Consider the following 54,454-nt stretch of genomic DNA (forward strand, 5'->3'; position numbering starts at 1 on the left):
GTAGGAGCGACGTGAGTCGCGACCCGGTATGCCCGACGGTTTCCGGTCGCGACTTACGTCGCTCCTACAAAGCGGCTCGGTGGGTCGTCCGCGCCTCGGTTAAAATCCCCGCCTTTCCCGTCAGGAGCGCCCCATGAGCAAGCAGATCATCCACACGGAACAGGCGCCCGCCGCCATCGGCCCGTATTCGCAGGCGGTGCGCGTCGGCAACACCGTGTATTTCTCCGGGCAGATTCCGCTGGATCCGGCCACCGGCAACCTGGTCGAGGGCGACATCGAGGCGCAGGCGCGCCGCGCGTTCGATAATCTCAAGGCGGTGGCCGAGGCGGCCGGCGGTTCGCTGGGCGACGTCGTCCGCCTGGGCCTGTACCTGACCGACCTGGGCGAGTTCGCCAAGGTCAACGCGGTGATGCAGGACTACTTCCAGGCGCCGTTTCCGGCGCGCTCCACCATTGAGGTGGCCGGCCTGCCCAAGGGCGCGGCGTTCGAGGTTGACGCGGTGATGGTGGTCGGCTGACCGCCCGCCGTTGACCCCGGCGCGCGATCACACCATCCGATCGCGCGCCTCGCTGGGCGTGTGCCCGGTCCAGCGCTTGAACGCGCGGCGGAATTCGCGTACGTCGTTGAAGCCCAGCTGGGTGCCGATGTAGGCGATGGTCAGTTCGCGATCCTGCAACAATTCCAGTGCGCGATCGGTGCGTACCCGGTCGTGGATGTCGCTGAAGCGCTGGCCTTCGTCGGCCAATTGCCGGCGCAGGGTGCGCTCGCTGAGGTGCAGCGCGGTCGCGATCTCGGTCATCTGCGGGTTTTCGCGCAGGCGTGGTCGCAGCTGTCGTTCCACCGCCGCGGTCGCCTCGCCCGAGGTCGCCACCGCCGCCAGTTGCGCGTGGCACAGCGCCAGCACCTGCTGCGAACCAACCGGGTTGTAGCTGGTGAACGGCAGCGAGAACCAGCTGCGATCCACCAGCATCCGGTTCTGGCCCTGGCGGAACCGCACCTCGCATTCGAACATCCGGCTGTATTTGCTGGCATAGGCCGGAGCGGGGTAGGTCAGATCCAGCCGCACCGGATGAAATTCCGGGCCGGCCAGTTCCCGCGCCAGCATCAGCACGCTGGAAAACATCTCCTCGCATAGGAACGGCAGGATCTCCGGCAGATCCAGCGGCGTGGTCGCCACCACCGACACCACTTCGGGATCTTCCTGCAGCAACTGCAGGTCCATCAGCGGCCCCAGGTTGCGCTGGTAGGTCAGGCCGATGTTGACCGCCTCGCCGAAATTCGGCGCCATCCGCATCGCCAGGCCCAGCAGGCCGAAGTTGGCGCCGTTCTGGTTGCCGCCCAGGGTCAGGCCCACGTCCTCGATGGGCAGGGTCGGCAGCGCGCGGCGGATGACCTCGGTCGCCTGCCGGTAGGAGACCCGTGCCAGTGGATCCTGGATCTCGCGCGGGGTCAGGCGGAGCCCGCTGAACCAGGACTCGCAGTTCACGCCCAACTCGCCCGCCAGCAGCACCAGGCTGCACAGCATGTTGGTCGGCAGGTTGGCGATGGACAGGCGATTGCCCCCGTCCAGGCCCAGTTTACGGCGCATCGAAGCCCCTCCAGCTTGTCCGCTTTGCCCCCCCAAGTATGCCGCTCCTGCCCTACTTCAGGGAAACCAGTGGGACAAGACTCTCAATTACTGAATTCGCACGCGTATGGTGGCCGCCGGCCGCCGCGCGAGGACCGGGGAGGGAACGCGATGCAGCGGACGATGTTGATGGCGGGTCTGGCACTGGCGCTGGCCGCCTGCCAGCCGAAGGGCGACGAACAGGCACCGAAGGCGGATGCGGCCAGCACGGACTTCGCCCGGAAACTCCACGAGCGGCTGCTCGACGCCAAGCCCGGCGAGGTCATCGAGATTCCCGCCGGCACCTATCATTTCGATCGCAGCCTGACCCTGCGCGCGGACGGCGTGACGATCCGCGGCGCCGGCATGGACAAGACCGTGCTCAGCTTCAAGGGCCAGAAGGCCGGCGCCGAGGGCCTGTTGGTCAACGGCGACGACTTCGCCATCGAGAACCTGACCATCCAGGACTCCAAGGGCGATGGCCTGAAGATCAGCGAATCGGAGAACATCACCATTCGCGGGGTGAAGGTCGAATGGACCGGCGGTCCCAGCACCAAGAACGGTGCCTACGGGCTGTATCCGGTGCTGACGAAGAACGTGCTGATCGAGGATTCGGTATCCATCGGTGCCTCGGATGCCGGCATCTACGTGGGCCAGTCCGACGGCGTCATCGTGCGTCGCAGCCGCGCCGAGAAGAACGTGGCGGGCATCGAGATCGAGAACACCATCAACGCCGACGTCCACGACAACGTCGCCACCGGCAACACCGGCGGCATCCTGGTGTTCAACATGCCCGGGCTGAAGCAGCAGGGTGGCAACATCCGCGTGTTCAACAACAAGGTCATCGCCAACAACCACGAGAACTTCGGCGCCAAGGGCACGCCGGTGGCGAGCGTGCCGGCCGGTTCCGGCATCGTGGTCAATTCCAACGACGACATCGAGATCTTCGGCAACGAGATCCGCGACAACGCGACCACCAACATCATCATCTCCAGTGTCTACTCCACCGGCTACAAGGATTCGAGCAAGTCGGAAACCTTCGATCCGTATCCGGAGCGCATCTATGTGCATGGCAACACCCTGTCCGGCGGCGGTGATTCGCCCGACGGTTTCGATCTGAAGGCGCTGAAGGTGGCGATGTACGGGTTGCGCGGCAACTTCCCGGACGTGCTGTGGGATGGCTATTTCAACAAGGACCGCAAGGTCGATGGCCAGGCGCGTGGACCGGAAATCTGCCTGCGCGACGTCAGCGGCGTGATCAACGCCGACGGCCCCGGCGGCTACAAGAGCCCGAGCAAGGACACCCGGTCCCATCAGTGCGAACTGCCGCGCCTGCCGGCGGTGGACCTGAAGCGGGGTTGATCACGATGCGGAAGTACCGGGCCGCGTGGATGGCCATCGGCGCGCTGTTGGCCGCCGCGTTGATCACGAGCTGCAAGCGTCAGCAGGAAGTGACTTTCTTCGCCGAGGGCCAGCCGGCCAGCCTGGACGACTGGCACGTGCTGCGCATCGAGGACGGCCGGCTGCGCCTGAATGGCGGCGTCGTGCCCTACGATCTCAACACCCCGTTGTTCAGCGACTACGCGCACAAGCTGCGCACCATCTGGATGCCGAAGGGCAAGGCGGCGGCCTATCGGGCCGACGCCGCGTTCGACTTCCCGGTCGGCACCATCATCAGCAAGACCTTCTACTACCCGCTGCCGGAAGGACAGGCATGGGATGGCCGCTCGGTGGCGCGCACCCCGCCCTCGGCCAGCGTGTTGAAGCAGGAGTCGCTGGACCTGTCGAAGGTGCGCCTGATCGAAACCCGCCTGCTGGTGCGGCGCGAATCGGGCTGGGTGGCAATGCCGTACGTCTGGAACGAAGCCCAGACCGAAGCCACGCTCAAGCGCACCGGTGATCTGATCTCGCTGGAACTGGTCGACGCTTCCGGCAAGCGCGAGGAAGCGTCCTACCAGGTGCCCGACCAGAACCAGTGCGGCGGCTGCCACATGACCGACAACCGGTCGCGGCAACTGTCGCCGATCGGGCCGAAGGCGCGTCATCTGAACCGGGATTTCGACTATGGCGATGGTCGCGAGAACCAGCTCGCGCACCTGGCCCGGATCGGCTACCTGACCGGCGCGCCCGCACCTGCACAGGCACCGCGCGATGCCGACTGGATGGACACGAACGCCGGCCTCGACGCGCGCGCGCGCGCCTACCTGGACGTCAACTGCGGGCATTGCCACAGCCCGACCGGACCGGCGATCACTTCCGGCCTGTGGCTGGACGCGGGCACCCGGGAACGCCTGAAGCTGGGTTTCTGCAAGCAGCCGATCGCCGCCGGCAAGGGCACTGGCGACCGGCGGCATGACATCGAGCCGGGCAAGCCGGACGAATCGATTCTCAGCTTCCGCATGGACAGCGCCGATCCGGCGGTGATGATGCCGGAACTGGGGCGCTCGGTGGTGCATCGCGAAGGCGTGGAACTGATTGATGCCTGGATTCGCGCGCAGCATGGCAGTTGCGATGGGGAGGCGCCGGGGGGAGAAGCGGTACCGGCGTCCATTTGAGGGAAACATCCGTAGGAACACAACGCTTCTGGGAGGGAGTGATGAAGTTGAATCAACGGTGTCTGGTGGTGGGGCTGCGGCGCGCCCTGTTCGGAAGCTGTGTGTTGCTGGGCGTGTCGGGTAGCGCATGGGGGCAGGCCGCCGCCGCGCCCGACGATGCGACCACGCTGGACACCATCAAGGTGACCGCGCAGAGCCGCGAGCAGGAACTGAAGGACGTGCCGATCGCGATCAACGTGCTCAACGGCGAGATGATCGACCAGGTCGCGGCCGCCGACATCGGCGACCTGGACATGTTCGTGCCCGGCCTGGAGGTCAGCGACGGCAGTCCGACCCAGCCGCGCTACGCCATCCGCGGCATTTCCACCGGCGACTTCGGCATCGGCACCGATCCGGCCGTGGGCGTCTATATCGACGGCGTTTATTCGGCCCGCACCGGCGGAGCGATGCTGGCGTTCAACGACATCGAGCGCATTGAAGTGCTGAAGGGGCCGCAGGGCACCCTGTTCGGCCGCAACAGCGCCGCCGGCGCGGTGTCCATCATCACCAACAAGCCCAGCAACGTGGCGGAAGGCAATGCCCGCATCCGGGTGGGCGAGGATGGTCGCCGCTATCTGTCCGGATTGTTCAACGTCCCCTTCGGGGAGCGTCACGCGCTGCGCTTCAGCGCACTGTCCAACCACAGCGACGGCTGGATGACCGATGCCGCGACCGGTGATCGGCTCAACCCCGAGGACACGATGGCGCTGCGCGCGGCCTGGCGTTCGGATCTGGGCGAGTCGACCACCCTCAACCTGTCCTGGGACTACGAGAACATCGACCAGCTGGCGCGTCCGGCGGTCGGCCTGGTGGCGCTGGACCCGTATCCGGCCCCGGCTCCGTATCCCGCCAATCCGCTGACCTATCGGAACCCGCTGAAGGCTCCGGTTTTCAACGACGTGGTCCACAACGAGGAATCACGCACCTTCAACGGCCTGACCCTGCAGATCGACCACGCCTTCCCTTGGGGCAGCCTGCAGTCGACCACCGCCGTGCGTGATTTCGACACCGTGAACCGCGAAGACGAGGACGGCACCAACCGCATCAACCTCTATTTCGACACCGCCAACATCGAGAGCAACCGCAGCTACTACCAGGAGTTCAAGTTCTCCGGCGTGTCCGGCAAGTTCGACTGGGTGGCCGGCGCCAGCTGGTTCAAGGAAGAGGCCGACCAGACCAGCGAGACCAACCTGTTCACCGACAGCGTGGGCACCGCGATGGGCAACCTGCCCAACTTTGGCGGCGTCAACATCATCGCGCTGCTGGACCAGGTGCTGGAAGGCGCGGGCCTGCCGCTGCGCCTGCAGGGCCATTCGTGGCGCGAGAGCATGGTCAACCACGGAAAGGCGGAAGCCTACGCGGCGTTCGGCGATGTGATCTGGCACGTCAATGACCGCTGGAACCTGACCTTCGGCCTGCGCCTGACCCACGACCGCAAGGATTTCAGCTGGTTCAACGGCGCGCGCGAGGCGGCGACGCTGGATGCCACCGTGGCGATGCTGGATCAGCAGGGCTTCTTCGAGTTGCTGCAGCAGATGGGCTATCCGGTCAGCGCCGACATGTTCAACACGGACTTCGTATTCGCCTTCGGCGAGTTGGAAGGCGTGAAGAACAGCCGCAAGAAGTCGTGGACCGACCTCAGCCCGCGCTTCGTCGTCGACTACGCGGTCAACGACAACACCATGGTGTTCGGCTCGCTGGCCAAGGGCTACAAGGCTGGCGGTTTCAACAGCGTGCAGCCGCAGTCGCAGTTCGACAACGAGGACGTCTGGAACGCGGAGTTCGGCATCAAGACCGTGTTCCCGGAACAGAAGCTGTCGCTCAATGCGTCCAGCTATTACTACATCTACAAGGATCGCCAGGCCATCAGCCTGGACCTGAACACCGCCGGCTCCGGCGTGCCGCGCTATATCGTCGACACCAGCGACATGCAGGCCTGGGGCGTGGACGTGGACCTGCAGTGGCGGCCGGTCACCGGCCTGGACCTGACCTTCAACACCTCGTTCATCGACGCCACCTACAAGGATGGCCTGTCCACCAATGGCCGTGACATTTCCGGCGATCCGACCGGCGAGCCTTACCTGTCGGCGTCGTTCGGCGCCGGCTATACCTGGAACCTGGGCGACGGCGGCGACGTGCGTTTCTCGCTGCTGCACGCCTACCGCGGCAAGAGCCGCTGCAACGCCGAGTCCGAAACCCAGGGCACCTGCCAGGCCAGCCCGGCTTTCCGCACCGGCGAGGCGCAGAACCGCACCGACATGCGCGTGCAGTGGTCCTCGGCCGATGGCATGTGGGGCGTCGGCGTGTACGGCAACAACGTGTTCGACAAGCGCTACGTGACCGGGGTGAACAACATTTCCGCCTCGGTGCTGGGCACGCCGTTCGCCTCGATCTCGGCCCCGCGCCAGGTCGGCGTGGAGTTCAGCGCCCGGTTCTGATGCCGGCGGGCGGTTCCGGCCGTGCGCCGGAACCGCCGCGGACTGGCAATCGCACCGCGATACCCGGCATGCTTGCACCATGCCGCATGCCATTCCCGGGGCCGACGAGGTGGCCCGTCTTCCGATCGCGTCGCTGAAAGGCGTGGGCGCGCGCATCGCCGAAAAGCTGGCGGCGCGCGGCCTGCTGACCTTGCAGGATCTTTGGCTGCACCTGCCTCTGCGCTACGAGGATCGCACCGCGCTGACGCCGATCCGCGCGCTGCGCCCAGGCGTGCCCGCGCAGTTGGAGGGGCGGGTGGAGGCGGTCGAGCGCGGTTTCCGCTACCGGCCGGTGTTGCGGGTGGCGATCGGCGACGATTCGCATGCCACGGTGGTGCTGCGGTTCTTCCATTTCCGTGCGGCGCAGGTGGCGCAGTTCGCGCCGGGCACCCGGGTGCGCTGCTACGGCACGCCCAAGCCGGGCCAGCATGGCCTGGAGATCGTCCATCCCAGCTATCGCGTGCTCGACGCCGATGCCGAGATCGCCCTCGGCGAGGCGCTGGATCCCATCTATCCGGCCGTGGAAGGCGTGGGGCCGGCCAGCCTGCGCAAACTCGTCGGCCAGGCGCTGGATCGCCTGCCGGACGATGTCGCGCTGGAACTGCTGCCCACAGCCCTGCTGCGTGAATCCGGGCTACCGTCGCTGCGCGAGGCGCTGCTGGTCATGCACCGCCCGCCGCGCGACGCCGATCTGCAGGCCCTGTCACTGGGGCGGCATCCGGCCCAGCGGCGGCTGGCGCTGGAGGAACTGCTGGCCCATCACGTCAGCCTGCGCCGCCAGCGCATCGCCCTGCAGCGCCATCACGCACCGGCGCTGACCGGGCGCGGCACCCTGGCCGCGCAACTGGCGAAATCGCTGCCGTTCCGCCTGACCGGCGCGCAGCAACGGGTGTTCAAGCAGATCCGCGAGGACCTGAAGCTGCCCTCGCCGATGCTGCGGCTGGTGCAGGGCGACGTCGGCAGCGGCAAGACCGTGGTCGCCGCGATGGCGGCGATGCTGGCGGTGGAAGCCGGCCGGCAGGCGGCGCTGGCCGCACCCACCGAACTGCTGGCCGAGCAGCATTTGGCCAACCTGCGGCAATGGCTGGAACCGTTGGGTATCCGGGTCGCGTGGCTGGCCGGCAAGGTCACCGGCAAGGCGCGCGCGCAGGTGCTGGACGAGGTCGCCACCGGCAAGGCCCAAGTGGTGGTGGGAACGCATGCACTGATGCAGGAAGCGGTGACCTTCAAGGACCTTGCCCTGGCCATCGTCGACGAGCAGCACCGCTTCGGCGTGCACCAGCGGCTGGCGCTGCGCGACAAGGGAGCCAGCGGGAAGTCGGTGCCGCATCAACTGGTCATGACCGCGACGCCCATCCCGCGCACGCTGGCGATGGCCGCCTACGCCGATCTCGATGTCTCGGCGATCGACGAACTGCCCCCCGGCCGCACGCCCGTGCATACCGTCGCCTTCAGCGCCGAGCGCCGTCCCGAACTGGTCGAGCGCATCCGCGCCGCCTGCGCCGAGGGGCGCCAGGCGTACTGGGTGTGCACATTGATCGACGACAGCGACGAGGTGATCGCGCAGGCCGCGCAGACCACCTACGAACAGCTCTCCGCCGCCCTGCCGGAACTGCGCATCGCGCTCGTCCACGGACGCATGAAGGCGGCGGAGAAACAGGCGGCGATGCGTGCGTTCAAGCAGGGCGAGAGCGATCTGCTGGTCGCGACCACCGTGATTGAGGTCGGCGTGGACGTACCCAACGCCTCGTTGATGATCATCGAGAACGCCGAGCGCCTCGGCCTGGCGCAGCTGCACCAGTTGCGCGGGCGGGTCGGGCGCGGCGCGGCCGCCTCGACCTGCGTGCTGATGTACCAGGCGCCGCTCTCGCAGATGGCCAAGCAACGCCTGGCGACCATGCGCGAGACCAACGACGGTTTCGTCATCGCCGAGAAGGATCTGGAACTGCGCGGCCCCGGCGAACTGCTGGGCACGCGGCAGACCGGCCTGGCGACGTTCCGGGTCGCGGATCTGGCGCGCGACGCGGCACTGCTGCCGCAGGTGCGCGAGATGGCCGATCGCCTGCTGGCCGAATCGCCGGCGCTGGCCGACCGCATCGTTCAGCGCTGGGTGGGCGGGGCGGTCCGCTACGCGGGTGCCTGAGCACTCGACTTTCGTTCGTCATCCATCGGTGCCAGACTCGCAGGCCAACCGACATGAATGAAAAAAGATGAGCGACAGGATTCCCCTGCTGATTGATACCGATCCCGGCGTCGATGACGCGCTGGCGCTGTTGATGGCGTTCAACGACGATCGTCACGACGTGATCGGCCTGACCATCGCCGCCGGCAACGTCGGCCTGAAACACACCGTGCGCAATGCGCTGAAGCTGTGCGAGATCAGTGGCCGCGCCGACATCCCGGTATTCGCGGGCGCACCCGAACCGCTGCTGCATCCGGCGCCGGACGCCGGCTACGTGCATGGCCAGGACGGTTTCGGCGACATCGGCTACGACGCACCGTCCAAGCAGGCCGAAGCCGAACATGCCGCGCTGGCCATCCTGCGCCTGTCGCACGAACACGCCGGCAAGCTGCTGCTGGTCGCGCTGGGACCGCTGACCAACATCGCGCTGGCGTTGAAGCTGGATCCGACCTTGCCGCAGCGTGTCGCGCGCTTCGTGGTGATGGGCGGCGCGGTAACCTGCCACGGCAACATCACCCCGGCGGCGGAGTTCAATTTCTACTTCGATCCGGAAGCGGCCCACCTGGTGTTCGAGGCGTTCGACCGCATCGAACTCGCGGACTGGGAGGCCACCATCGCCCATGGCCTCCACCACGACCGGGTCGTTGGCTGGCTGCGGGCCGATTCGGACCGGGCCAGGTTCTATGCCGGCATCTCGGAAAAGACCCGGCTGTGGTCGATCGACCGCCGGGGCGACTACTGGTACGCGGCCGACGCCCTGGCCATGGCCTTCGCGCTGGCCCCGGAAGGGACGCTGGAACGGGCCGAACGGCCGCTGGCCATCGAGCTGCAGGGCACCCACAGCCGGGGCGCCAGCGTGGTGGACTGGCGCCGGGAAGGTGGCAAGCCGGACAAGGCCGACATCCTGCTCAAATACGACCAGGAGCGCTTCGAGGCCCTGATCCAGGCCGCCCTGGCCGCCCGCTGAGGCCGGGCAAGGGGCTGGGTTGCACCGGGACGGGAGGGCAGGCTACAATGCCGCTCTTCCCTATCCCGCAACACGGTGTGCCCGCCATGAAGGCCGACATCCATCCCGATTACCGCGAAGTCGTCTTCCACGACGTGACCTCCGATTTCAAGTTCCTGACCCGCTCGACCCTGGGCAGCAAGGAAACCACGAAGTGGGAAGACGGCAACGACTATCCGCTGATCAAGGTTGAAATTTCCTCCGCTTCGCATCCGTTCTACACGGGCAAGCACAAGGTCATCGACACCAGCGGCCGCATCGACAAGTTCCAGAAGCGCTACGCGCGCTGAGCGAGCGGTCGGTTCGTCCTGCAACGGCCGCGCCAGGTGCGCGGCCGTTTGCATTTCCGTCTTTCGCGTAACGCGCGTTGCGCGGCGCCTTATGCTTTGGTCTGAGTTTGGTCTGGAACCGAGCGACGACTCCAAACCGCGTGTGCGATAATCGACGTTATCCGAGGAACCCCCTCCGGACTCCCGTCACACACCGCCCGTGCAAGCGGCCGGTGCTTCCCCACGAAGGAGCGCACACTGTGTCCGAACTCGACCAGGTCACGCTGACCGCCGGCGACAAATCCGTCAACCTGCCGGTCCTGAAACCCACGCTGGGCAACAACTGCGTGGACATCTCCAAGTTGACCAAGGAAACCGGTCTCTTCACCTACGACTCCGGTTTCACCGCCACCGCCAGCTGCAAGTCGGCCATCACCTACATCGACGGCGACAACGGCGTGCTGCTGTACCGCGGTTACCCGATCGAACAGCTGGCCAAGAATTCCAGCTTCCTGGAAGTGGCCTATCTGCTGATGAACGGCGAACTGCCGAGCAAGGCGGAGTTCGAGAAGTTCGATCACGAAGTCACGCATCACACGATGATGCACGAGTCGCTGAAGAACTTCCTGCACGGTTTCCATTACGACGCGCATCCGATGGCGATGCTGGCCGGCACGGTGGCCTCGCTGTCCGCGTTCTACCACGACACCCTGGACCTGGAAGATCCGGAACAGCGCCGCCTGGCCGCCATCCGCCTGATCGCCAAGGTGCCGACGATCGCCGCCGCCGCCTATCGTTATTCGATCGGCTGGCCGATCCGCTATCCGCGCAACAACCTGGACTACGTCAACCGCTTCCTGCACATGATGTTCGAAGTGCCGAGCGAGCCACTGGAACTGAGCCCGGTGGTGGCCAAGGCGCTGGATCTGCTGTTCATCCTGCACGCCGATCATGAGCAGAACGCCTCGACCTCGACCGTTCGCCTGGTCGGCTCCACCGGCGCCAACCCGTACGCTTCGGTCGCCGCGGGCATCACCGCGCTGTGGGGCCCCGCGCACGGCGGCGCCAACGAGGCGGTGCTGAAGATGCTGGAAGAGATCGGCACGCCGGACAAGGTGGACAGCGCCGTCGCCAAGGCCAAGGACAAGGAATCCGGCTTCCGCCTGATGGGCTTCGGCCATCGCGTCTACAAGAACTTCGATCCGCGCGCCAAGATCATCCGCGAGATGACCCACAAGGTGCTGGGCGAACTCGGCGTCAACGATCCGCTGCTGGAAGTGGCGCTGAAGCTGGAAGAGGCCGCGCTGAAGGACGATTACTTCATCCAGCGCAAGCTCTACCCGAACGTCGATTTCTACAGCGGCATCATCTACAAGGCGCTGAAGATCCCGACCGAGATGTTCACCGTCATGTTCGCCATCGGCCGCACCGCCGGCTGGGTCGCGCATTGGCTGGAACAGCAGGTCGACCCGGAAGCCAAGATCGGCCGTCCGCGCCAGATCTACACCGGCTACGATGTGCGCGACTACAAGGGCATCGACCAGCGCTGAGCAATCCGCCGCATCGATGACGCACCGAAACGCAGCGCCCCGCTTTCGCGGGGCGTTTGCTTTTTCAGCAAGGTGAATCGATCGCGTCCTGCCGGGGCGCATTGCGGCGGAAACGGGAAGCAGGGACTCGATGCCGCCCCCTGCCGCGCTCAGCCCTGCATGCCGGACTCGTAACCGGCGATTTCCTCTTCGGCCAGTATCTGCCGCAACTGCGTCGCGGAAGCGCGGCGCATCGGCTTTTCGTCGATGCCCGACAGCGGCGCCTGGCGCAGGGCGTCCAGCGGCAGCACGGTCACGTCGAAACTCAGTTCCTCCGCGCTGAACAGCCATACCGGCGCATCGAGGTTGCGCTCGCGATCCAGGCGCAGCCGGCGCGTGCGGGATTCGGTGGGCATGCGGTTCTCTTCGAGGAAGTGGGCCACGGCCTCCGGATCATCGCTGTGCACATGCAGTTGCACGGCGGCGTTGTTGTCGGACGTGCCATCCAGGACCGGCCCTACCAGCCGGGGCGAGAAGCCATTGAAGAATTCCAGCGCCCTCAGCGCGGCCTCGCGGCGGCGGCGTACGCCGAGCGTATGCGCCTCGCCGACGAACAGGCGCTGGTACTCGCGCAACGCGTCTTCGATCTCCCGGTTGCGGGGCAGCGAGGCGTCGTCGTGGATGCCGAGCCGGTTCGCGGCCTTGAGCTTGGCCTGGTGGAAGTCGCGGATGCCGCCTTCGGCCATCAGCCGGGCGGCCTCGTGGGCAAGCCGCCGGCGGCGCTCGCGGGTGCGGGTTTCGGCGTGCTGACGGGCGTGGTGCATGGCGAGCCTCCGCGTCGAAACTAGCGGCGACTGTACACCAAGGATTGTGAATGTAAATCGGTGGATCACCGGGTGATCCACCGATCCGGCCGCAAGCGGCGTCAGAAGATGTCGAAGGCTTCCTCGTCCGGCACCGCGTCTTCCGGACCGAAGTCGTCGAACTGCTCGATGCGTTCCAGGTCCTCGGCCTTCACCCATTCCGTCGCGCCGTTGGTGGTGACCTGGACCATGCCGGCCGGCGGGTCGTTCGCGGCGATCGGCTTGTCCTTCAGCGCGACCCGCATGTAGTCGATCCAGATCGGCAGCGCGGCCTTGCCGCCATATTCGCGGTAACCCAGCGAGCGGAAGTCGTCGCGACCCACCCAGACCGTGGTGACGTAGGTGCCGCCGAAGCCGGAGAACCAGGCGTCGCGGTGGTCGTTGGTGGAGCCGGTCTTGCCGCCGACATCTTCGCGTCCCAGGGTCTTGGCCGCGGTGCCGGTGCCGCGCTGGACCACGTCGCGCATCATCGAGACCAGCTGGTAGGCCGTGCGCTCGTCGATGGCGCGCGGCGCGGCCACCGTGTCGGCCGTCTGGATCGGCGGTTTGGCGGGCGCGGGCGCGGGCGTGGCCGGCTTGACCGGCGCGGGCTTGGGTGCGGACGCCTGCTGGGGCCCGAAATTGAAACCGTCGACCACGTCGTTGGCGGGCGCGGCCGCGTTGCCCAGCGAGGTGCCGCCGCAGCCGCGGCAGGCGACCGCCGGCTTTTCCTTGAACAGCACGTTGCCTTCGCGGTCCTTGACCTCGTCGATGAACCAGGGCGTGACCCGCGACCCCCCGTTGGCGAACACCGCGTAGCCGCGCGCCACCGACATCGGAGTCAGCGAGGAGGTGCCCAGCGACATCGACAGGTTGGGCGGCAGTTCGGCTTCCTCGAAGCCGAACTGGCTGATGTACTTGCGCGCGAAGTCCACGCCGATGGCGTCGAGCAGGCGCACCGACACCAGGTTGCGCGATTGCACCAGCGCCTCGCGCAGGCGCATCGGGCCGCGGAATCCGCCACCATCGTTCTGCGGGCGCCACATGTGGCCGCGGCGATCGCGGAACACCACCGGCGCGTCGAGCACGATCGAAGCCGGGTTGAAGCCCTTCTCGAAGGCCGCCGCGTACAGGAACGGCTTGAAGCTGGAACCCGGCTGGCGGCGTGCCTGGGTAGCGCGGTTGAACTTGTTGCCGGCGAAGCTGTAGCCGCCGATCAGCGCGCGCAGCGCGCCGGTGTCGGCGTCCAGTGATACCAGCGCGGCCTGCGCACGGGGCACCTGGTCGACGATATAGCTGCCTTCGGTCTTGCCGGCCTTCAGCCGGACCAGGTCGCCGCGCTTGAACAGCTTGCCGGGCGCCTTGCCGGTCCACTGGCTGGCCGACGGCGGCAACACCACTTCGCTGGCGTCGGACAGGACCACGGTGGCGCTGCCGTCGGCGGCGGTGGCGGCGACGATGGCCGGGCGCATGCCGCCCTGCGGCGGTATCCCGGACAGTTGCCCGGCCAGCGCCTTGGCATCGGCGTCGGCGGCGACATCGAAATGGCGCTCCACGCCGTTCCATCCGTGGCGACGGTCGTACAACTGCAGGCCCTCGCGCACCGCCTGGTCGGCGGCGGCCTGCAGGGTCGCGTCGATGGTGGTGGTGACGTGATAGCCCTTGGTCAGGACGTCGCCGCCGAAGCGGGCGATCATTTCCTGGCGGACCATCTCGGCGACGTAGGGCGCGTAGACCTCCACCGGGCGTTCGTGCGGCGTCGCGTGCATCGGTTCGGCCTTGGCTTCCGCCGCCTGCGCCGGGGTGATGTAGCGGTCCTCGAGCATCCGGTTGATGACGTAAACGCTGCGCTGGTGATTGCGCACCGGGTTGCTGATCGGGTTGCCGCTGGAGGGAAACTTCAGCGCGCTGACCAGCGTCGCGGTCTCTGCCAGGGTCAACTGGTCAAGCGATTTTCCGTAGTAGTACTCGGCGGCCGCGGCCACGCCGTAGGAGCGGTTTCCGAAGAAGCTCTTGTTGAGATAGAGCTCGAGGATCTCGTCCTTGCTCAGCATCTTTTCGATGCGCATCGCCAGCATCATTTCGACGAGCTTGCGCGTGTAGCTGTATTCGGAGCTGAGGAACCACTGCCGGGCGACCTGCTGGGTGATGGTGCTGCCACCGGCGACGCGTCCTTCCTTGCGGCTGAGGATCTGCCAGACCGCGCGGCTGACGCCGGTCAGGTCCACGCCGTTGTGCTTGTAGAAATCCGAGTCCTCGGCCGCGATGAAGGCGCGCTTGACCGGCTCGGGGACATCCTTGATCGACACCGGATAGCGGCGGGTCTCGCCAAACAGGCCGATCAGCCGGCCATCGCTGGCATAGACGTAGAGGGGTTCCTGCAGCTCGACGCTGCGGAGGGACTGGATGTCCGGAACCTTGGCCGAAACCACGTAATAGAGGATGCCGATGGCGGCCAGGCCGGCGAGGGTCAGGGCCAGGCCGGCGAACAGGGCCCAGCGGAAGAGGCGGCGGAAACGGGGCATCCAGAGGGATCCGATTGCAGAATTCTCAAGGGCAGAGTATAGATGACGGCTGGGGTTGCCACCGGCGATCCTAGGGGGAACAGTAACTTGGGTGACAACCTTCGTGAACCGTGACAAGCCGCACAGCCACGAAAACTCAGGTTGCCAAGCGTAAAGAGTTGGTTATTAATGTGGCCGGTAGAAGTACCGTCCAGTGCCCGTCGGAAGGGGAAAGACCGTGGGGCTAATCCCAAGAAGCCAGGCGCCGCTGGTCGGCGTCGATATCAGTTCGACCGCGGTCAAGCTCCTGCAGCTTTCCCGCGTGGGTAACCGTTACCGCGTGGAACACTACGCGGTCGAACCGTTGCCGCCCAATGCCGTGGTGGAGAAGAACATCGTCGAGGTCGAGGCCGTCGGCGAGGCCATCCGGCGCGCGGTGACGCGGGCGGGAACCAAGGTCAAGCACGCCGCCGCCGCGGTGGCCGGCTCGGCCGTCATCACCAAGATCATCCCGATGCCCGCCGACCTGGACGAGAGTGATCTCGAGGCCCAGGTCGAGCTGGAGGCGGTCAACTACATCCCGTACCCGATCGAGGAAGTGAACCTCGACTTCGAGGTGCTCGGCCCGATGCCCAACAATCCCGAGATGGTGCAGGTGCTGCTGGCGGCCTCGCGCTCGGAGAACGTCGAGCTTCGCCAGTCGGCGCTGGAACTCGGGGGGCTGACCGCCAGGGTGATGGACGTGGAGGCCTTCGCGGTCGAGAACGCCTTCGCGCTGATCGCCGACGAACTGCCGATTCCGCAGGACGGCGTGGTGGCGCTGGTCGACATCGGCGCGACCATGACCACCCTGAACGTCCTGCGTCGCGGCCGCAGCCTGTACAGCCGCGAACAGGTGTTCGGCGGCAAGCAGCTGACCGACGAGGTGATGCGCCGCTACGGACTCACCTACGAGGAAGCCGGCCTGGCCAAGCGCCAGGGTGGGCTCCCCGAAAGCTACGAAGTCGAAGTGCTGGAACCGTTCAAGGAAGCCACGGTGCAGCAGATCAGCCGTCTGTTGCAGTTCTTCTACGCCGGCAGCGAATTCAACCGGGTCGACCAGATCGTGCTGGCCGGCGGTTGCGCCGCGCTGTCCGGCCTGCCGGAAATGGTGGAAGAGCAACTCGGCGTGCCGACGGTGGTGGCCAATCCGCTCTCGCAGATGACCCTCGGGCCGCGTGTCCAGGCCCATGCGCTGGCCCAGGATGCTCCGGCGCTGATGATTGCCACCGGGTTGGCGCTGAGGAGCTTCGACTGATGGCAAGAATCAACCTACTCCCGTGGCGTGCCGAACGGCGCGCGCAGCGGCAGCGAGATTTCTACGCCATGCTGGGCCTCGCCGCGCTGGGCGGCGTGCTGCTGTCATTCCTGCTCTGGTTCCATTACGACCGCCAGATCAGCGGCCAGATGGTGCGCAATGATTTCCTGACCGGCGAGATCCAGAAGGTCGAATCCCAGATCAAGGAAATCGAGGCGCTGGACAAGCAGAAGGACCGCCTGCTGGCGCGCAAGAAGGTGATCGAGCAGCTGCAGGCCAACCGGTCGCAGATGGTCCACCTGTTCGATTCGCTGGTGCGCACCATCCCCGATGGCGTCGCGTTGTCGAACATCAAGCAGGAAGGCGAGGTCCTGACCCTGGAAGGACGCGCGCAGTCCAACGCCCGGGTCAGCGAATACATGCGCAACCTGGAAGGCTCCGGCTGGATGACCAAGCCCGACCTGGCGATCATCGAAGCCAAGGCGGAGGATGCCAAGGCGTTGACCGGCGGGATCAGCAGTTCGCTGCCCTACGTATTCAACCTGCAGGTGCGGCTGGCCAACCCGAATGCCCCGGAAGGCAAGGACGGCCAGACTGCGGAAAGCGCAGCGCTGTCCGAAGCCAGTGCGGTCGAAGCACCCTCCGCCGCCGCCGCGCCGGCCACCCCGGCGGCTCCCGGCGACGGGCAGGCACCGGCCGCCGCTCCCGCGCCCGCCTCGCAACCGGCGGCGCCAGCCACCACTCCGGCCGCTCCCTCGACTCCGGCCCAGACGCCCGCCAACAGCCCGGGGAATGCGTCATGAGCCAGAAAAAGACATCGCTCAAGAATCTCGACATCAACAACATCGGCGCCTGGCCGCAGAACGCCAAGATCGGTTTCTGCGTGATCGTCGGCCTGTTCATCGTGGTGATGGCCTATCTGCTGGTGATCAAGGGCAAGCGCCAGGATCTCGTGCAACTGGAACGCCAGGAGAGCACGCTGCGTAGTGACTTCGAGGACAAGCAGGGGCGTGCTGCCAACCTGGGCCCGCTGAAGCAGCAACTGGCGCAGATGGAGCAGGTGCTGCAGCAGATGCTGCGCCAGTTGCCCAGCAAGACCGAGATGCCGGACCTGATCATCGACATCTCGCAGACGGCGCTGTCCAGCGGCCTGTCCAACGAGCTGTTCCAGCCCGGACCGGAGACGCCTAAGGAGTTCTACGCCGAGAAGCCGATCGCCCTGCGCATGGTCGGCAGCTACCACCAGTTCGGTGCCTTCGTCAGCGGCGTGGCTTCGCTGCCGCGCGTGGTCATCCTGACCATGCACGACATCTCGCTCAAGCCCAAGGAGGGCAAGGGCGCCATCACCAGCCGCGGCGCGCTTGAACTGTCGGGTACGGTGAAAACCTATCGTTACCTCGACGAGAAGGAAATCGAGGACCAGGAGAAGGCCGCCGCCGATGCGGCAAAGGCTGGGAAGAAGTGAAGAACATGCACTCCGCTTTCCGCCCCTTGTTCCTGGCTTGCCTGATGGTGTTGCTGGCGGGCTGCGCGCGTGGCGTCACCAGTACGCCGGGTGATGCGCCCAACCTGGAGAAGTGGGTGGCGGACGTACGCGCCCGTCCCGCGCCTCCGCTGGATCCGCTGCCGGTCATGCAGCAGTTCGAAACCTTCGAATATGCCGCGCAGAGCCTGCGTGATCCATTCAGCAATGCCTGGAGCAACGTGGACAACGGGGGCCTGCGGCCCGACCCGAATCGCCGCAAGGAAACCCTCGAGCAGTATCCGCTGGACAGCCTGGACATGGTGGGGACCATCGGCAAAGGACCGGGCCTGATTGCCCTGGTAATGGCGCCGGACAAGGTGACTTACCGGATCCGGCCGGGCAATTACATGGGCCAGAGCGATGGTCGCGTCACCGCGGTACGCGAGGACGGCATCGAAATGGTCGAACTGGTGCCGGATGGCGCTGGCGGCTGGCTGGAACGGCCCGCTTCGGTTGCGCTTGAAGATCAATGATTGGGGGAAACACGATGACCGCTTCAAACGCTAATGGCCTGCGGCCGATCCGGCGCCTGGCTTCGCTCAGGATCCAGGGCCTGGGTTTCGCCATCGGCCTGCTGGTCGCCACGGGCGCTGCCGGCGCGGCCAATCCGGTACCCCAGGCGACCGCGCCAGCCACGGCACCGGCCGCCACGCCGGCAGGGCAGGTCGCCATCACCAATATCGACTTCCGCCGCGGCGACGACGGCGCGGGCAGGCTGGTGGTCAAGTTCGATCGGGCCGGCGCGGCCCCCGATCTGCGCAACCTGGGCTCCTCGGTGGTGGTGGACGTCGGCAATGCCGAGATTCCCGCCACCTTGCAGCGCGGCCTGAACGTGGTCGACTTCGCCACCCCGGTGCAGCGGGTTGACGCCCGCCCGAGTGGCAAGGGTACCCAGCTGGTGCTCAGCACCCAGGGCGCCTTCGAATCACTGGCCTACCAGACCGGCAACGAATACGTGGTGGAAATCGCCCCGCGGGCGGACAAGCCGGCTATGGGAGCGCCAGGCGGTACGGCGGCGGGTACGGTCGCCAGCGCGGCGGCCAAGGTGGCGGCCACGCAGAACGCCCGCGCCTACGGGGGACGCCCGGTGACGTTCAATTTCCAGGATGTGCCGGTCCGCACGGTCCTGCAGCTGATCGCCGAGGAATCCAACCTCAACATCGTCGCTTCCGACACCGTGCAGGGCAATGTGACCCTGCGACTGGTCAACGTGCCCTGGGACCAGGCGCTGGACATCGTCCTGCGCGCCAAGGGCCTGGACAAGCGGCGCGATGGCGGCGTGATGTGGGTGGCCCCGCAGCCGGAACTGGCCAAGTTCGAGCAGGACAAGGAAGACGCGCGCATCGCGATCGAGAATCGCGAGGACCTGGTCACGGACTACATCCAGATCAATTACCACAACGCCGCGGCGATCTTCAAAGCCATCACCGAAGCCAAGGGCATCGGCAACAGCAGCGGTGGCTCCGGCGGCAGCGGCCCGGGCGGTCAACAGGAAAACAGCTTCCTGTCGCCGCGCGGGCGCATCGTTGCCGACGAGCGCACCAACACGCTGATGATCAACGACATCCCGAAGAAGATCGCGCAGATGCGCGAACTCATCAGCGTGATCGATCGCCCGGTCGACCAGGTGCTGATCGAAGGCCGCATCGTGATCGCCACCGACAGCTTTGCCCGCGATCTGGGCGCGCGATTCGGCATCGGTGGACGCCGCAGCTACAACAACGGCGACAACACCGGCACGATCGGCAGCGGCTTGCCGGATGCGGGGACGTCGCCGGCCAATCGCGGCCTCAACGTCAACCTGCCGGCGAAGACCTATACCCTGGGGACGCCCGCGTCCATCGCCTACACGCTGCTGGGCCGCAACTTCAACCTGGACATCGAACTGCAGGCGCTGCAGGAAGAGGGCCGTGGCGAAGTGATTTCGAACCCCCGCCTGGTCACCACCAACCAGCGTGAAGCGGTCATCAAGCAGGGCCGCGAGGTCGGCTACCTGACCGTCACCGGCGGCGGCACCGGCGTGCTGACGCCCACCGTGCAGTTCAAGGAAGCCGTGCTGGAACTGAAGGTCGTGCCGACCATCACCAGCGACAATCGCGTGTTCCTGTCGCTGAACGTGAAGAAGGACGAAGTGCTGCGATTCATCGAGATGGGCGACTTCGGTTCGGTGCCGGAAATCGCCAAGCGCGAGATCAACACCGCAGTGCTGGTCGACGATGGCCAGACCGTGGTCATCGGCGGCGTCTACGAGTTCACCGATCGCACCAGCATCGCCAAGGTGCCGTTCCTGGGCGACATCCCTTTCCTGGGCAACCTGTTCAAGAAGAAGGGACGCAACAAGGAAAAGGCGGAGCTGCTGATCTTCGTCACCCCGAAGGTCCTTCGGGTAGCACCGCAGCAGGCGCTGTCGCGCGCGGCCAACTGAGAAGCACGCGCAATCCGCCATCGGAATGACGACGGGGGCTTCGGCCCCCGTCCGCGTTTCCGGGACGGTGGGGACCACGTGCACGCGGGCTAAACCGATGGATGGGGCTGGCTGAACCAATCCATCTTTCCTTGGGTCACAATGGCCCTCCGATTCCGCACAGCCGCTCCCGATGGAAAATTCCGCTTCCGCGCCGCTTCCGCCGCCCGAGCAGGGGCGCCTGCATGCCGCGTTCACCGCGCTGAGACAGGACCTGTCGGACACCATCGTCGGCCAGGCCGCGCTCATCGAGCGCCTGCTGATCGCGCTGCTCGCGGACGGGCATCTGCTGGTCGAGGGCGCGCCGGGCCTGGCCAAGACCACGGCGGTCCGGGCGCTGGCGGGCCGGCTGGAGGCGGACTTCGCCCGGGTCCAGTTCACCCCGGACCTCCTGCCCGCCGATCTGACCGGCACTGAGGTGTGGCGTCCCCAGGACGGCCGTTTCGAATTCCAGCCGGGACCGATCTTCCACCCGTTGCTGCTGGCCGACGAGATCAACCGCGCACCGGCCAAGGTGCAGTCGGCGTTGCTGGAGGCCATGGGCGAGCGCCAGGTCACGGTCGGCCGGCACACCTATCCGTTGCCGGCGCTGTTCCTGGTGATGGCGACCCAGAACCCGATCGAACAGGAAGGCACCTTCCCGCTGCCGGAAGCCCAGCTCGATCGTTTCCTGATGCACGTGCGCATCGGTTATCCCGAGGCTTCCGCGGAAGCGGAAATCCTGCGTCTGGCGCGCGAGCGCGCGCAGCAGACCCTGAAACCGGTGCCGGCCACACTGACCCGGATGCCGCAGGAAGACGTGTTCGCCGCGCGCAAGGCGGTGCTGGACCTGCATGTGGCGCCGCAACTCGAGCGCTACCTGATCGAACTCGTGCTCGCATCGCGCGATGCCGCGCGTTACGACCCGAAACTGGCGCGGCGCATCGCATGGGGCGCGAGCCCGCGGGGTTCCATCGCGCTGGAACGCTGCGCGCGCGCCCGTGCCTGGCTGGCCGGACGCGACTACGTGACGCCGGAGGACGTGCGCGCGATCGCCCCGGACGTGCTGCGCCATCGCGTGTTGCCCAGCTACGAAGCCACCGCCGAAGGCTGGGATGGCGATCGCCTGGTCGCGGCGCTGCTCGACATCGTGCCGTTGCCCTGAGGGAACCGGCATGGCGATCAACGGCGACGGCATCGCCCCGACCCTGGCCGAACTGGTCGCGTTGCGCGCCACCGCGCAGCGACGCAAGCCGGCGCGCCACGGTCGGCATTCGATCACCGGGCCGGCAGCGTCGACCCTGCGCGGAAGGGGGATGGAATACGCCGAATCGCGCGAGTACGTGCCCGGCGATGACGTGCGCCACATCGACTGGCGATTGACCGCGCGCAGCGGGCGGACCCATACCAAGCTGTTCCAGGCCGAACGCGAACGACTGACGCTGATCGTAGCCGATACCTCGCCGCTGCTGTATTTCGGCACCCGGGTACGCTTCAAATCCACCCAGGCCGCGCGCGCCGGCGCGGTGGCGGCCTGGAGCGCGATACGCGACGGTGATCGCGTCGCGGCGCTGCGCGGTACCGCCGCCGAGCCGCCGGTGCCGCCGGCGTCCGGAACGCGGGGAGCGCTGCGCGTGCTGGATGCGCTGGTGCGCTGGTACGAGCGTCCGCCCACGGACGATCAGGGACTGGCGGTGGCGCTGGATCATGCCGCGCGCCTGCTGCGGCCCGGCTCACGGATGATCGTGCTGGCCGATCCGCACAGTGTCGCGGCCATTCCGCAGAGTGACTGGCCGCGTTGGGCCGCGCATCACGAGATCAGCGTGGTGATGCTGTTCGATGCGCTGGAGGCCTCGCCGCCGGCGTCCGCGCTTCCGTTCCAGACCGGTGGAAGCCGGGTGGAACTCGATCTGGCCGACGCCGCCCAGCGACAACGCTGGCAGCGGTTCTTCTCGGAACCCATGCAGGCCGCGGTGCGCGGCTTGCCGCTGCGCGGGGTGCGGGCCTACGCCCTGCGTGGTGATGCGCCAAGTGAATCCTGGCTGCCCGCGGGCGCACCGACACCGCAGGTGGCCTGATGAAGCCGGCCGATCTGGTCTTGCGCGATGTCCATCTGCCGCCCGCGCCGGCCTGGTGGCCGCTGGCGCCCGGTTGGTGGTTGCTGGCGGGATTGCTGGCGGTGGTGGTCCTGTTTTTCGTGGCGCGCCATTGGCGTCGAAGCCGGCGCCAGCGCCAGTGGCTGCGCTGGTTCGACGAGAGCGGACTGGGCGACGCACCGGCCGCGCAGGTGGCGGCGATGTCCGATCTGCTGCGTCGTGCGGCGCGCGAGGCCGATTCCAGCGCGACACGCCTGTCGGGCGAAGCCTGGTTGCGGTTCCTCGATGGCGACACCGCGGGAGCGTTCTCGCAGGGGGAGGGCCGCCTGTTGCTGGATGGCGGCTATCGACGGGAAGTCGACGCCGATGCGGTCGCGCGCCTGCGTGGACTGGCGCGTGCGCGTTTCCTGCAATTGATGGCGGGCAAGCGATGATCGGCGACTGGCCGCTGCTGCAGGCCTTGCGCGATGCGTACGCCGGATTCGCGTGGCCGTGGATGTGGCTGGCGTTTCCGCTTCCGTGGCTGATGCGCTGGTTGCTGCCGCCGGTCCGGAGCACCTCGGCGGCGCTGCGTGTTCCCTATGGTGGAAACCTGCAGGCCATCGCGGCGACGCATGGATTCCTGGGCAAGCGCCGGGTGGCGGCGCTGGCCTGGCTGACCTGGTTCCTGCTGTGCGCGGCGGCGGCCCGGCCGCAGACTTTCGGCGAGGTCGTCACGCCGCCGCAAAGCGGACGTGACCTGATGCTGGCCGTGGACCTGTCCGGCAGCATGAGCGAGGCCGACATGGAGCTCGGCGGCAGTGTCGTGGATCGGCTGACGGCCGCCAAGGCGGTGCTCGCGGACTTCCTCGACCGCCGCGCCGGCGATCGGGTGGGCCTGCTCGTGTTCGGGCAGCGCGCCTACGCGCTCACTCCGCTGACGATGGATCGGCAGAGCGTGCGCGAGCAATTGCGCGACAGCGTGGTGGGACTGGCCGGCAGGGAAACCGCGGTGGGCGATGCGATCGGCCTGGCGGTCAAGCGATTGGCGGCGCAGGAGAAAGGGCAGCGCGTACTGATCCTGCTGACCGATGGCGTGAACACCGCCGGCATGCTGCAGCCGTTGAAGGCGGCCGAACTCGCGGCGCAGGCGCGCGTGCGCGTGCACACCATCGCCTTTGGCGGCAGCGGCATGACTTCGTTCTTCGGCATGGCGGTGCCGTTACCGGGAGCTGGCGGAGAGGAGATCGACGAGGACACCTTGCGGCGCATCGCCAAGCAGACCGGCGGGCGCTTCTTCCGCGCACGCGATATCGAGCAGCTGGCGAGCATCTATGCGGAGCTGGACCGCCTGGAACCGGTGGAACTGCCCGGTGAACAGGTGCGTCCGCGCGTCGAACGCTATCCGCTGCCGCTGGCGGCGGCGCTGTGCGTGGGATTGCTCGCCTTCGCATTGCCGCGGAGGCACGCATGACGACATGGATGGAATCGCTGCATTTCCTGCGTCCGCATTTGCTGTGGTTGTTGCTGCTGGCGCCGCTGATCGGCGCGGGTTGGCGGCTGCGCCAACGGCGGGCGAATGTCTGGCGGCAGGCGGTGGATGCGCACCTGCTGCCGCACCTGCTTGCTGGCGCGGGACGCGCCGGCTGGGTCGCGCCGATCCTGCTGGCGCTGGGTTTCGCGATGGCGATAGTGGCGTTGGCCGGACCGAGCTGGCGCCAGGGCGAACAGCCATTGTGGGAACAACGCGCTCCGCTGGTGATCGCCCTGGATCTGTCCAGCGCCAGTGAAGCCGCCGATCTGCCGCCGTCTCGCCTGTTGCAGGCGCGCGGCAAGCTGGCCACGTTGCTGCGCCAGCGCCAAGGCGGGCAGGTGGCGCTGGTGGCGTACGCGGGCGATGCGTTCACGGTGGCGCCGTTGACCGAAGACGCGGACAACGTCGCGTTGTTCCTCGACGCGCTGTCTCCCGACGTCATGCCGGCCGATGGGCAGCGGATGGATCGTGCGATTGATGGGGCGGCGCGGCTGCTGAAGCAGGCGGGTTTCGACCGCGGCGAGATCCTGCTGATGGCGGATCATGCGGACGCGGCCGCGCTCGAAGCGGCGGCCCGGGCGTCCCGGCAGGGCTATCGTGTTTCCGTGCTGGGCTTGGGCAGCGAAGCCGGAGCGGCCTATCGCGCGCGCGACGGTGCGCTGGCCCGGACACGGCTGGATACGGCGTCGTTGCGCCAGCTCGCGCAGCGCGGAGGCGGACGTTTCGAGGTACTGGCGCGCGAGAGTACGGATCTGGAAGCGCTGGGCGTGTTGGCGCCGGACAGCATCGACGCCGCCAGTCCATCCGGTGCGCGCGGCAAGGCGTGGCTGGACGAGGGCTACTGGCTGTTGCCTCCGTTGATGCTGCTGATGCTGCTCGCCTTCCGTCGCGGCGCCGCATTGATGCTGCTCGCCGGTTGTTCGTTGCTGTGGGCACAGCCTTCGCAGGCCGCCGACGGCAACTGGTGGCGCCGTGCGGATCAGCAGCAGCACGCGCGGATGGAGCAAGGTGTGCAGGCCTATCGCAAGGGCGACTTCGCCGCGGCGGAACAGGCGTTCGCCGGTCAGGACAATGCCGAAGCGCAGTACAACCTCGGCAACGCGCTGGCCAAGCAGGGCCGCTACGACGAGGCCATCGGCGCCTACGACAGGGCGTTGCAGCGGCAGCCGGACATGCAGGATGCGATTGCCAACCGCCGCGCGGTCGAACAGGCACGGCAGCGCCAACAAGGGCAGGGACAGGGACAGCAGGGCAAGAATTCCACCGATCGCGGCGCCGGCAACGCCGGCGCTTCGCCGAATGCTTCGCGCGCGGCGAACAATGCCGCCGCCTCGCAGCAGCAGGGACAGCCACCACCGGCGACACCCGGAAAACCGCCGCAGCCGCAAGCGGATTCGGCGCAATCCCCGGCGCGGACGGCCTCGCAGCCGCCGGATTCACCCGCGAATCCGCAGGCCCAGCAGGCCGCCGACGCGGCCCAGCGCGAGCGCATGCGCCAGGCGCTCGCGCGGCAGCCGGAAAAGCGTGACGGCAATGCTTTGACGGGCCAGGCCGCCGCCGACGAGACGCCCGCCGAACGCGAGCGCCGCCAGGCCCTGCAGGCCTGGTTGAAGCGGGTGCCGGATGATCCGGGCGGATTGCTGAAGGCCAAATTCCAGCTGGAACACGAACGTCGGATGAGGGAAGGGCAATGAAAGCGTGGTGGCGACATCCGATTGGCGTGTTGATGTGGCTCGTGCTGGCACTGGCCGCATGGCCGGCGCAGGCGCAGGTCGAGGCGCGCCTGGATCGCAACCCGATCGATCTCGGTGACACGGTGGCGCTGACCGTCCAGTCGACGGGCGCGGCGTCGGCGCCGGATCTCACGCCGCTGATGCAGGACTTCGAATTGCTGGACCAGAGCAGCGGCCGCTCGTTCGAAATGATCAACGGCGCCAGCGCTTCGCGGGTGACCTACCAGATCACGCTGCGGCCGCGCCGCGAAGGCAATCTGGTCATTCCCGCCTTGCAGGTCGGAAAACAGCGCACCGCGCCCATCGCGCTGACCGTCCGGCCCGCGCCGCCGGTCGCCACGCGCGCGGGCAATGCCGATGTGTTCCTGGAAACCGAAGTGGACGACGCCACGCCCTATGTCCAGCAGAGCGTGGGGGTGGTGCTGCGCCTGTTCTATGGCGTACCGCTGGTATCCGGCGAACTGGATCTGGACGCGCCGGATGGCGCGGTGCTGCAGAAGATCGGCGACGACGTGCAAGGCAGCCGGGAGATCAACGGCCGTCGCTATAACCTGATCGAAAGGCGCTTCCTGCTGGTGCCCGAGCGCAGTGGCACCGTGACCCTGCCGGCGCCCCGGTTCAACGGGCGCGGCGCGGGTGGCTGGTTCGACGATCTGGTCGGCAACGGGCGGCGTGAGTTGCGGGTTGCCGGTGCGCCGCGCGCACTGGTGGTGCGCGCGCAGCCACCGGGGGCGCCGCAACCCTGGCTGCCGCTGCGGGATCTGCGCGTGCGCTATGTCGGCGCGCCCACGGCGGTGCGGGTGGGCGAGGCGGCGACGCTGGTCGTGGAAGGTGTTGCCGAGGGCGCCACGCGGGCGCAGCTTCCGGAGATGCCGGTGCCATCGGTGCCCGGCGCGCAGGTATTCGCCGAACCGATTCAATATGACGAGACCTTCACTGACGGCACGTCGCAGGTGAAGTGGACCCAGCGCTATGCGGTGGTGCCGGATCGCCCGGGACGCCTGATGGTGTCGGGGCTGGGAATTCCCTGGTGGGACGTGGCGGCCAGCGCGGCGAAAACGGCCCGGTTGCCGGATCTGCCGTTGCAGGTCGCCGCCGGCGCGCCCGCCCCTGCGGCCACCGTGCCCGGTGCCGCGCCCACCACGCTGATCGGCCCGGCGGGGGACGGCCGCGTGCTCGCGGGCGATGGCGTCTGGCCATGGCTGGCGGTGGCGTTCGCGGTGCTCTGGCTGATCACCCTGGTATGGGCGCTCCAGCGCCGGCGTGCTCCCGCGACGGCGCCGGCGCATGACGGCGCCGCTCGCACGGCGCCGGCGCCTCGCCATGCGTTGCCGGATCTCAAGCGTGCGCTGGATACCGGCAGCCTGGACGAGGTGGGCGAAGTGCTGCGCGGCATGGCCAGCCCGCCCGCGGCGGATCTGGACGAACTCGTGCGGCGCCTGCAACCGCCCGCGCAACGCGATGCGGTGGAACAATTGCGGCGGGCCCGATGGGCCGATGGCGACGGCAGTGCCGCCCGCGGCGCGCTGAGAACGGCATTCACCGACGGTCCCCGCTGGCATGAGGAGGTGACACCGCCGCGGGCGCCGTTGCCGCCGTTGTATCCACCGGCCTGAGCGGACTGACGCAGGCGCACAACGGCCGGCCCGGGCAGGTTTGCTAAGCTGGATGCTTCGTTCCGAAGGCATCCCTCATGACCGAAGCCCCGACCACCGGCAAGAACAAGCTACCGCTGCACTGGAAAATGGCGATCGGTTTCATCGCCGGCCTGGCAATGGGATTGCTGGTGTACATGACGGGAATCGGCCAGCTGACCGCCGCCGGCACCGGCAATCCGGCCTGCGTCGCCGGGGCCGCCGATCTGCCCTGGCAGTGCATGCCATGGGTGCAGCTGATCACCAGTTACGTGACCGGGCCGATTGGCCAGCTGTTCCTCAATCTCATCTTCATGCTGGTGGTGCCTCTGCTGTTCTCGGCGCTGGTGGTCGGCGTTTCCGAGATGGGCGATATCCGGGCGTTCGGCCGGGTAGGCTGGCGTACCCTGGGCTATACCGTGCTGATGTCTTCCATCGCGGTGGTGCTGGGCCTGCTGCTGGTCAACTGGTTGCAACCGGGCAGCGGCATTGACCGCGAGACCGCGCAGCACCTGCTGGCCGAGGGAGCGCAACGCGCCAGCGCCATCGTCGCCAGCACGCACGAGCAGCCGCACGGGCTCGACATGCTGCTGTCGATCGTTCCGGACAACGTCATCAAGGCCGCAGCCGACAACACCATCCTGGCGGTGATGTTCTTCGCCCTGATGCTGGGCATCGGCATGGTGTTGACCCCGGGCAAGGCGACCGACACGCTGCGCGAGGGCATCCAGGGCCTGTTCGACGTGTCGATGACCCTGATCGGCCTGGTGATCCGCCTGGCTCCGTACGCGGTGTTCTGCTTCATGTTCGATCTGGCCGCGAAGTTCGGCTGGGACCTGTTGTTCAAGCTGGCCAGTTACGTCGGTGTCGTGGTGCTGGCGCTGGCCCTGCACCTGTTCGTGGTCTATTCGATCGCGTTGCGCGCGATTGGCGGCTACTCGCCGCGCGCCTTCTTCCGCGGCACCCAGGAAGCGATGGTGCTGGCGTTCTCCACCGCGTCCAGCAACGCCACCCTGCCGACCTCGCTGCGGGTGGCGGAAGAGAAGCTCGGCCTGCCACCGCGGATCTCGCGCTTCGTGCTGACCGTCGGCGCCACCGCCAACCAGAACGGCACCGCGCTGTTCGAAGGCGTGACGGTGATCTTCCTGGCCCAGTTCTTCGGCGTGGACCTGACCCTGTTCCAGCAGGTGCTGGTGATGCTGGTGTGCATCCTCGGCGGCATCGGCACGGCCGGCGTGCCGTCCGGCTCGCTGCCGGTGGTGGCGATGATCTGCGGCATGGTCGGCGTACCGCCGCAGGGCATCGGCCTGATCCTGGGCGTCAACCATTTCCTCGACATGTGCCGCACCACCCTCAACGTCACCGGCGACATCGCGATCGCGGCGATGGTGTCCAAGGGCGAAACCGATCGCGGGCACACCTGAGTTCTTGATCCGGCCGAATCCGCTCCCGACGCCCCGCCGATCGCGGGGCGTCGGCGTTTCGCGGCCGGGAAACACTGAAGACAGGAAATCCTGGGTCCCCGCAAGTCACTGATTCAAGGGGGGATTCGGTTCGCCGGGCGATTCCGCCGTTTCTGCCCGGCCGCCGGTCTATGGGACAATGGGCGGCCCGCATTCCGGCGCGCCACTCCAAAGCCCCGATCTCCCCATGACGACGCCCTCCCGCCGCCAGCTCGCCAACGCCATCCGTTTCCTCGCCGCCGACGCGGTCGAAACCGCCAAGTCCGGTCATCCGGGCATGCCCATGGGCATGGCCGACATCGCCGAAGTGCTCTGGAACGATTACCTGAGCCACAGCCCGAAGAACCCGCACTGGTTCAACCGAGATCGCTTCATCCTGTCCAACGGTCACGGCTCGATGCTGCAGTACGCGCTGCTGCACCTGAGCGGCTACGACCTGCCGCTGGAAGAGCTCAAGCATTTCCGCCAGTTGCACAGCAAGACCGCCGGCCATCCGGAACGCCATGAAACCCCCGGCGTGGAAACCACCACCGGTCCGTTGGGCCAGGGTTTCGCCAACGCGGTCGGTTTCGCGCTGGCCGAGAAGCTGCTGGCGCAGCGCTTCAACCGTCCCGAATTCGAAATCGTCGATCACCGCACCTGGGTGTTCATGGGCGACGGCTGCCTGATGGAAGGCGTGTCGCACGAAGCCGCCTCGCTGGCCGGCACCTGGGGCCTGAACAAGCTGGTCTGCTTCTGGGACGACAACCACATCTCGATCGACGGCAACACCGATGGCTGGTTCACTGACGACACCCCGGCGCGCTTCGAAGCCTATGGCTGGCAGGTGGTGCGCAACGTCAACGGCCATGATCCGGTCGAGATCAAGGCCGCCATCGACACCGCGCTGAAGTCCGAGGACAAGCCGGTGCTGATCTGCTGCCGCACGACGATCGGTTTCGGTTCGCCGAACAAGGCCGGCAAGGAATCCTCGCACGGGGCGCCGCTGGGCAAGGAAGAACTGGAAGCCACCCGCAAGGCGCTGGAATGGCCGTATGGCCCGTTCGAGATTCCGCAGGAAATCTACGATGGCTGGCGCGCCGGCAACACCGGCCTGGTGCGCGAGGAACAGTGGAACATGCTGTTCGACAAGTATGCCGCGCAGTATCCCGAACAGGCCGCGGAACTGAGCCGCCGCTCGCATGGCGACCTGCCGGAAGGCTTCCTGGCCGCCGCCGATGCCTTCATTGCCAAGACCCAGGCCGAAGGCCCGGTGATTGCCTCGCGCAAGGCTTCGCAGCTGGCGATCGAAGCGTTTGCCCCGCTGCTGCCTGAAATGATCGGCGGTTCCGCGGACCTGGCGCACTCCAACCTGACCCTGTGGAAGGCCAGCAAGTCGGTCGCCACCGATGATCCGAACGCCAACTACGTGTACTACGGCGTGCGCGAGTTCGGCATGACCGCGATCAGCAACGGCCTGGCGCTGCACGGCGGTTTCCTGCCGTTCGACGCGACCTTCCTGGTGTTCAGCGATTACGCGCGCAACGCGGTGCGCATGAGCGCGCTGATTCCGGCCCACGCCATCCACGTCTACACCCACGATTCCATCGGCCTGGGCGAGGACGGTCCGACCCACCAGCCGGTCGAGCACCTGGCGTCGCTGCGCTACATCCACAACAACGACGTGTGGCGTCCGTGCGACGCGGTCGAGTCGGCGGTCTCGTGGAAGGCGGCGATCGTCCGCCGCGATGGCCCGAGCTGCCTGATCTTCTCGCGCCAGAACCTGCCGCACCAGGCGCGCAGCGAAGCGCAGGTCGCCGACATCGCGCGCGGCGGTTACGTGCTGGCCGATGCCGCCGGCACCCCGGACGTGATCCTGATCGCCACCGGCTCGGAAGTGGGCCTGGCCATGCAGGCCAAGACCACGCTGGATGCCGAAGGCATGAAGACCCGCGTGGTGTCGATGCCGTCGACCGACGTGTTCGATCGCCAGCCGGCCGAGTACCGCGAAGCGGTGCTGCCGAAGGCGGTGCGCAAGCGCGTGGCGGTGGAAGCGGCGACCACCGATTTCTGGCGCAAGTATGTCGGCCTGGACGGCGCGGTCGTGGGCATGGAGAGCTTCGGTGCCTCCGCGCCGGCGGAAGCGCTCTACAAGCACTTCGGCATCACCGTGGAGAAGGTGGTCGAGGCGGTGAAGTCGCTGGATTGAGAACGGACTTGCCGTCGTGAATCACGAAAAAGGCCGGGCGTGAGCCCGGCCTTTTTCATGGGTGAGTACCGTCGCCGCCGACACCCGTCGATTGCACCGTAGAGCGGAGCTTGCTCCGCTGCCGTGATCGTTGCCGTTCGATCGACGGCGGTTGCGGCAGACGGATGATCGGTCGGGCCTGGATTTCAGGGGTGAAAGTCCTGGTGGGAGAAAGAGCAAAAATCAAGAACAAAAGCAAAGCAGCGGAGCGAGCTCCGCTCTACGTCGGTGGTGGCGATGCGGCCTGGGCTAACCCCGGGTTTCGCGCAATCCCAATGCCAGCAGCTTCGCCTCCACGCGCCCACCCCAACCGGCGGGATTCCTCAATCCCATCCGCTCCATCGCCTCGGCATCGGCGGTGCCCGCTGACATTGCCCGCAACACCGTGCCCACCTTGCCCAGTGGCGTGGTGGTCTGGCTCTTCAGCCAGGACAGGGCTTTCACCAGGCGCTGTTCCACTTCGGTGAAATCGCTGCCCAGCGGGTAGTCGGGCAGGGTGCCGTCGTGGCGGAAGCGGCGCAGGCGCGCGGTCAGATGCGCGGGCGTGTTCTCCGTCCAGGCCGCCGGCGGGACGAATTCGCGACGGAGTTTGCGGCTGCGCTGCGCTTCCTCCAGCAGGCCGGACTGGAAGCGCGCGTCGGTGATGCCGGCCATCGCGATCACGCAGTCCTCGTCATTGCGGCCGCGCAGATCGGCGATGCCGTATTCGTTGATGCACAGATCGCGCAGATGGCGCGGGATGGTGGTATGGCCGTAGTTCCAGCGCACGTTCGAATGGGGCTTGCCGCCGGCGTCGCGGATGGCGCGGAACATCAGCGCCGAACGGGCATCTTCCAGCGCATGCGCCATCGCCACGAAGTTGTACTGCCCACCGACACCGGACACGACCCGCCCATCTTCCAGCCCATCCGACACCGCCGCACCGAGCGCGGTCATCATCATCGCCGAGTTGAAGAAGCGCGCCTCGCGGCGTTGCAGGCGTTCCAGCGATTCGTGGCCGCCATAGATCTGGTTGACGCTGCCGATGCGGCGCATGCCGATGGCGCGGCGCTCGTCATCGGGGAGCGTGCGCAGCCAGTCGTAGAAAGCCGGCGATCCCAGGTAGAACGCGCCGTGCAGGTACTCGCCGTCGCGCTGCAGCCGCGCCTCGTCGCCGAGATTCGCGGTGCCGTCGGCGATGCGTTGCATCAGCAGTTCGTCGTCGACCACCTTGCGGCGGATCACGCCGGTTTCCACCAGTCGCTTGAATCCCTCGTTGATCATTTCGCTGCAGCCGTACAGGCCCGCTTCGAAAGGATCCAGGCCACCGCTCTCGATCACGGCGGGATGCTGTTCGATCCGGGGATCCAGTGCCGCCAGCACCGCGCGATAGGCGGCGTTGTCGGTATGGCGCAGCACCAGCGCGTGGCAGAGCGCGTCGGCCAGCGCGCCGATGCCGATCTGCAGCGTGCCGCCGTCGCGCACCAGCGCACTGGCGTACAGGCCGATCGCGTATTCCGCATCGGAAACAGGCTGGCGCGGCAGTCCGAACAGCATCGGATAGGGGCCCGGCGGGGTCACCACCGCGTCGAAGTAGTCCTCGTCCACCGCCGCGGTACCGCCCAGCCAGGGCAATTGCGGATCCACTTCCGCCACCAGCAACGGACGGGGCAGGCCACGTGCCAGCACCGCCTCCACCGCATCCTGGGTGAGGTCGTTGTTGCAGGAGAGCGACAGCCGGCTTCCACCGGGCTCGCGCGCCACCTTCTGCACGATCACGTTGAGCGCGCGATCGCCCAGCGCCCGCGCCACGTGGGTGTAGTTGAGGCTCGCGTAGCGCCGCTGCGCCTGCGAGGAGGACAGCAGCGCGCCGGACTGCATGTAGAACTCCTCGATTTCGATGTGCGCGGGCAATGCGTCGCGCTTCATCGCCTGCACGTAATCCAGGCGCGGGAAGTCGTCGCCGAAGTGGCGCGAGGCGAAGGGGGCGAGGAAGCGCGCTTCCAGGCCCGCGTGCGCCTGCGGTGGATCCAGCGACAGCGCGGTGTAGAGGAACCACGGGCGGGAGGCGTCCTGCCGCAGCCGCGCGTACAGCGCGTTGAGCAGGCGATGCGGTTTGCCGATGCCCAGCGGCGCGCCCATGCGCAGGGTCTGCGGGGTGTGCTGGAGGATGAATTCGACGGCGCCGTCGAGGGAGTCCAGGTGAACGGTCATGCGCGCAAGCTTAGGCGAAAGCCGGTGAGGGAGGCAGGAACGGGGCGCCTGCCGGGGGCTTGACAGGCGAACTGTTTACGCGCGTAATCGATAAAAATTTACAGGTGTAAACGCCATGCCGATCAGCGATGCCGAAGCCCTGGTGATGGAGGTGCTCTGGCGGGAACACCCGCTCGGCGCCGACGAGGTGCTGGCGGCCCTGTCCGCGCAGACCGGCTGGGCCGAGCCGACGGTGAAGACCCTGCTCAACCGGCTGCTCAACAAGGGCGCCATCCAGGCCCGGAAGGAAGGCCGCCGTTACCTCTACACGCCCGTATTGCCCCGCGAGGATTGGGTGCGGCAGCAGAGCGCGGGAATGCTCGAACGCCTGTTCGGTGGGCGGGTGGCGCCACTGGTGGCGCATTTCAGCGAACAGGGTCGGTTGTCGCCGGCGGACATCGCCGAACTCAAGAAACTGATTGCGGAGCTCGACGATGAGCAGTGATCTGCTGCGCCTGCTGTTGGCGACCACGCTCGCCACGTCCCTGGTCATCCTGATCCTGTACCTGCTGCGTGCGCCACTCCGGCGCTGGCTGGGAGCGGGTGCCGCCTACGCGTCCTGGCTGTGCGTACCGGTCGCCGCGCTCGCGGTGCTGCTGCCCGCGAGCGAGGTGGCGGTGGAATGGGACGCGGTGGGCACGGTGCTGATGCCGATGCGGGCGGCCACCGCGGCGGCGGCACCGTCCCTGTCCTCGATGTGGGAAACATGCCTGCTAGTCGCCTGGCTGGGCGGCGGCGTCGCGATGGCGGGCTGGCTGTGGATGCGACAGCACCGCTTCGTGCGCGGCCTGGGCGAGCTGCGCCGGCGCGGGGATGGGCTGTGGAGCGCGACGAGTACGCGCGGACTGCCGGCGGCCATCGGACTGTTCCGTCCCCGCATCGTGGTGCCGGCCGATTTCGAGTCCCGCTATCTGGAACGGGAGCGGGTTCTCGTCGCCTGCCACGAGCGCCTCCACATCAACCGCGGCGATCTGGTGGCCAATGCGTTCATGTCGGCGCTGCGTTGCGTCTACTGGTTCAACCCGCTGATCCATCTGGCAGCGCGCCGCTTGCGCATCGACCAGGAACTGGCCTGCGACGAAGACGTCATCCGCCGGCATCCCGGTGCCCGGCGCAGTTACGGCGAGGCCATGCTGAAGGGGCAACTGGATGTCGGTCCGGTGCCGCTCGCCTGCCATTGGCCCGCGCCGCATCCGCTCAGGGAGAGGATCGCCCAACTCGGAAAGCAGCTTCCCTCTCGGCGCCGCCGTGCTCTGGCGACGCTGCTGGTGGCCGCGATGGTCGTCGCGGCCGGCTACGGCGCCTGGGCCGCGCAACCGGCGCCGCCGCCCGCGGTCGCGCAGGAGGGCCTGTACCACATCGCCATGCAGGTGAGCCTGGGCGGTGCGACCCGTGCGTTCGAGATCCGCGAGAAGCCCGGAAAGGTATTCGCGGTGTCGGGCCAGACGGAGGCCGGCGAGACGTGGAAGGGCACGTTCCGGGTCGAAGCGATGACGGCCGGGCGTGCCCGCGTGCTTGCCGATATCGACGTCGCCGGCAAGCCGGCGGGAAGCCCCGAGTTGCTGATCGAGCTCGGCAAGTCGGCGAGCCTTCGCATCGACGGTGAAAACGGGAAGCCTTCCCTCTCCATCGAACTGATGGTCACCCTCGAACCGGGAACCACCTCGCCGCTGAGCACCGGCAGCCGTCCAATCAGCCGGATGAAGCGCGCCGTCGATCATTCCACGCTCGCACCGCCGCGATATCCCGCCAGCCGGCATGAGGGGACGGTGGTGATGAGGCTGGTCATCGGGACGGAGGGAGGGGTGAGCCAGGTCGGCCTAGAGCGCAGTTCCGGCTTCGACGATCTGGACCAGGCCGCGATGACCGCCGCGCGCGGATGGCGTTTCGAGCCGGCCATCGAAGCGGGCCGTGCCGTGGTGTCGATGGTGCGGGTGCCGGTGGAGTTTTCGCTGGATGAACCGGATGACCTGGCGCAACAGGCCGCACGCGATCCGACCGAACCCGCGTGGAATGGACAGCGGAGTGCGCGGCGATGAGGCGCACCGCGCATGCGAGCGCGCCACGCTGGATGCTGGCGGTGACGATCGCCGGCCTGACCGCTTGTGCCAGTCCTCCCGCCACCCGCATCGACAGCGTCGAGCGCCGCCTGATCATGCCGGAAGGCAGCGCGCGCTACCCAATGGCGGCGCACCAGGCGTTCGCCTATCCGGTTCCGCAGGACAACGTCTCGCCGGTGTTTCCCGCCGACTATCCCGCGCGCGAACTGGCGCCCACCACGCTGTGCGTGTCGTTCGTCGTCGATGCAGCGGGCAATCCTGCACAGGTCAACGCATTGGCCCAGGAAGGCTGCGCGCCGGCGGAGCAGTTCGTCCCGCTGCGCGACGCGATGCTGGCCGCGGTGAGGCAATGGCGGTTCGAACCGGCGATGTTCTGCGACTATCCCGATGCCGCCACCCGCGATCGCGACTGGAATGGCGTCGGCTGCGCGGGTGCGACCGTGCAGAAGCGGATCGTGCCGGTATCGCTGGCCTATGCCTTCACCTTCAGTCTCCGCAACGGCAAGGGCGAGGTGGCGTCGGCCAAGCGCTAGTCGCTGCCCGGCGCCATCGCATGCACGGCGTCGGCCAGGCGGCGCACTTCCTCGGCGTGGTGGCTGACATAGACGATCGGCAGGCGGATTTCATCGCGGACCCGCTGCAGGTAGGGAATCAACTCTTCACGGCGTGCCTGGTCCAGCGCGGACAGGGGCTCGTCGAACAGCAGGATCGCCGGTTGCGAGAGCAGCGCACGCCCGATCGCCACCCGTTGGGCTTCGCCGCCGGAAAGGTTGCGCGTGCGCCGTCCCAGCAGCGCACCGATGCCCAGCAGTTCGACCACCGCGTCGAAACCGAAGCGTACCGGCGTGTTTCGGCCATGGCGCCCGTAGCGCAGGTTGCCGCGCACGTCCAGGTGCGGAAACAGGCGCGCATCCTGGAACACGTAGCCGATGCGGCGTCGATGGGTGGCGATATCGATGCGGTTCGCGCTGTCGAACAGCACCCGGCCATCGACTTCGATATGCCCGGCCACCGGCGATACCAGCCCGGCGATGGCGTTGAGCACGGTGGTCTTGCCCACGCCGGACGGACCGGAAAGCGCGAGCACGCGCGCGTCCGATTGGATGCGCACGCGCCGATGGAACGTACCGCGCCTGAGTTCCACGTCCAGCCGCAGCATCAGATTTCCTCCCGGCCAACGTGGCGCCGCGTGAGCCATTCCGACAACAGCAGCGCGATCAGCGAGATCGCGACCGCGACCGCCGCCAACCGCCAGATGCCGGCTTCGCCGCCGGGGACCTGCATCAGCCCATAGATCGCCGACGACAATGTCTGGGTCTCGCCCGGAATGTTGGACACGAAGGTGATGGTGGCGCCGAATTCGCCCAGTGCCTTGGCGAACGCCAGCACGGTACCGGCGACCAGGCCGGGCCAGGCCAGCGGCAGGGTGACGGTGAAGAACACCCGCCAGGGACCGGCGCCTAGCGTGGCCGCGGCCTGTTCCAGCCTGCGGTCGGTGTTCTCCAGCGAGAGCCGGATGGCGCGCACCATCAGCGGAAATCCCATCACCGCGCAAGCCAGCGCCGCGCCGGTCCAGCGGAACGCGAACACGATACCGAAGTGCTGTTGCAGGAAGGCGCCAACCGTACCCTGCGTTCCCAGTGTCATCAGCAGGGCGTAGCCCATCACCACCGGCGGCAGCACCAGCGGCAGGTGCACCACCGCGTCGAGCAGCGCCTTGCCGGGAAAACGGCGCCGTGCCAGCAGCCAGCCCACCAGCACGCCGAACGGCAGGCTGGCGATCGCCGCGGTCACCGCCACCTTCAGGCTCAGGCGGATGGCGGTGATTTCCTCGGGTGTGAACCAGTCCAAGCGGCGCGGCCTACTTCAGCAGGACGAAGCCGTGCCGGCGAAAGATCGCGCCGGCTTCCGGCGAAGCGAGCCACTTCACCAGGGCATTCGCCTGCGCGTTGCGCTCGCCGCGCAGCGCGGCGACCGGATAGACGATGGGCGGATGGCTGTCGGCGGGAAAAGTCGCCACCACCCGCACCGCGGGTTCGGCGCGCGCATCGGACAGGTAGACGATGCCCAGCGGGGCCTCGCCGCGGGCGACCAGCATCAGCGCCGCGCGCACGCTTTCGGATTCGGCCAGGCGCGTCTCCACGCCCGGCCACTGGCCCAGTTTCTGCAGCGCCGCGCGCGCGTACTTGCCGGCCGGAACGGTGCGGGTCTGCCCGACCGCCAGCCGGCCCTGGCCCAGCGCGGTCGCCAGCGATCCGGGCCTGGCCAGGTTCACCTGGCGCGTGCTCGCCTTGGGGGCAATCAGCACCAGCCGGTTGCCGAGCAGGTTGCGTCGCTGCGCCGGCTCGAGTTTGCCGCGCTGTTGCAGGTAGTCCATCCATTCGAGATCGGCGGAGAAGAACACGTCGGCGGGCGCAGCCTGCTCGATCTGCCGCGCCAGCGCGGAACTGGCGGCGTAGGACACCCGGACCGGCGTGCCGGTGGCGCGCTGGTAGGCGGCGGCGGCCTCGTCCATCGACTCCTTGAGGCTGGCGGCGGCGAACACCGTCAGCGACGCGGGTTCCTGCGCCGGTGCAGTCGTGGTGAAGGCAAGTCCCAGGACCAGCAGGCTTGCCCAACGACGAAGCGGGAAGGGGCGGATCATGGCGGGGCTCTGCTCGGGTGCGCCAGGGAATGCCGTGGCGCGCGCCGCGTGCGAAACGCGCGCGATGGCGCGGGGCGCGCACGCCGCGAGCGCCGGCGGAGCGAATGCGAACAACGAAAACAAGCGTCGGACATTCATCGGGATGCGTCCTGGGCCGGGGGATTCAGTGCGGGGCAAGCGCCGCGTTCAACAGCGATGCCAGGCGCGCGCCGCCCAGCCTCAGCTGGCGCTCGGCGATCGGCCGCTGCTGTTCGTAGTACGCGGTTTCCAGTTTGGCTCGGGTGGGATAGAAGCCCGGCGCGACGACAATCGCGCAGGATTGGCGCGCCCAGTCCGCCGAGGCGGGAGGCAGCGCGGCGGCCCGATCAGGCGCGGGAAGAGGCAGCGCGCGCAATACCCGCAGGTAACCGTCTTCATTCAGTCCGCGGCTGTTGAGCAGGCCACTGTCCCAGACCCGGTGCAGGTTGCCGCCCTTGCCCTGGTAGCTGGTCTGGAAATCGTTGCCGCCCTTGTCGCGCGCATAGCCGGCATGCAGCGGCTGGTGGGCATCGCCGACGAAATGGACGACGAACTTCAGTGCCTGCAGGCGTTCGGCGTCCGGTCGCCTGGGGTCGGCGAGAATGGCGCTCTGCGCGCGGATCGCCTCGACCACGCATTTGCCGTCGGGGCAATCACGCGCGGGCTGGTAACTGCAATCGTGTTCGCCGATGTTGACGTAGTGCCAGCGTGCGGTGGCCTTGCCGAGGTCGGGATCGTTCTCGCGCAGGTCATCGGCCCAGTTGGCGATGCCGGCGAGCGTGGGCTCGGCTTCGCCGCGCAGCAGGCGCTGGATTTCCGCGCGCGCCCGCGGATCCAGATCGGCTTCCGCCAGGCGTGCCACCAGCCGGTGTCCCAGCGGACCCCAGGCGCCTGCGCGGGGCGCGAGCGGCAGGAGCAGGCAGAAGGAAAGGAATGCGGAAAAAACGGTGCGGGTCATGCCGGCCACTTTAACCGACATGACCCGCTCCGGTGGTTACAGGCTTAGAACTTCAGCACATATGCCGCGCCGTAGACGAGCGGATCGATCTTGGCCTGGCCGAGCTTCACGCCGTCGAGCTTGACGTCGCTGTCGATGTCCATCCAGCGCACGTCCACGCGCACGGCGCCGCGTTCGCTGACCTTGAAATCCAGGCCGGCGTGCGCGGCCAGGCCCCAGGAGTCCTCCAGCTTCAGCTTGCTGCCGGCGAGCGCGCCGCGGGTGTCTTCGCTGAAGAACGTGGTGTAGTTGATGCCTGCGCCCAGGAACGGCGACACCTTGCCCTGGCCGTTGAAGTGGTACTGCAGGGTGAAGGTCGGCGGCAGGTGCTTGGTGCTGCCGACCCGGCCCAGGCCCTTGATCTCGATGTCGTGCTTGAACGGCAGCGCGGCCAGCACTTCCAGGCCCAGGTTGTCGCGCAGGAAATATTCGAAGGTCACGGTCGGCTTGACGTCGCTGTCGATGTCCAGCGCCAGCGCGCCATTGGCCAGCTTGCCGTTGTCGGATTTCGGGTTGACCTGGTGGACGCCGAAACCGAGCGTCCAGTCGCCCTTGGACTGCGCGAAGGCGGGCAGCGCGGCGCCGGCGAGGGCGACGGCGAGAACGGCGGATACGAGGGGCTTGTTCATGGGACTTCTTCTTCTCGAGGGGACGTGTGGGTGAATCGATGTGCGCAGTGTCCGCGCCCGCGCGGCGCGTCGCCTTGATCCGGATCAATGGCGCGTGAAGAGGCCGGAAAATGCATGCGGAGCGGGCATGGACCCGGCATCCGCGCCCGCCCCTCCGTCCCGCATGGCCGGGCGCGCCGGCCCTGATAGAATGGTCATCCCGTCAACCCCGCCGCGCCGGGCGCGGCCGCAGGAGTCCCGAGCAATGTCGATCAAGGTTGGTATCAACGGCTTCGGCCGTATCGGTCGCAACGTGTTGCGTTCCGCCGTGCAGAATTTCGCCGACGACATCGAAATCGTCGCCATCAACGATCTGCTGGAACCGGACTACCTGGCGTACATGCTGCAGTACGACTCCGTGCACGGCCGCTTCAAGGGCGAGGTGAAGGTCGAAGGCAACACCCTGATCGTCAACGGCAGGAAGATCCGCCTGACCCAGGAACGCGATCCGGCCAATCTCAAGTGGGATGAAGTCGGCGCCGAAGTGGTGATCGAATCCACCGGCCTGTTCCTCGACAAGACCACCGCGCAGAAGCACCTGGATGCCGGCGCGAAGAAGGTGATCCTGTCGGCGCCTTCGAAGGACGACACCCCGATGTTCGTCTACGGCGTGAACGACAAGACCTACAAGGGCGAGGCGATCATTTCCAACGCTTCGTGCACCACCAACTGCCTGGCGCCGCTGGCCAAGGTGCTGCACGACAAGTGGGGCATCAAGCGTGGCCTGATGACCACCGTGCATGCCGCCACCGCCACCCAGAAGACCGTCGACGGTCCGTCCAACAAGGACTGGCGCGGTGGCCGCGGCATCCTGGAAAACATCATTCCCTCCAGCACCGGCGCGGCCAAGGCGGTCGGCGTGGTGATTCCGGAACTCAACAAGAAACTGACCGGCATGAGCTTCCGCGTACCGACCAGCGACGTTTCGGTGGTGGACCTGACCTGCGAACTCGAGAAGCCGGCCACCTACGCCGAGATCTGCGCCGAGATGAAGTCGCAGAGCGAAGGCGCGCTGAAGGGCATCCTGGGCTATACCGAGGACAAGGTGGTCGCCACCGATTTCCGCGGCGACACCCGCACCTCGATCTTCGACGCGGATGCCGGCATCGCCCTGGATGGCACCTTCGTCAAGCTGGTGAGCTGGTACGACAACGAGTGGGGCTATTCCAACAAGTGCCTGGAAATGGTCCGCGTGGTCGCCGGCAAGTAATCAAGCCATCCGGGACTTTCCGGAAGCAATACGCGAAGGCGCCTGCGGGCGCCTTCCGCGTTTACGGGTATCGCCGTGATATACCGGCTGGCCAGCGGGAGGCGACCCGGGGGCAGCTTCTTGCAATGCTCCGGGCTTTGCCGGAGGCTGCGGACGCGAATCCGGACGCGGACCCGACTTGCGGCGCGCCGGATCCATGACGAGGACGGGAAATGGATGACTTGGCGGGAGTGTTGGTCCTGATCGGCCTGGCTGTGCTGGCGGTGCCGGTACTGCTGATCCTGGCGCTGGTGTCGGTCGCCGGATTGAAACGGCGGGTCGCCGCGCTGGAACAGCAACTGGATGCGCTACGGAGAAACGCCGCGGCCGCCACGGGTGCGCCCGCGACGGAACAGGCGCCGCGCGCGACCGCGCCGGTCCGCGAGCGGGTCCCGCCGGAGCCGCAAAGCGAAGACGTGTCCACGCCCACGCTCGCCGAGCCGATGCGCTCGTCCGCGCCCGAACAGGCGCCGCCGCCGCGTGCGGCCGCGCCGGTACCGCCGCCTTTGCCCCCGGCCGAGGCGACCGCGCCGGCCGCCGCATCCACGCGCGTACCGCCGCCTTCCGCGCCTGCCGAACCGCCGCGTCCGGATTTCGTCAGCCTGGGGCTGCGGGCGGTCAAGCGCTGGTTCACCGTCGGCAACGTGCCGGTGAAGATCGGCGTGCTGGTGCTGTTCGCCGGTGTGGCGGCGCTGCTGAAGTACGCCAGCGATCAGGGTTGGCTGCGCCTGCCGATCGAACTGCGCCTGGCCGGCATCGCGGCCGCATCGCTGGCGGCGCTGGTATTCGCCTGGCGCAAGCGCGAAAGCAATCGCAGCTTCGCGCTGTCGTTGCAGGGCGGCGCCATCGGCATCCTGCTGTTGACGGTGTTCGCCGCGTTCAAGCGCTACGAACTGCTGGAGGCCGCACCGGCGTTTGCCCTGAGCGTGATCCTGATCGCCGGTGCGGGGGCGCTGGCGGTGTTGCAGAACGCCAAGGCGCTCGCCGTGTTCGCGATTCTCGCCGGCTTCCTGGCGCCGATCTGGCTGTCCACCGGCAGCGGCAACCATGTCGCGCTGTTCTCGTACTACGCGGTGCTGAACGCCGCGATCCTGGGCGTCGCCTGGTGGAAACCGTGGCGCATCCTCAACCTGCTGGGCTTCGTCTTCACCTTCGGCATCGGCACGATCTGGGGCGTGCTCGACTACCAGCCGACCAAGTTCGCGACCACCGAGCCGTTCCTGCTGCTGTTCTTCGCGTTCTACCTGATCATTCCGCTGCTGTATGCGCGCCGGCAGCCGGAAGGCCGGCGCGGACTGGTCGAAGGTTGCCTGGTGTTCGGCACGCCGCTGGTCGCGTTCTCGCTGCAGGCGGGATTGCTGCAGGGCGAACGGCTGCCGCTGGCGTTCAACGCGCTGGGATTGGCGGCGCTGTACGCGTTGCTGGCGGCGGCGCTGCGCCGACGCGGCGGTTTCGAACGAATGGTGCCGTCGTATGCGGTGCTGGCGGTCGGTTTCGCCACCCTCGCCGTGCCGCTGGCGCTGTCGGCGCATGCCACCGCCAGCGTGTTCGCGCTGGAAGGCGCGGCGCTGGTCTGGCTCGGCCTGCACCAGCGGCGGCGGTTGCCGCTGATCAGCGGTACCGGCTTGCAGTTGCTTGCGGCGTTCGCGTTCCTGCTTGGCCTGAGCCGGGTGCTCCCCGATACCGCCGTCGCCAATCCGGCCTTCATGGGCGCGCTGCTGATCGCGCTGGCCGGACTGGCGAGCGCGTGGGTGTTGCGGACGCACGGCAAGCCGATGCCGGCGCTGGCGTTCTATCTGTGGGGAATGGCGTGGTGGCTGGGAACGACGGTCGGCGAGATTGGCCGGTTCGTGGCCTGGGATGCGCGCGCCGACGCGCTGCTCGTGCTGGTCGCGTTCACCGGCTGGATCGCGGCCGAGGTGCATCGCCGTCGTCCCGCGACCGCGCTCGCGATGACCACCTTGCTGGCACTCGCGGCGGCCCTGCCGCTGGCGCTGGCGCAGACCCAGGCCCACGGACAACCGTTCGCCGGCTACGGCGCGCTGGCTTGGCTGGCGTATGCAGTCCTGGGCGTGCGCAGCCTGCTGTGCCTGCGTTCCAGCGAACACGCGCTGGCCGGCTGGGCGCAGTTCGCGTGGCTGCTGGTGTGGCCCTCGGTGCTGTCGATGCTACTGGAATGGACCGGCGGACGTTTCGAACTGGCCGAGGGCTGGCGCGTGCTGGGCATCGGCCTGCCGTGGCTGGCGGCCGCGGCGCTGGGCCTGTTCCGCTGGCCGTGGCTGGCGACGCCGCTGGGCGAGCGCTTCGACGGTTATCGCGGCACGCTGCTGGCGGTGCTGTTCGTGGTTCTGGGCATCGGTGGACTCGGATCGCTGTGGCTGGCCGGCGCGGCATCGCCGCTGCCGTGGGTGCCGCTGCTCAACCCGCTGGAACTGACGCAACTGGCGATCTTCGTCCTGTTCGCATGCTGGGCATGGTCGCCGCAGGCACCGGAACTGCTGCTGCGGTGGCGGCCGATGGTGCTGGCGCTGCTGGGCTTCGTGCTGATCACTTCGGTCGTGCTGCATGCCGTGCACCATTGGGGTGGCGTGGCCTGGAACGATCGGTTGATTTCCACGGGCCTGGCCCAGACCAGCCTGACCGTGGTGTGGAGCGTGCTGGGCGTGATCGGCTGGATCGCCGGCTCGCGTCGCGGCCAGCGCGGCCTGTGGCTGGCCGGCGCCGTGTTGATGGGCGTGGTGCTGGTGAAACTGATCCTGGTGGACCGCGGCAACCTGGGCGATGTGCTGGGCATCGCTTCCTTCATCGCCTATGGCCTGCTGTGCACAGTGGTCGGTTATCTCGCGCCGGCGCCGCCGCGCGTGGCTGGCCCGGAGAATGACGGAGAACATGCATGACCCCGATCGCATCGCGCGCGGCAAAGGCCGCGCTCACCCTGCTGGCCTTGTTGGCGGCCGCGCAGGCGCTGGCCGGATCCCGCGATGACTATGCACGCGAGTGGCCGTTGAACGCCGCGCAATCCGACGCGGGCGCCTACCGGGTGACGCTGGATGCCGCCGTCTACCGGCAGGTGCAGTCGCCTGAGCTGAAGGATCTGGAGGTGTTCGATGCGCACGGCCAGGCGGTGCCGACGGCGTTGCTCGAGACCGGGCGTCCGCAGGCCGCTGCCGCCCGCCGGCAAACGCTGCCCTGGTTTCCCCTGCCGGCGATGAGCGCGGCGGCGTCTCGTGATATCGCCGCGATCAGCGAGATCGCCAGCGATGGCAGCCTGCGCCGGGTCGAACTGCGCGGCAAGGATGCGCAGGACGGCGGCATCCTGATCGATGCCAGTCGCCTGGAGGCCGCGCCGGTCGCGCTGCGGGTCCGCTGGAGCGCGGGACAGGCGCCGTTCGATCGCGCCTACCGGGTAATGGCGTCCGACAATCTGCGCGACTGGCAGACCGTGCAGGAGGAAGGGCATCTGGTCGAACTGGAGAACCAGAGCCAGCGGGTCATGCGCGATCGCATCGAACTGGCGCCGGTGAAGGCACGCTACCTGCGGCTGGCCCCGCTGGCGGCGGGGACGCCGCTGCGCGTGGAGCAGATGGAGGCCGAGCTGGCCACGGCGGCGCGCGAGCCCGACTGGGCCTGGCAGGAACTGGCGGGAACGCGCATCGAGGATCCCGATGGCGCCGTGCACTACGAATTCGTCTTGCCCGGACGCTTTCCGGTGGAGCGCGCCGACGTGCTGCTGCCCGGCAACAGCACCCGCGCGTGGACCTTGGCGTCGCGCGACGATCCGGCGTCGCCCTGGCGCCGCGCGGCATCGCCCTGGGTGGCGTACCGGTTGCAATCCGGCGACCGCATCGACGCCTCGCCGCCGCAGCCGCTGGACGGCCTGCGCCGGGATCGCCACTGGCGCCTGACCGGCGCGCGCGGCGCGCAGACCGAAGCACCCCGCCTGCGGTTGGGCTATCGGCCCGAGACGCTGGTGTTCGTGGGCCAGGGCGAACCGCCGTTCGCGCTCGCGGCCGGCAGTGCGCGCACCCGCCGTGACGATGCGCCGCTTGCGGAACTGGTCGCCGCGCTGCGGAGCCAGCGCGGCCCCACTTGGCAACCAGCGGTGGCGACGCTGGGCCAGGCGCGCGTGCTGGCCGGCGATGCCGCGCTGACGCCCGCGCCACCGCAGCGCGACTGGAAGGCCTGGCTGCTGTGGGGGCTGCTGGTGGCCGGTGCCCTGCTGGTGGCAGGATTCGCCTTCAGCCTGCTGCGCAAGCCGCCACCCGCGGGCTGAGGGCCCGCGGTTTGCGGCGCCTGCGCGCAGCCGGGACAATAGGCGTCTTTCCCCGCCCCGAAGGAATGCCCATGTCCATCGTCCGCATGACCGACCTCGACCTCGCCGGCAAGCGCGTGCTGATCCGCCAGGATCTCAACGTGCCGATCGAGGACGGCCGGATCACTTCCGAACAGCGCATCACCGCGTCGCTGCCGACGCTGAAGCAGGCGCTGGGGCAGGGCGCGGCGGTGATGGTCACCTCGCACCTGGGACGCCCGAAGGAAGGCGTGTGGAGCGAAGCCGATTCGCTGGCGCCGGTGGCCGCGCGGCTGTCGGAACTGCTGGGCGTGGACGTGCCGCTGGTGCGCGACTGGGTGGACGGCGTGGACGTCAAGCCGGGCCAGATCGTGCTGCTGGAAAACTGCCGCATGAACGTGGGCGAGGGCAAGGATGACGAGGCCCTGTCGAAGAAATACGCCGCGCTCTGCGATGTGTTCGTCATGGACGCCTTCGGCACCGCGCACCGTGCGCAGGCCTCGACCCATGGCGTCATCCGTTTCGCCGGCGTGGCCGCCGGCGGCCCGCTGCTGATGGCCGAGCTGGATGCGCTGGCCAAGGCGCTGGACAAGCCGGCCCGTCCGCTGCTGGCGATCGTGGCCGGCAGCAAGGTCTCGACCAAGCTGGAATTGCTGTCCAACCTGGTCGGCAAGGTGGATCAGCTGATCGTCGGTGGCGGCATCGCCAACACGTTCATCGCCGCCGCCGGTCATGCGGTCGGCAAATCGCTGTACGAGCCGGATCTGCTCGACACCGCGCGCAAGATCGACGCCGACGCGAAGGCGCGCGGCGCCGACATCCCGCTGCCGTCCGACGTGGTGGTGGCGAAGGAATTCAAGGCCGATTCGCCGGCCGAGGTGAAGGCGGTCGATGCGGTGTCCGCCGATGACCTGATCCTCGATATCGGCCCGCAGACCGCGCAGCGCTACGCCGAGCTGATCCGTTCGGCCGGAACGGTGGTGTGGAACGGACCGGTCGGCGTGTTCGAGTTCGACGCGTTCGGCAAGGGCACCGAGGCGCTGGCGCGCGCGATCGCGCAGTCGCCGGCGTTCTCGATCGCCGGCGGTGGCGACACCCTGGCCGCGGTCGACAAGTACGGCATCGCCGGCGAGGTGAGCTACATCTCCACCGGTGGCGGCGCGTTCCTGGAATTCCTGGAGGGCAAGACCCTGCCGGCGGTGGCCGCGCTGGAGGCCCGCGGACAGTGACGCGCGATACCCTGTTCTTCGATCTCGACGGCACCCTGATCGATTCCGCCGTCGGCATCACCCGTTGCGTCGCCTATGCACTGGAGCAATTGCGGCATCCGGTGCCGGCCGACGCCGAACTGCGCCGCTGGATCGGCCCGCCGCTGCGCACCAGTTTCGGTCCGCTGCTGAAGGAGCCGCGGCAGGTGGAACTGGCGGTCGAACACTATCGCACCCGCTTCGAATCGCACGGCTGGGCCGAGCACGAGGTCTACGAGGGCATCGGTGAGGCGGTGGAGGCGCTGCACGCGCGGGGACATCGCCTGGCGATCGTCACCGCCAAGAACGAGCCGCATGCGCGCAAGATCATCGCGCACCTGCCGTTCGGTCATCGGTTCGAGGATGTCATCGGTTCCACCATCGACGGCAGCCTCAGCCACAAGCCGGAGCTGATCGCCGAGGCGATGCGCCGCCTGTCACTGGCACCGGAACAGTGCCTGATGATTGGTGATCGCCACATGGACATCGATGGCGCGCGCCATCACGGCATGCGCAATATCGGCGTGCTGTGGGGATTCGGCGGCGAGGCGGAACTTCGCCAGGCCGGCGCTGATCACCTCGCCACGCGACCGCCGGATCTGCGCGCGCTGCTGGCCTGAGCATCGCGGGCACGCGCGGACCGGCGCGCAAACCGGGGTGCGATCGCAGCATGGCAACGCACTCAAGAGACCAAAAAAATACCAGTATCGGCATCGGCGTGAAGTCCACGAAACCGCTGTAAAACAGCGGTTTCACTGGATCCCGCGCAGGCTCGTGCCGCGCCTGCCGACGCGCGGTACGCCACCTGTCCGCGTGGATCATTGCAGTGCCCGTGCGGTGTGGTAGCGTTTGCGCCAATTCAGGGAAACGCACCAATGATCGAACGCCAGCGCCGCACCAAGATCCTCGCCACCCTCGGACCGGCCACCGACCCGCCGGGCGTGCTTGACGAGCTGTTCCGTGCCGGCGTCAACGTGGTCCGCCTGAACTTCTCCCATGGTGATCCTTCCGGCCAGGCCAAGCGCGCCGCCGCGGTTCGCGCCGCCGCGCAACGTGCCGGTGCCGAAGTCGGCATCCTCGCCGATCTGCCGGGGCCGAAAATCCGCATCGAGCGTTTTGCCGAGGGCAAGGTCGTGCTCAAGGCCGGCGCGCGTTTCGATCTGGTCGCAAACGCCAGTGCGCCGGCCGGCGATGTCTCGCAGGTGGGCGTGAGCTACCTGGGACTGCCCGGCGACGTGACCCACGGCGATACCCTGCTGCTCGATGACGGCCTGATGCAGCTGCGGGTGGAGCAGGTGGAAGGCGAGCGCATCATCACCACCGTGCTCAACGATGGCGTACTGTCCGATCGCAAGGGCCTTAACAAGCTCGGCGGCGGCCTGTCGCTGGGCGCGCTGACCGAGCGCGACAAGGAGCTTATCGCCATCGTCGCCGAGATTGGCGTCGACTTCATCGCGGTGTCGTTCTGCCGCAATGCCGAGGACATGAACGAAGCGCGCCGCATCGCCCGCGAGCATGGCAGCGATGCCGCGCTGGTGTCCAAGATCGAGCGCACCGAGGCGATCGAGAACCTGGCCGAGATCGTCGAGGCGAGCGACGTGGTGATGGTCGCGCGTGGCGACCTGGGCGTGGAGATCGGCGACGCCGAGCTGCCCGGCCTGCAGAAGAAGATCATCCGGGAGTCGCTGGCCCGCAATCGCGTGGTGATTACCGCCACCCAGATGTTGCAGTCGATGGTGGACAACCCGATTCCCACCCGCGCCGAAGTACTGGACGTGGCCAACGCGGTCATCGACGGCACCGACGCGGTGATGCTGTCGGCGGAAACCGCGGCCGGCAGCTATCCGGTCAAGGCGGTCGAGGCGATGGCGCGCATCTGCCTGGGTGCGGAAAAGCAGTTCGAGACCGATACCGATTTCGAGAAGGCGCCGCGCGATCTGGCGCGCGCCGACCAGGCCATCGCGATGGCCGCGATGTTCCTGACCGAGCACATCGGCGTGCGCGCGATCGTCGCGATGACCGAATCCGGCGGCACCGCACGTTACCTGTCGCGGTTCCGCGCGCGCGCGCCGGTCTATGCCTTCTCGCGTCACGACGGCGCGCGCCGGCGGATGGCGATGATGCGCGACGTGTTCCCGATCGCGTTCGACAGCCGCGGCCTGGCGCCACGCGAAGCCGCGCGCGAGGCGATGCGCTGCCTGTACGACCGCAAGCTGCTGTCCGAAGGCGACCGCATCATCTTCACCAGCGGCGATCACATGGAAAAGCACGGCGCCACCAACACCCTGCGCCTGCTGCAGATTGGCATGCAGGGACAGGCCGAAGGGCTGGGCGAGTTGTAATTGCCTTCCATTCGGGCGAGGCTGCACGCTCTTGCCCGGAGAATGGAAGCGGAGTTCATGACCAGGACCAATGCCTATACGCTGCTGTGCGTCGCGATTCGTGCCGTGGTGGTGTGGTTCTCCGCTTCCCTGTTGCTGATGATTCCCGGCCTGATGATTGCCATGCGCGATGGCACATACGAAGGCGATGCGATCGGGTTGGGCCTGGCGGCGATTCTGCTGCCGGCGCTGGTGCTGGGCCTGGCCTGGCTGTTTGCCGACAAGCTGGCGCGCCTGGCGCTGGCGCGGCCGCAGGAGCCCGTGTTCGAGAGCCGAATCGAGGCGCGCACCTGGCTGGGATTGGCGTTCTCGATCATCGGCGCCTATTTCCTGTTCCAGGTGCTGCGCGATGTGGCACCGCTGTTGATCCAATGGGTCATGCTGTCGCGTTCGACCGTTGGCTACCTGCAACTGGACGGCACGACCGAGCCCTTGGCGATACGGATCCTGACGCTGGTGATCGAAGCGGTGCTGGCCGGGATTTTCCTGCTTCAGGGACCTGGCCTGGCCCGGCTCGTGCACCGGTGGCGTTATGGGCGACTGGAAGCGGAGGAATCCGTTCCGGACTGAATCGTCACTCCGTTGTTACGTCGCGCTTGTAACCGTTTGCAAATTTCCGGTGGCCCAAGCTGTTCCCGTGATTGGGCTATAATTGGTATCTTTCCCGCCGCTCCTCCAGGACCCACATGAGCATCGAACAGCTTGCCGAAACCGCCCAGGCCATGGTGGCCGCGGGCAAGGGCATCATCGCGATCGACGAATCCACCAGCACCATCGCCAAGCGCTTCGCCGGCGTGGGCATCGAGAACACCGAGGAAAACCGCCGCGCCTATCGCGAACTGCTGCTCACCACGCCCAAGCTGAGCGATTACATTTCCGGCGCCATCCTGTACGACGAGACCATCCGCCAGTCCACCAAGGACGGCGTGCCGTTCGCCAAGTACATGGCCCAGCACGGCATCATCCCGGGCATCAAGGTCGACAAGGGCACCCACCCGCTGGCCGGTTGCCCCGGCGAAGTGGTGACCGAGGGCCTGGACGGCCTGCGTGAGCGCCTGAAGGAGTACTACGCGCTGGGCGCCCGCTTCGCCAAGTGGCGCGCGGTGATCAACATCGGCGAGGACATCCCGACCGGCACCTGCATCGAGGCGAACGCGCACGCGCTGGCCCGCTATGCCGCGCTGTGCCAGGAAGCCGGACTGGTGCCGATGGTGGAGCCGGAAGTGCTGATGGATGGCGAGCACGACATCCAGACCTGCTACGAAGTGACCGAAGCGGTGCTGCGTTCGCTGTTCGCCGCCCTGTATGAGCACAACGTGCTGCTGGAAGGCACCATCCTGAAGGCCTCGATGGTCGTGCCCGGCAAGGACTGCCCGGACCAGGCCGACGTCGAGGAAGTGGCCGAATCCACCGTGATGTGCCTGAAGAGCACCGTGCCGGCGATCCTGCCGGGCATCGTGTTCCTGTCCGGTGGCCAGAGCGACGAGGACGCCACCGCGCACCTGGACGCGATGAACCGCCTCGGTTCGCTGCCGTGGCCGCTGTCGTTTTCCTATGGCCGCGCCATGCAGCAGGCCGCGCTGAAGCTGTGGTCCGAGGACCTGAAGGGCAATTTCGCCAAGGCCCAGTCAACGGTCTACGCCCGCGCCAAGGACAACGGCCTGGCCGCGCTCGGCAAGTGGGAAGGCTGAGCCCGTAGCGCCGAGCTTGTTCGGCGAAACGAGAGTCCAGAAAGTCCAAAACGCCGGCCACGAGCCGGCGTTTTGCTTTTCCCTCCCCGGCAATCGCCGGACAGCGAGGGCGCTCCAAACTGAACGGCCGTTCAAGAAAACTGCCATCCCTCTATATTGTTGCCTAGGCAGCTATATCATAGGCAGCCATGAGCGAGTCCTGTAATCCCGCTTCCCTCGGCTACCTGATTGCCGACCTCAGCCGCCTGTATGGGCGGGTGTTCGATCGGCGTGCCGCGCACCTGGGCCTGACCCGGGTCCAGTGGCGCGCGCTCAAGCGCATCCACCAGAACGAAGGCCTGACCCAGGCGGCGCTGGCCGACGTGATGGACATGGAGCCGATCGCGGTCGGCCGGGTGGTCGATCGGCTGCAGAAGGCCGGCTTCGTCGAGCGTCGCAACGATCCCAACGATCGCCGTTGCTGGCGGCTGCACCTGTCGCCGCAATCGAACGAACTGATGGATCTGATCGAAGACGTGGCCACCGGTCTGCGTGAGGACAGCCTGGCCGAAGTCGCGCCCGATGACCTGCGGATCACCCTGCAGGTGCTGGGCCAGATCCGCGAAACCCTTTCCCAGCTCGACCGCGCCAGCCGCGGCGAGTCCTCCCTGCGCAAGTCCTGACCCCGCCCCCCATGACCACCAAGATCAATGCCGCCGCCGAGCAGGCGGCCACTCCCGCATCTCCCAAGCGCCGGCGCGTGCCGGTCTGGCTGTGGATCGCCGCGCCGGCCGCGGTCATCGGTTTCTTTGCCTGGGAATGGGTGGTGTCCAACCGCCAGGTCGGCACCGACAACGCCTACATCAAGGCCGAACGCATCCTCATCGCGCCGCAGGTCGGCGGCCGGGTGGTGGAAGTGGCGGTCAGCCAGAACCAGGTGGTGAAGAAGGGCGATCTGCTGTTCCGCATCGACCCCGAACCGCTGCAGATTGCGCTGGCGCAGAACGAGGCGACCCTGGCCTATGTCGCCAACACCACCAGCGCGAGCCGCGCCAAGGTGACCGGCGCCGGCACTTCGGTCGCGGCCAAGCGCGAAACCCTGGCCTGGGCGCAGCGCGACCTCGCGCGCATGCAGCAGCTCGCCAGCCAGCAACTGGTCTCGCGCAAGATGCTCGACGACGCGCGCCACGCCGTGGCGGAAGCGAAGACCGATCTGGCCGACGCGATCGCATCCGAATCCGAAGCCAACGCGGCGCTGAGCGGCGATTCGCATACCCCGCTGCAGGACCTGCCGGGCTATCGCGGCGCGATGGCGATGCTGGCCAAGGCCAAACTGGACCTGGCGCACGCCGAAGTGCGCGCGCCGGTCGATGGCATCGTCGGCCTGCACGATCTGCAGGTGGGCGAATACATCAACGTCGGCCAAACTGCGATGCCGCTGGTCGCCACCAACCCGATATGGGTGGAAGCCAACTTCAAGGAAACCGAGTTGACCCGGATGCACGTCGGCCAGCAGGCGACCGTCGAAGTGGATACCTATCCGGGCGTGAAGTGGAAGGCGCACGTCGCCTCGATCGCGCCGGCGTCCGGCGCCGAGTTCAGCGTGCTGCCGCCGCAGAACGCCACCGGCAACTGGGTCAAGATCGTGCAGCGCATTCCGGTCCGCCTCGAAATCGACGGCGCCGATCGCAGGGACGCCCCGCAACTGCGCGCCGGCATGAGCGCCGACGTGGAGGTCGATCTGCGCGATCCCGACGGCGGCGGCCATGCCGGCAAGGCCACCGCGGCGCGCTGAAGCAAGCTGTTTGTTACCGTCATTCCGGGCGTCTGCGGACCGCATAGCGGCGCTGTGGTGGAGTCGCGAAGGGGTCCGCGGCGCTCCGGGATGACCTCTGATTCTCCATGGCGCGGCACGTGCGCGCGCCGCCCCGTGCCAGGCCGGTGACGCCATGATCAGCCGATTGAAGAACGACAACGCGAACGGCAACCGCACCCTGCTGGTGGTGTCGGTGATGCTGGCCACGCTGATGCAGGCGCTGGACACCACCATCGCCAACGTCGCGCTGCCGGACATGCAGGGCTCGCTGTCGGCCACCCAGGACCAGGTGTCGTGGGTGTTGACCAGCTACATAGTGGCTGCCGCGATCCTGACTCCCGTCACCGGCTGGCTGGCCGGTCGGCTGGGACGCCGGCGCCTGCTGATCATCGCGGTGGGCGGATTCACCGTCGCCTCGCTGCTGTGCGGCATCGCCACCGGCATCGGCGAAATGGTGTTCTACCGCGTGCTGCAAGGCGTGTTCGGCGCCTCGCTGGTGCCGATCTCGCAGTCGCTGCTGCTGGATTCATTCCCCAAGGAAAAGCATGGCGCGGCGATGGCGATGTGGGGCATGGGCATCATGGTCGGCCCGATCCTCGGTCCGCCGCTGGGTGGCTTCCTGACCCAAAACTACAGCTGGCACTGGGTATTCCTGATCAACCTGCCGATCGGCATCCTCGCGCTCATCGGCATCCTGGCCAGCGTGAAGAAGGACCAGCCGCACGAGCGCCCACTGGACGGCATCGGCCTGGGGCTGCTGGCGCTGGGCATCGGTGCGTTGCAGCTGTTCCTGGATCGCGGGCAGGGCGAGGACTGGTTCGGCAGCCTGGAAATCCAGATCGAAGCGGCGCTGGCGTTCCTGGCGTTGTACACGTACGCACTGTGGTGGTGGCGCCACCGCGAGCACGCGCTGCTGGATCTCGGGCTGCTGAAGAATGCCAACTTCGCGGTCGGCTGCGCGCTGATCTTCATCGTCGGTATCGTGCTGTTCGCCACGCTCGCGCTGCTGCCACCGTACCTGAGCACGCTGATGAACTACCCGGTGTTGACCATCGGTCTGGTGCTGGCGCCGCGCGGCGTCGGCACCATGCTGAGCATGATGGTGGTCGGGCGCCTGCTGGGACGGGTGGATGCGCGCGGCCCGATTCTGGTCGGCATGGGCCTGATGGTGCTCTCGCTGCATGGCATGACCCAATTCGGCCCGACCGCGTCGATGTCGTCGATTGTCTGGCTGGGCGTGATCCAGGGCCTGGGACTCGGACTGGTGTTCGTGCCGATTTCAACGGTCGCCTATGCGACGCTGGAACCGCACCAGCGCACCGAAGCGGCCGGCTTGTTCAGTCTGGTCCGCAACATCGGCTCGTCGGTGGGCATCTCGGTGGTGATGACGCTGCTGTCGCGCGCCGGCCAGATCAACCACGCGGAGATCGGCGCGCGCATACCCGCCTTCGGTGCCGAGACTACCCTGCTGCCGCCGATGTGGAATCCGGATACCGTGAGCGGCGCGGCGCTGCTCAACGCCGAGGTGATGCGGCAATCCGCGGCGATTGGCTATCTCAACGACTTCAAGCTGATGATGTTGCTGACCCTGGTGTCGATGCCGCTGGTGCTGCTGATGCAGAGCGGTAAGCATCCAGCCGGTGGAACGGCAGGCGCGGATGCGGCGGCGGCGCATTAGCGGGCATCACCTCATTGTAGGAGCGACGTGAGTCGCGACCGCATGCCTGGCACTGGATTGGGGCGCGACTTGCGTCGCTCCTGCATCGTGATCGCGGCGAGCGGTCGCGACTCACGTCGCTCCTACAGGATGCAGGGATAGAATGATGTCCATGAAACTGCTCGGCATCCACCACGTCGCCATCATCGCTTCGGACTATGCGCGTTCGCGGCGTTTCTATGTCGAGGTGCTGGGATTGGACGTGATCGCGGAGCATTACCGCGAGACGCGCGATTCCTGGAAGCTGGATCTTCGGGTGGACGAGCGCACCCGGATCGAATTGTTTTCGTTTCCCTCGCCGCCAGCGCGGGTGTCGCGGCCCGAGGCGTGCGGCCTGCGCCATTTGGCGCTACGGGTGGCGGACCTGGATGCCGCGGTCTCCCATCTGGAAGCGCATGGCGTGGCGGTGGAACCGATCCGGGTGGACGAGTTCACCGACCGGCGTTTCACCTTCTTCGCGGATCCGGACGGGTTGCCGCTGGAGTTGTACGAGGATTGACTCCCCCGCTTTTGTAGGAGCGACG

Annotated in this window: 45 protein-coding genes; 36 read left to right on the top strand and 9 right to left on the bottom strand. The window is 67.6% G+C overall.

Translation table 11 applies throughout. The features are described 5' to 3' along the window. The first annotated feature begins 133 nt into the window (after positions 1–133). Positions 134–517, top strand: a complete 384-nt coding sequence (locus ACTJI2_RS09120; RefSeq protein WP_440841888.1) for a RidA family protein — start codon at positions 134–136, stop codon at positions 515–517. A gap of 27 nt (positions 518–544) precedes the next feature. On the opposite strand, the gene ACTJI2_RS09125 is transcribed toward ACTJI2_RS09120, so the two are convergent. Then, on the bottom strand, positions 545–1,588 hold the full coding sequence (locus ACTJI2_RS09125) for an AraC family transcriptional regulator (RefSeq protein WP_183644351.1): 1,044 nt from the start codon (positions 1,586–1,588) through the stop codon (positions 545–547). 168 nt (positions 1,589–1,756) lie between these two features. On the opposite strand from ACTJI2_RS09125, the gene ACTJI2_RS09130 reads away from it, so the two are divergent. From ACTJI2_RS09130 to ACTJI2_RS09160, 7 genes are all read left to right on the top strand, one after another. Next, entirely contained in the window at positions 1,757–2,968 is a 1,212-nt protein-coding gene (locus tag ACTJI2_RS09130; protein WP_440841889.1) for a parallel beta-helix domain-containing protein, read from the top strand. A gap of 5 nt (positions 2,969–2,973) precedes the next feature. Continuing rightward, positions 2,974–4,161 carry an SO2930 family diheme c-type cytochrome gene (locus ACTJI2_RS09135; protein ID WP_440841891.1) on the top strand — a complete coding sequence of 396 codons (1,188 nt, stop codon included), beginning with the start codon at positions 2,974–2,976 and terminating at the stop codon, positions 4,159–4,161. A 41-nt stretch (positions 4,162–4,202) separates the two neighbouring features. Beyond that, positions 4,203–6,638: a TonB-dependent receptor gene (locus ACTJI2_RS09140; RefSeq protein WP_318288537.1), complete on the top strand. Its 2,436-nt coding sequence runs from the start codon at positions 4,203–4,205 to the stop codon at positions 6,636–6,638. A gap of 79 nt (positions 6,639–6,717) precedes the next feature. Then, entirely contained in the window at positions 6,718–8,820 is a 2,103-nt protein-coding gene (gene recG / locus ACTJI2_RS09145; RefSeq protein WP_203323487.1) for an ATP-dependent DNA helicase RecG, read from the top strand. A 67-nt stretch (positions 8,821–8,887) separates the two neighbouring features. Beyond that, positions 8,888–9,826: a nucleoside hydrolase gene (locus ACTJI2_RS09150; protein WP_183644340.1), complete on the top strand. Its 939-nt coding sequence runs from the start codon at positions 8,888–8,890 to the stop codon at positions 9,824–9,826. Between the two features lie 86 nt (positions 9,827–9,912). Then, positions 9,913–10,155: a type B 50S ribosomal protein L31 gene (locus tag ACTJI2_RS09155; RefSeq protein ID WP_141453991.1), complete on the top strand. Its 243-nt coding sequence runs from the start codon at positions 9,913–9,915 to the stop codon at positions 10,153–10,155. A gap of 239 nt (positions 10,156–10,394) precedes the next feature. Then, on the top strand, positions 10,395–11,684 hold the full coding sequence (locus tag ACTJI2_RS09160) for a citrate synthase (protein ID WP_141453990.1): 1,290 nt from the start codon (positions 10,395–10,397) through the stop codon (positions 11,682–11,684). 149 nt (positions 11,685–11,833) lie between these two features. Here the strand turns inward: ACTJI2_RS09160 and ACTJI2_RS09165 are convergent, their stop codons facing one another. Next, on the bottom strand, positions 11,834–12,487 hold the full coding sequence (locus tag ACTJI2_RS09165; RefSeq protein ID WP_192197279.1) for a hypothetical protein: 654 nt from the start codon (positions 12,485–12,487) through the stop codon (positions 11,834–11,836). 101 nt (positions 12,488–12,588) lie between these two features. After that, positions 12,589–15,030, bottom strand: a complete 2,442-nt coding sequence (locus ACTJI2_RS09170) for a penicillin-binding protein 1A (protein ID WP_440841894.1) — start codon at positions 15,028–15,030, stop codon at positions 12,589–12,591. Positions 15,031–15,247: 217 nt separating this feature from the next. Between ACTJI2_RS09170 and ACTJI2_RS09175 the strand changes: the two genes are divergently transcribed. The 13 genes from ACTJI2_RS09175 (at position 15,248) to tkt (ending at position 30,901) form a co-directional block, all read left to right on the top strand. Then, a complete protein-coding gene (locus ACTJI2_RS09175; protein WP_343205581.1) occupies positions 15,248–16,306 on the top strand; it encodes a pilus assembly protein PilM in 1,059 nt (352 codons plus the stop codon). Further along, positions 16,306–17,109 carry a PilN domain-containing protein gene (locus ACTJI2_RS09180; protein ID WP_192197281.1) on the top strand — a complete coding sequence of 268 codons (804 nt, stop codon included), beginning with the start codon at positions 16,306–16,308 and terminating at the stop codon, positions 17,107–17,109. The genes ACTJI2_RS09175 and ACTJI2_RS09180 overlap by 1 nt, the downstream gene beginning before the upstream one ends. Further along, complete coding sequence (locus tag ACTJI2_RS09185) at positions 17,106–17,771, top strand: type 4a pilus biogenesis protein PilO (protein ID WP_141453983.1); 666 nt, start codon at positions 17,106–17,108, stop codon at positions 17,769–17,771. Before ACTJI2_RS09180 ends, ACTJI2_RS09185 begins: the two co-directional genes overlap by 4 nt. Before the next feature lie 5 nt (positions 17,772–17,776). Continuing rightward, positions 17,777–18,304, top strand: coding sequence for a pilus assembly protein PilP (locus tag ACTJI2_RS09190; RefSeq protein ID WP_183644325.1), 528 nt, complete (start codon positions 17,777–17,779; stop codon positions 18,302–18,304). A gap of 14 nt (positions 18,305–18,318) precedes the next feature. Beyond that, positions 18,319–20,256 (top strand): type IV pilus secretin PilQ, encoded by a 1,938-nt coding sequence (locus ACTJI2_RS09195; protein WP_440841896.1) that lies wholly within the window; start codon positions 18,319–18,321, stop codon positions 20,254–20,256. Between the two features lie 172 nt (positions 20,257–20,428). Further along, positions 20,429–21,439, top strand: coding sequence for an AAA family ATPase (locus tag ACTJI2_RS09200; RefSeq protein WP_183644319.1), 1,011 nt, complete (start codon positions 20,429–20,431; stop codon positions 21,437–21,439). Positions 21,440–21,449: 10 nt separating this feature from the next. Continuing rightward, positions 21,450–22,352: a DUF58 domain-containing protein gene (locus ACTJI2_RS09205; RefSeq protein WP_440841897.1), complete on the top strand. Its 903-nt coding sequence runs from the start codon at positions 21,450–21,452 to the stop codon at positions 22,350–22,352. Further along, positions 22,352–22,804 (top strand): DUF4381 domain-containing protein, encoded by a 453-nt coding sequence (locus ACTJI2_RS09210; protein ID WP_440841899.1) that lies wholly within the window; start codon positions 22,352–22,354, stop codon positions 22,802–22,804. The genes ACTJI2_RS09205 and ACTJI2_RS09210 overlap by 1 nt, the downstream gene beginning before the upstream one ends. After that, positions 22,801–23,823, top strand: a complete 1,023-nt coding sequence (locus ACTJI2_RS09215) for a vWA domain-containing protein (protein ID WP_440841900.1) — start codon at positions 22,801–22,803, stop codon at positions 23,821–23,823. The genes ACTJI2_RS09210 and ACTJI2_RS09215 overlap by 4 nt, the downstream gene beginning before the upstream one ends. Next, complete coding sequence (locus ACTJI2_RS09220) at positions 23,802–25,577, top strand: vWA domain-containing protein (protein ID WP_440842042.1); 1,776 nt, start codon at positions 23,802–23,804, stop codon at positions 25,575–25,577. The genes ACTJI2_RS09215 and ACTJI2_RS09220 overlap by 22 nt, the downstream gene beginning before the upstream one ends. After that, the gene (locus tag ACTJI2_RS09225) at positions 25,574–27,232 is read left to right on the top strand and encodes a BatD family protein (RefSeq protein WP_440841902.1); all 1,659 of its coding nucleotides are present in this window, start codon (positions 25,574–25,576) and stop codon (positions 27,230–27,232) included. The genes ACTJI2_RS09220 and ACTJI2_RS09225 overlap by 4 nt, the downstream gene beginning before the upstream one ends. Before the next feature lie 77 nt (positions 27,233–27,309). After that, the gene (locus tag ACTJI2_RS09230; protein WP_203323496.1) at positions 27,310–28,674 is read left to right on the top strand and encodes a dicarboxylate/amino acid:cation symporter; all 1,365 of its coding nucleotides are present in this window, start codon (positions 27,310–27,312) and stop codon (positions 28,672–28,674) included. 226 nt (positions 28,675–28,900) lie between these two features. After that, positions 28,901–30,901: a transketolase gene (tkt, locus tag ACTJI2_RS09235; RefSeq protein ID WP_141453973.1), complete on the top strand. Its 2,001-nt coding sequence runs from the start codon at positions 28,901–28,903 to the stop codon at positions 30,899–30,901. A gap of 288 nt (positions 30,902–31,189) precedes the next feature. On the opposite strand, the gene ACTJI2_RS09240 is transcribed toward tkt, so the two are convergent. Continuing rightward, on the bottom strand, positions 31,190–33,133 hold the full coding sequence (locus ACTJI2_RS09240; RefSeq protein ID WP_440841903.1) for an acetyl-CoA hydrolase/transferase C-terminal domain-containing protein: 1,944 nt from the start codon (positions 33,131–33,133) through the stop codon (positions 31,190–31,192). 115 nt (positions 33,134–33,248) lie between these two features. Between ACTJI2_RS09240 and ACTJI2_RS09245 the strand changes: the two genes are divergently transcribed. The 3 genes from ACTJI2_RS09245 to ACTJI2_RS09255 are packed head-to-tail and all read left to right on the top strand — an operon-like array spanning position 33,249 to position 35,765. Beyond that, complete coding sequence (locus ACTJI2_RS09245; RefSeq protein ID WP_440841904.1) at positions 33,249–33,617, top strand: BlaI/MecI/CopY family transcriptional regulator; 369 nt, start codon at positions 33,249–33,251, stop codon at positions 33,615–33,617. Further along, positions 33,607–35,211, top strand: coding sequence for a TonB family protein (locus ACTJI2_RS09250; protein WP_440841906.1), 1,605 nt, complete (start codon positions 33,607–33,609; stop codon positions 35,209–35,211). Before ACTJI2_RS09245 ends, ACTJI2_RS09250 begins: the two co-directional genes overlap by 11 nt. Continuing rightward, positions 35,208–35,765: an energy transducer TonB gene (locus ACTJI2_RS09255; protein ID WP_440841907.1), complete on the top strand. Its 558-nt coding sequence runs from the start codon at positions 35,208–35,210 to the stop codon at positions 35,763–35,765. The genes ACTJI2_RS09250 and ACTJI2_RS09255 overlap by 4 nt, the downstream gene beginning before the upstream one ends. On the opposite strand, the gene ACTJI2_RS09260 is transcribed toward ACTJI2_RS09255, so the two are convergent. From ACTJI2_RS09260 to ACTJI2_RS09280, 5 genes are all read right to left on the bottom strand, one after another. Then, the gene (locus ACTJI2_RS09260; protein WP_183644289.1) at positions 35,762–36,391 is read right to left on the bottom strand and encodes a molybdenum ABC transporter ATP-binding protein; all 630 of its coding nucleotides are present in this window, start codon (positions 36,389–36,391) and stop codon (positions 35,762–35,764) included. The genes ACTJI2_RS09255 and ACTJI2_RS09260 overlap by 4 nt on opposite strands. Further along, complete coding sequence (modB, locus tag ACTJI2_RS09265; RefSeq protein WP_183644286.1) at positions 36,391–37,083, bottom strand: molybdate ABC transporter permease subunit; 693 nt, start codon at positions 37,081–37,083, stop codon at positions 36,391–36,393. Before modB ends, ACTJI2_RS09260 begins: the two co-directional genes overlap by 1 nt. 10 nt (positions 37,084–37,093) lie before the next feature. Then, positions 37,094–37,876 carry a molybdate ABC transporter substrate-binding protein gene (gene modA / locus ACTJI2_RS09270; protein WP_440841909.1) on the bottom strand — a complete coding sequence of 261 codons (783 nt, stop codon included), beginning with the start codon at positions 37,874–37,876 and terminating at the stop codon, positions 37,094–37,096. 163 nt (positions 37,877–38,039) lie between these two features. Further along, positions 38,040–38,852, bottom strand: a complete 813-nt coding sequence (locus tag ACTJI2_RS09275) for a S1/P1 nuclease (RefSeq protein ID WP_440842043.1) — start codon at positions 38,850–38,852, stop codon at positions 38,040–38,042. Positions 38,853–38,896: 44 nt separating this feature from the next. Then, positions 38,897–39,520 carry an OmpW/AlkL family protein gene (locus tag ACTJI2_RS09280; RefSeq protein ID WP_440841910.1) on the bottom strand — a complete coding sequence of 208 codons (624 nt, stop codon included), beginning with the start codon at positions 39,518–39,520 and terminating at the stop codon, positions 38,897–38,899. 244 nt (positions 39,521–39,764) lie between these two features. On the opposite strand from ACTJI2_RS09280, the gene gap reads away from it, so the two are divergent. From gap to gloA2, 12 genes are all read left to right on the top strand, one after another. After that, positions 39,765–40,769, top strand: a complete 1,005-nt coding sequence (gap, locus tag ACTJI2_RS09285; protein ID WP_183644277.1) for a type I glyceraldehyde-3-phosphate dehydrogenase — start codon at positions 39,765–39,767, stop codon at positions 40,767–40,769. Between the two features lie 221 nt (positions 40,770–40,990). Next, positions 40,991–43,705 (top strand): DUF2339 domain-containing protein, encoded by a 2,715-nt coding sequence (locus tag ACTJI2_RS09290; RefSeq protein WP_440841912.1) that lies wholly within the window; start codon positions 40,991–40,993, stop codon positions 43,703–43,705. After that, on the top strand, positions 43,702–45,081 hold the full coding sequence (locus tag ACTJI2_RS09295; protein WP_440841913.1) for a DUF3999 domain-containing protein: 1,380 nt from the start codon (positions 43,702–43,704) through the stop codon (positions 45,079–45,081). The genes ACTJI2_RS09290 and ACTJI2_RS09295 overlap by 4 nt, the downstream gene beginning before the upstream one ends. Before the next feature lie 71 nt (positions 45,082–45,152). Beyond that, positions 45,153–46,328, top strand: a complete 1,176-nt coding sequence (locus tag ACTJI2_RS09300; protein WP_440841915.1) for a phosphoglycerate kinase — start codon at positions 45,153–45,155, stop codon at positions 46,326–46,328. After that, entirely contained in the window at positions 46,325–46,966 is a 642-nt protein-coding gene (locus tag ACTJI2_RS09305; protein ID WP_183644265.1) for an HAD family hydrolase, read from the top strand. Before ACTJI2_RS09300 ends, ACTJI2_RS09305 begins: the two co-directional genes overlap by 4 nt. A 255-nt stretch (positions 46,967–47,221) precedes the next feature. Continuing rightward, the gene (gene pyk, locus ACTJI2_RS09310; RefSeq protein WP_183644263.1) at positions 47,222–48,688 is read left to right on the top strand and encodes a pyruvate kinase; all 1,467 of its coding nucleotides are present in this window, start codon (positions 47,222–47,224) and stop codon (positions 48,686–48,688) included. Between the two features lie 57 nt (positions 48,689–48,745). Continuing rightward, positions 48,746–49,297 carry a hypothetical protein gene (locus ACTJI2_RS09315; protein ID WP_440841918.1) on the top strand — a complete coding sequence of 184 codons (552 nt, stop codon included), beginning with the start codon at positions 48,746–48,748 and terminating at the stop codon, positions 49,295–49,297. Positions 49,298–49,413: 116 nt separating this feature from the next. Continuing rightward, positions 49,414–50,418 (top strand): class I fructose-bisphosphate aldolase, encoded by a 1,005-nt coding sequence (locus tag ACTJI2_RS09320; RefSeq protein ID WP_440841919.1) that lies wholly within the window; start codon positions 49,414–49,416, stop codon positions 50,416–50,418. A gap of 188 nt (positions 50,419–50,606) precedes the next feature. Beyond that, entirely contained in the window at positions 50,607–51,080 is a 474-nt protein-coding gene (locus ACTJI2_RS09325) for a MarR family winged helix-turn-helix transcriptional regulator (protein ID WP_183644254.1), read from the top strand. Positions 51,081–51,091: 11 nt separating this feature from the next. After that, on the top strand, positions 51,092–52,192 hold the full coding sequence (locus ACTJI2_RS09330; RefSeq protein WP_440841921.1) for an efflux RND transporter periplasmic adaptor subunit: 1,101 nt from the start codon (positions 51,092–51,094) through the stop codon (positions 52,190–52,192). 154 nt (positions 52,193–52,346) lie between these two features. Next, positions 52,347–53,891, top strand: a complete 1,545-nt coding sequence (locus ACTJI2_RS09335; RefSeq protein ID WP_318288557.1) for an MDR family MFS transporter — start codon at positions 52,347–52,349, stop codon at positions 53,889–53,891. Between the two features lie 151 nt (positions 53,892–54,042). After that, on the top strand, positions 54,043–54,429 hold the full coding sequence (gene gloA2 / locus ACTJI2_RS09340) for an SMU1112c/YaeR family gloxylase I-like metalloprotein (RefSeq protein ID WP_318289327.1): 387 nt from the start codon (positions 54,043–54,045) through the stop codon (positions 54,427–54,429). The last annotated feature ends 25 nt before the right edge of the window (positions 54,430–54,454 follow it).

This window comes from Pseudoxanthomonas sp. 22568 (assembly GCF_052044485.1).
In the GTDB taxonomy this organism is placed as follows: Bacteria; Pseudomonadota; Gammaproteobacteria; order Xanthomonadales; family Xanthomonadaceae; genus Pseudoxanthomonas_A; species Pseudoxanthomonas_A beigongshangi.

Coding starts and splice junctions, on each gene's coding strand:
- ACTJI2_RS09120 (WP_440841888.1), top strand. CDS start 134: ATGAGCAAGCAGATCATCCACACGGAACAGGCGCCCGCCGCCATCGGC.
- ACTJI2_RS09125 (WP_183644351.1), bottom strand. CDS start 1,588: ATGCGCCGTAAACTGGGCCTGGACGGGGGCAATCGCCTGTCCATCGCC.
- ACTJI2_RS09130 (WP_440841889.1), top strand. CDS start 1,757: ATGGCGGGTCTGGCACTGGCGCTGGCCGCCTGCCAGCCGAAGGGCGAC.
- ACTJI2_RS09135 (WP_440841891.1), top strand. CDS start 2,974: ATGCGGAAGTACCGGGCCGCGTGGATGGCCATCGGCGCGCTGTTGGCC.
- ACTJI2_RS09140 (WP_318288537.1), top strand. CDS start 4,203: ATGAAGTTGAATCAACGGTGTCTGGTGGTGGGGCTGCGGCGCGCCCTG.
- recG (WP_203323487.1), top strand. CDS start 6,718: ATGCCGCATGCCATTCCCGGGGCCGACGAGGTGGCCCGTCTTCCGATC.
- ACTJI2_RS09150 (WP_183644340.1), top strand. CDS start 8,888: ATGAGCGACAGGATTCCCCTGCTGATTGATACCGATCCCGGCGTCGAT.
- ACTJI2_RS09155 (WP_141453991.1), top strand. CDS start 9,913: ATGAAGGCCGACATCCATCCCGATTACCGCGAAGTCGTCTTCCACGAC.
- ACTJI2_RS09165 (WP_192197279.1), bottom strand. CDS start 12,487: ATGCACCACGCCCGTCAGCACGCCGAAACCCGCACCCGCGAGCGCCGC.
- ACTJI2_RS09170 (WP_440841894.1), bottom strand. CDS start 15,030: ATGCCCCGTTTCCGCCGCCTCTTCCGCTGGGCCCTGTTCGCCGGCCTG.
- ACTJI2_RS09180 (WP_192197281.1), top strand. CDS start 16,306: ATGGCAAGAATCAACCTACTCCCGTGGCGTGCCGAACGGCGCGCGCAG.
- ACTJI2_RS09185 (WP_141453983.1), top strand. CDS start 17,106: ATGAGCCAGAAAAAGACATCGCTCAAGAATCTCGACATCAACAACATC.
- ACTJI2_RS09190 (WP_183644325.1), top strand. CDS start 17,777: ATGCACTCCGCTTTCCGCCCCTTGTTCCTGGCTTGCCTGATGGTGTTG.
- ACTJI2_RS09195 (WP_440841896.1), top strand. CDS start 18,319: ATGACCGCTTCAAACGCTAATGGCCTGCGGCCGATCCGGCGCCTGGCT.
- ACTJI2_RS09200 (WP_183644319.1), top strand. CDS start 20,429: ATGGAAAATTCCGCTTCCGCGCCGCTTCCGCCGCCCGAGCAGGGGCGC.
- ACTJI2_RS09205 (WP_440841897.1), top strand. CDS start 21,450: ATGGCGATCAACGGCGACGGCATCGCCCCGACCCTGGCCGAACTGGTC.
- ACTJI2_RS09210 (WP_440841899.1), top strand. CDS start 22,352: ATGAAGCCGGCCGATCTGGTCTTGCGCGATGTCCATCTGCCGCCCGCG.
- ACTJI2_RS09215 (WP_440841900.1), top strand. CDS start 22,801: ATGATCGGCGACTGGCCGCTGCTGCAGGCCTTGCGCGATGCGTACGCC.
- ACTJI2_RS09225 (WP_440841902.1), top strand. CDS start 25,574: ATGAAAGCGTGGTGGCGACATCCGATTGGCGTGTTGATGTGGCTCGTG.
- ACTJI2_RS09230 (WP_203323496.1), top strand. CDS start 27,310: ATGACCGAAGCCCCGACCACCGGCAAGAACAAGCTACCGCTGCACTGG.
- tkt (WP_141453973.1), top strand. CDS start 28,901: ATGACGACGCCCTCCCGCCGCCAGCTCGCCAACGCCATCCGTTTCCTC.
- ACTJI2_RS09240 (WP_440841903.1), bottom strand. CDS start 33,133: ATGACCGTTCACCTGGACTCCCTCGACGGCGCCGTCGAATTCATCCTC.
- ACTJI2_RS09245 (WP_440841904.1), top strand. CDS start 33,249: ATGCCGATCAGCGATGCCGAAGCCCTGGTGATGGAGGTGCTCTGGCGG.
- ACTJI2_RS09250 (WP_440841906.1), top strand. CDS start 33,607: ATGAGCAGTGATCTGCTGCGCCTGCTGTTGGCGACCACGCTCGCCACG.
- ACTJI2_RS09255 (WP_440841907.1), top strand. CDS start 35,208: ATGAGGCGCACCGCGCATGCGAGCGCGCCACGCTGGATGCTGGCGGTG.
- ACTJI2_RS09260 (WP_183644289.1), bottom strand. CDS start 36,391: ATGCTGCGGCTGGACGTGGAACTCAGGCGCGGTACGTTCCATCGGCGC.
- modA (WP_440841909.1), bottom strand. CDS start 37,876: ATGATCCGCCCCTTCCCGCTTCGTCGTTGGGCAAGCCTGCTGGTCCTG.
- ACTJI2_RS09275 (WP_440842043.1), bottom strand. CDS start 38,852: ATGACCCGCACCGTTTTTTCCGCATTCCTTTCCTTCTGCCTGCTCCTG.
- ACTJI2_RS09280 (WP_440841910.1), bottom strand. CDS start 39,520: ATGAACAAGCCCCTCGTATCCGCCGTTCTCGCCGTCGCCCTCGCCGGC.
- gap (WP_183644277.1), top strand. CDS start 39,765: ATGTCGATCAAGGTTGGTATCAACGGCTTCGGCCGTATCGGTCGCAAC.
- ACTJI2_RS09295 (WP_440841913.1), top strand. CDS start 43,702: ATGACCCCGATCGCATCGCGCGCGGCAAAGGCCGCGCTCACCCTGCTG.
- ACTJI2_RS09300 (WP_440841915.1), top strand. CDS start 45,153: ATGTCCATCGTCCGCATGACCGACCTCGACCTCGCCGGCAAGCGCGTG.
- pyk (WP_183644263.1), top strand. CDS start 47,222: ATGATCGAACGCCAGCGCCGCACCAAGATCCTCGCCACCCTCGGACCG.
- ACTJI2_RS09315 (WP_440841918.1), top strand. CDS start 48,746: ATGACCAGGACCAATGCCTATACGCTGCTGTGCGTCGCGATTCGTGCC.
- ACTJI2_RS09320 (WP_440841919.1), top strand. CDS start 49,414: ATGAGCATCGAACAGCTTGCCGAAACCGCCCAGGCCATGGTGGCCGCG.
- ACTJI2_RS09325 (WP_183644254.1), top strand. CDS start 50,607: ATGAGCGAGTCCTGTAATCCCGCTTCCCTCGGCTACCTGATTGCCGAC.
- ACTJI2_RS09330 (WP_440841921.1), top strand. CDS start 51,092: ATGACCACCAAGATCAATGCCGCCGCCGAGCAGGCGGCCACTCCCGCA.
- ACTJI2_RS09335 (WP_318288557.1), top strand. CDS start 52,347: ATGATCAGCCGATTGAAGAACGACAACGCGAACGGCAACCGCACCCTG.
- gloA2 (WP_318289327.1), top strand. CDS start 54,043: ATGAAACTGCTCGGCATCCACCACGTCGCCATCATCGCTTCGGACTAT.